Here is a 57671-nt window from a genome sequence, read left to right on the forward strand (position 1 = left end):
CGGCCGCAAAGAAAAGTAGGCAAAAGAAAGCGGCTCACACCGCTAATTCTTAAGCGGGGCCCCCGCACAGTCGCGGTAGTGGTGCATCTGGAATCTGTGTTCTCGCACATTCCGCCTCAGTGACAAGGCGCTCATTCTTCCGGCGGCGCTGCGCGCGCCGTCGCGGTCGTTCTTCGACCAATCGCTTCGTTTTTTTTCGGCGTTTCTTTGGCGTCGTAGTACTTCGTTCGTGGGCGTGCTTGGGAAATTTCAGAAATCGTGCTGGTGCGCGGCTTTTAGCTCGCGCGGGTGATCACTCGTGATGCAAGACGTTTAAACTCAATTTGCCGTCAAAACAGCGACGGCCAGGCTTGGCGGCCTGCTACCAAACACGCGCCTGCTTTGGCGGGGCGTGTGTCTATCTCAGCACGTCTTATGGGCGGGCCTTGATGGGGAGGCCTTCGGGCCTGCCGGTTTGGTAACGGCCGCCAACCTTGTCACTGTGCCCGCTCACCACCTTGCAAGCGCGTGTCGGGCGATCCAAGTAAGTTTCAGGGAGATCGCGCCATGAGTAAATCCGTCAAGAATTCACGCACTACGTCGCGCCCACCCGTAGACGCACTTCAATACGAAAAACTGGCCTTATCAGCTTTCGGACTGGTTGAACGGCAGCTAAGTCAACTGGACAAGCTGGTCACGTTTGTGGCTTCAATAGTTAGGAGTCCGGCGGTGACACGAGAAGAAAGGCACCGCCAGCGGAAACTGCTGGAACTGCTGTTGGACACTGTCGAGGACTACCAACGCGAAGTCGAGATTGACCGCGAGTTATACCAGGTGATCGCACTTGATGCGAAGGGAATTCCGCAGAGCCGCATCACGGCGCGCCACGCAGCGGACCTTCTGGCAAAGGCTACGCGGACAGCGGTGGATAGCCGTGAACGTATCGGAGCAACGAGGAGGACGTTGAACAAGCAGATGCAATTCAAAACGATCTCGCGTCGCACAGCGACTGCACACTGACAGTGAGCCGTGAGCCGTGAGCCGTGAGCCGTGAGCCGTGAGCCGTGAGCCGTGAGCCGTGAGCCGCGACATCGCACCGCGCCCATGAAGAAAGGCGCATGCGCCTTTCACATTCCGAGGGTACTGCGGCACGACGCGAAGCGCGTGCCGCGGCGACCGCGAATGTACCGAGTCAGCTCTAACGTTTTCCAGACGCAACCACGGTTAAAGAACCGGAAGCCTTTAGCGGCACTTCGCCGAGGCGAAGCCGACGGCCCTCACCGCGCACAGAAAAACCCACGGATTCAAGCAGCCCCTTCCGGCGAGCGCATCGCGCGAGGCGGGAAGAATGAGCGCCTTGTCACTGAGGCGGAATGTGCGAGAACACAGATTCCAGATGCACCACTACCGCGACTGTGCGGGGGCCCCGCTTAAGAATTAGCGGTTTGAGCCGCTTTCTCTTGCCTACTTCTCTTTGCGGCGGCAAAGAGAAGTAGGTGCCGCCCCGCACAGGGGCAACGCTAATAGACCACCGCGAGTTCAAGGAAAGGCCCACGCCGTAGGCAAGCAGACCACCAAGAAATCAAGGAAAGGCCAACACCCCAAGACCAACAACCAACTTGCAGCGCAGACCAAACCCTCCAACGTTAATCCCGCGCCGAAGAAGCCGCCCCATGACTCAACCAATCGAGCACAGCACTAGCATCATCATCAGCGCCTTGCCTGGCCTTAGCAACCGTCTCTGCCACATCAGCACTAGGCACAGCGCGCCGAATAGCCACTCCAACAGCAAGAATATCGATCATAACGAGATGCAAGATCCGCGAAATCATGGACAACTGCGACTCACGAATTTCAATGTGATCGGTTTCCAAAGCCACAGTAGCCCGCTTAGCCAAAGGCGTATTACTTGAAGTAATGGCAATCACCTTAGCCCCAGCCTGCATAGCCACGTCAAGAACCCGCAACAACTCAGGCGCGCGCCCTGACTTGGACACAGCAACAATCACATCCCCCTTCCCAAGCAAAGCAGCAGACGCCGCCTGCATATACAAATCGCCGTAGGCAATAGTAGGAATGCCAAACCGGAAGAACTTGTAATGCGCATCCTGCGCGACGATATTCGAATTCCCGAGCCCATAAAACTCGATCCGCCGCGCGCCGTTCAGCAGATCAATCGCCCGCTCGACCTGATCGAAGTTCAAATGCTCGCGCAACTGCAAAATCGCCGACACGGTGTTATCCAGCACTTTCGCGCCGAAGTCCGTCGCTGTATCGCCGAGATGCACCTGGCTATGGCTAACAGGAATAGTGCCAGTCAAGCCCGTTGCCAGCTTCAGCTTGAAATCCGACAACCCCTGGCAACCCAACGATCGACAAAACCGAATCACAGTCGGCTGACTCACATCCGCCTTACGCGCGATATCCACAATCGGATCATTAATGATCGAACGCGGATGATTCAGCGCGAGATCGGCCACACGTCGCTCGGCCGGCGTCAACGCATCGCGCATCTGGCGAATCCGCTCGAACACGGCCGATGAACTGCCGCCCGCGCGATTCGACAACTGCTCGGCAAGAATCGCCGATACACCGAGAAACGCCGGATATTCAGCGGTAATCACATACGTCGGCACGTTCTGCAGATAAGCCTCGAAGCGGCCTTTAGCCTCAAAGCGCTTGCGAAACGACGAACGCGAGAAGACCTCGCCAAGTCGCGGTACGACGCCGCCGCCGATATAAATCCCGCCCAACGCCCCAAGCGTCACCGCAATATTCCCCGCGAACGTGCCGAGAATGCCGCAGAATACATCGACGGATTCCGCCGCGAGCGGTTCGCCTTCGAGAGCGCGCTTGACGATCTCGACCGTGTCGACGTTGGCCGCCACGCGCTTCTTATCGCGGCCCGCAAGCGCGCGATAAATCACTTCGATGCCAGGACCCGCAGCGACGCGCTCAAACGACACGTGCGACCACTTCTTACGCGCGTACTGCAGCACGATGTCTTCGCGTTCGTCAGCCGGCGCAAAAGTAGCGTGGCCACCTTCGCTGCCGAGCGCGATCCAGCGATCATCGGCGGGAATCAGGCCTGACACACCCATGCCGGTGCCCGGCCCGAGCAAACCAATCACGCTATTCGGACGACGCGCGCCACCGCCCACCTGCACGCGTTGCTGGTCGGTGAGACCAGGCAGCGCCATCGCCAGCGCGGTAAAGTCGTTCACCACCAGCAGCGTGTCGAAACCAAGCGCGCGCCGCGTGGCCTCAATCGAAAAGCTCCAGTCGTGATTCGTCATGCTCACCTGATCGCCGTCGACCGGGTTCGCAATCGCAATCGCCGCATGATTCACGCGGCCGATCTTGGTGTCCTTCAGATACTTCTTGATGACTTCGGCAACGCCCGGATAGTCCGCGCACGGATAGACCTTCACCGAGCCGATTTCGCCCGGACTCGTCTCCAGCGCGAAACGCGCATTCGTGCCGCCGATGTCGGCCAAGAGCCTCGGTCCATCGGCGTGCTGGCCCGCGCCCGGAACAGCCTTAGTTTGCACACCAGTAGACATCGAGTCTCACTCCCTTGTCGTTTGCCAACTGCGAGATGGCATTTTTTTGTAGCGAAGCGGACGCGGCGTTCAGCACGTCCATCTTGCGCGGTCCTGCAATCAGCAAAAACAGATGCTTCACTTCCTTCAACGCGGACATCGACCAGCTCACGCGCGCATGCGGCGCGCTGCCGGGGTGCACGGCAACAAAGCGCTCGGTGGTGGTGATCGCATGATCCCATTCGGGCGAGTCGGCAAAGATCGACGCGGTGTGGCCGTCTTCACCCATGCCGAGAATCGCGACGTCCGGCACGCTGCCAAAACGCGCGTCGGCGTTCAGCGCGGCGACATGCGCGTTGAGATCTTGCGTGGTGTCCACCAGCGGCCAGAAAGCGGTGTCCTTCGCGGCGTTCTGCAACAGCGTGGCGTGCACCAGTTGCGAGTTGCTCGCGCTGTCCGTTTCCGGCACCCAGCGGTCGTCGACCAGCGTCACGGCAATGCGTGCCCAGTCGAACGTTTGCGTGGACAAGGTCTGCAGGAACGGGCGTGGACTGCTGCCGCCGGACACTGCAAGCATTGCGGGGCGCGCGTCGGTAGTGGAACTGGCGGCCTGTGCGGCGAGCGACGCATGTAACGCGTCGCCAACCGCTTTCGCCAACGCGTCGGATTGGGCGCGTTGATCGTCGAAAGTGTGAAGCTCGATCACTTCTCCTCCGTGCTGCTTTTTTGTGTGATCTGCGGAATGTGCCGTACTGCTCTCACGCGATGCCTGCAAAGTGGATGACTTGCAGGCGCCCTCGTGATACCGGCGCCATTCCGTTCAGTTCGTCGGTGGGTCTTACGGGCGACGTGCCATATTCCATTCAATACGACGTGCCGCCGTGATTCAATTCTCTTCTTCGAGCCAGCAGGTGCCGTGCTGCGCCAGCATCGCGCTCGATGCAGCCGGTCCCCACGTGCCCGATGCGTACGGCTTGGGCGGCTTGTTCGACGCCTTCCATTCGTTCAGGATAGGTTCGACCCAACGCCACGCGGCTTCCTGCTCATCGCGCCGCACAAACAGCGCGAGGCGGCCGTTGATCACGTCGAGCAGGAGACGCTGATACGCCTCCATCTGTCCTTCGCGGAAGAACTGGTCGAACGCGAGGTCGAGGTGGACGCTGGCGAGGTTCATGCCTTCGCCGGGCTGCTTCGCGAGACAGTAGAGGCGAATGGTTTCGTTCGGCTGCAGGCGGATCACGAGGCGGTTCGCGCCAGCGCGCAGCGCGGAGGCGCCGAGCGCCGAATGCGGCACTGCACGAAAGTTCACCACGATCTCGGCGACACGATCCGCCAGGCGCTTGCCGGTGCGCAGAAAAAACGGCACGCCGGCCCAGCGCCAGTTTTCGATCTCGACCTTCAGCGCAACAAACGTTTCGGTCGTGCTGTCCGGCCTCACGCCGGACTCGGTGGCGTAGGCAGGCACCGCAGTGCCGCGGATCACGCCCGAATGATACTGCCCGCGTACGGCGACCTTGCCGATATCGCGCGGATCGATGGGCTTCAAAGCGCGCAGCACGCGCAGCTTTTCGTCACGTACGGAATCCGAATCCATGGAGTGCGGCGGTTCCATCGCAACGATGGAAAGCAGTTGCAGCAAATGGTTCTGCACCATGTCGCGCAACGCGCCGGTGTTGTCGTAGAAGTCGCCGCGCGCCTCCACGCCGAGTTCTTCGGCAATCGTGATCTGGATGCTCTCGACCCACTCGCGGCGCCACAGCGGCTCGAACAGCGCATTGCCGAAGCGCAGCGCCAGCAGGTTCTGCACCGGTTCTTTGCCGAGGTAGTGGTCGATCCGATAGATCTGTTCTTCAGCGAAGATTTCACCGACCGCATCATTAATTGCGTTCGACGACTTGAGGTCGTAGCCGAGCGGCTTTTCCAGCACGATGCGCGAGTTCTCGTTCAGCCCAACCGATGCCAGCGCATGGCAGATCGGCACGAACAGCGACGGCCCCGTAGCCAGATAGAACACGCGAATGCCAGGCAGGTCCTTGATCGCGTCGCGCAAATGCACGAAGTCTTCCGCTTTGCCGAGGTCGATGTTCACGAACTCGATGCGCTCCAGAAAGCTCGCCCATGCCGCCTCGTCCACACCGTTCTTCGACACATGCGGTTTGACGTGCTCGTTCACCCACTGGATGTACTCGCCGCGATCCGTTGCATGCCGCGCCACCGCGACGATCTTGCCGCTGTCGGCCAGCATGCCGCCTGCACGGTGTGCTTCAAACAGTGCGGGGAGGATCTTGCGCATCGACAGATCGCCGGTTCCGCCGAAGAGAACGAAGGTGAAGCTTGAATCGGTTTGCATGAGTCTCCGTCGATGTCCTGGGGCCGCGGAAGGTGAGCGAAAGCGCGACCGTAGTCCGATAAAATATTTTTTGACACTGAATTGTAGTTTAACTACAATCCAAATCAAGAGGTAGCGCTAATTCGATGAAAAAAGCGTGCGCTGTGAGTCAAGATGCGCGTTTTCCCGAATCGGCAGGCGTCCCCTGCATGTTAACGGACATTGCGTGTCGGCACGTGCCAGCATGCCCCGGCGGGCTTTACGGAAAGCCGGGGAGTTGAGCGGCCGGCAGGGTCTGCCCCAAGTTGACGTGCAAGGCACCTCGAGTCTGCCGCGCGCGACGCGGGCAGGCAAAAATCAAAAGAGGAGACAGTCAGTTGCATCCCGAACCACTCATCTCTTGAGCTTCCAGCGGCCGGACATTGGTCCACCGGCACATGCCTCGCGCATGCGCCCGACCGTGCTCGATCGCCCAGTGTTTTGCCTGTTTGAACCAACCACAGCACCCTGGCGACATCAGGGGCCATTTGTTTTTTGTTCAGGTGTCTGGAGGAGATAAACAATGAAATTTCGCGCGATCATGGGCGCTTTGTGCGCCGCAGGTCTGATGTGTGGCGTCTCGGCTGTGCAAGCCGCCGAGTCGGTCGAAGTGTTGCACTGGTGGACTTCGGGCGGTGAATCGAAAGCCGTCGGCGTCCTCAAGGACGACATGACGAAGCAGGGTTACACGTGGAAGGACTTCGCGGTTGCGGGTGGCGCCGGCGCGGCTGCCATGACGGCACTCAAGACGCAGGTCATCTCGGGCAACGCACCGACCGCCGCGCAGATCAAGGGTCCGCTGATCCAGGACTGGGCGTCGCAAGGCGTGCTGGTGCCGATCGACTCCGTCGCGGGTGACTGGAAGAAGAACCTGCCGCCGGAAATCGACAAGATCATGCACGCAGACGGTCACTACGTGGCTGCGCCGTTCTCGGTGCACCGCGTGAACTGGCTGTACATCAACAAGGCAGCGCTGGACAAGGCGGGCGGCAAAGCGCCGACCACGTGGCCTGAGTTCTTCGCAGTGGCCGACAAGATGAAGGCCGCGGGCATCCAGCCGATCGCGATGGGTGGCCAGCCGTGGCAAGACCTGACGCTGTGGGAAGACGTCGTGCTGTCGCAAGGCGCGGGCTTCTACAAGAAGGCACTGGTCGATCTCGACGAGAAGACGCTGACGTCGGACCAGATGGTCGGCGTGTTCGACACGGTCCGCAAGATCCAGGGTTACTTCGACGCGGGCCGCACGGGCCGTGACTGGAACCTGGCAACGGCCATGGTCATCAACGGCAAGGCCGGCATGCAGTTCATGGGCGACTGGGCGAAGGGCGAATTCGCCAACGCCGGCAAGAAGTCGGGCTCGGACTACATCTGCGCCGCTGTGCCGGGCACGGAAAAGTCGTACACGTTCAACGTCGACTCGTTCGTGTTCTTCCAGCAGAAGGGCGCGAAGGCGGCAACGCCGGGTCAGCTCGCGCTGGCCAAGACGATCATGTCGCCGGACTTCCAGGAACAGTTCAGCCTGAACAAGGGTTCCATCCCGGTTCGTCTGGGCGTGTCGATGGCCAAGTTCGACGACTGCGCGAAGAAGTCGTACGCGGATGAACAAGTGGCGATCAAGTCGGGCGGCTATGTGCCTTCGCTGGCACACGGCATGGCGCAACCGGATGCAGCAGCCGGCGCGATCTCGGACGTGGTCACGAAGTTCATGAACTCGCAGCAGGATTCGAAGAGCGCAGTTGCCGCGCTCGCGAAGGCAGCGAAGACCAAGTAAGTGAAGTAAGCGAAGCGGCGCGCCCGGCGGTTCAGCATCGGGCGCCGGGCGCGCCCTTCACGTCGCTGATTGCACTGGATGCACTGGTAACAGGCGGCTTCACCCTGGTTTCATAGAGTCACACCTATGCCGTTGCGGGCTCGCGTCTTTCTGGCGTAAAGGTCCCGGCGGTACAGTTTCAGCAGGAGTCGAGTAGTGACTGCTTCTATCAGCGGAAACGGGAAAACGGCCACCGTGACCCGCCGCACGTCGCCGATGGCGGCCCTTGCCGATCGCTGGATTCCGAAGCTGGTGCTCGCACCCAGCGTCGTGATCAGCCTGATCTTCGTGTATGGCTTCATCGCCATTACCGGCTTTTTGTCGCTGTCCAATTCGCGACTGATGCCACGTTATGAATTTGTCGGTCTCGACCGTTATCGCGAGCTGTTCGATAACGATGTGTTCTGGACGTCGGCTGCCAACCTCGGCTGGTTCGGCATTCCGTTCATCGGTATCTGTATCGGTCTGGGTCTGTTCCTCGCGATCCTGCTCGATCAGCAGATCCGCAACGAAGGCGCGCTGCGCGCCGTGTTCCTGTACCCGATGGCGCTCTCGTTCATCGTGACGGGTACGGCGTGGCAATGGATCATGACGCCGAGCATTGGCCTCGAAAAGGTGTTTCACGACTGGGGCTGGACGAGCTTTTCGTTCGGTTGGCTGGGCGACCCGGACAAGGCGATCTTCTGCGTCGTGATCGCGGCCGTGTGGCAATCCGTCGGCTTCGTCATGGCGCTGTTCCTTGCGGGCCTGCGCGGTGTCGATGCTGAAATCTTCAAGGCCGCGCAGATGGACGGCGCGGGCTTGCCCACCATCTACCGCAAGATCGTGATTCCGAGCATGCGCCCGGTGTTCTTCTCCGTGCTGCTGATTCTCTGCCACATCACGATCAAGACCTTCGACCTGGTCGTCGCGTTGACCGCGGGCGGTCCGGGCACGTCGTCGTCGCTGCCGGCTATCTTCATGTACACGTTTTCGTTCAATCGCGGGCAGCTGGGCGTCGGCGCGGCATCGTCGATGATGATGCTCGCCACTGTCGTAGCCGTGCTCGTGCCGCTGATGTATCTGGAATCGAGGAGCACCCGCAATGCAGCCTAAGATGACGATCAGCCGTGCCGTCATTTATGCGGCCTTGATTCTGTTCGCCCTGTACTTCCTGTTCCCGCTGTACGTGATGCTGTCCACGTCGTTCAAGGACATCGATCAGCTGCGCACCGGCAACCTGCTGACGCCGCCCACGCACTGGACCATCGATCCGTGGATCAAGGCATGGAGCGGCGCCTGTACGGGTGTGCGTTGCGACGGCATGCAGCCGTTCTTCATGAACTCGGTGCGGATGGTGATTCCCGCCGTGCTGATCTCGTCGATCATCGGCGCGTTCAACGGTTATGTGCTCACGCACTGGCGTTTCCGTGGCGCGGATCCGATCTTCACGATGATCCTGGTCGGCTGCTTCATTCCGTTCCAGGCCATCCTGCTGCCGATGGCGCGTTTCGAAGGCTTCCTCGGCCTGTCGAACACGACCACCGGTCTGGTGGTGGTGCACGTGATCTACGGTATCGCCTTCACCACGATGTTCTTCCGCAACTTCTACGTCAGCATTCCGGCTGAACTCGTGAAGGCGGCGCGTATCGACGGCGCGGGTTTCTTCACGATTTTTACGAAGATTCTGCTGCCGGTCTCGCTGCCGATTTTCATGGTGTGCCTGATCTGGCAATTCACGCAGATCTGGAATGACTTCCTGTTCGGGATTGTGTTCTCCGGTGTCGATTCGATGCCGATCACGGTGGCGCTGAACAACCTCGTGAACACCTCGACCGGCGTGAAGGAATACAACGTGGACATGGCCGGCGCGATCATCGCTGCGTTGCCTACGCTGCTGGTGTACATCATCGCCGGACGCTATTTTGTGCGCGGCCTGACGGCGGGCGCAGTGAAGGGCTAAACCATCCGAGCGCGGCGGCGCGGCTTCGAGACTGGGCCGCCGCGACCCGACAAGACGTTTTCAAGCAGTACCAGAGACAAAGAGGATTCACAGCATGGCAAGCCTTTCCATCCGTGACGTGTACAAAACTTACCCGAACGGGGTGCCGGTCCTGAAGGGTGTCAACATCGACATCGAAGACGGCCAGTTCCTGATTCTCGTCGGCGGTTCGGGCTGCGGGAAATCGACGCTGCTCAACATGATCGCCGGCCTCGAGACCGTGACCAAGGGCGAGATCCAGATCGACGGCAAGACGGTGAACAACCTGTCGCCGAAAGATCGCGACATCGCGATGGTGTTCCAGTCGTACGCGCTGTATCCGTCCATGACGGTGCGCGAGAACATCTCGTTCGGCCTGGGCATTCGCAAGGTTCCGAAGAACGAGCAGGCGCAGATCGTCGACCGTGTGTCGAACACGCTGCAGATCACGCACCTGCTCGACCGCAAGCCGGGGCAACTGTCCGGCGGCCAGCGTCAGCGCGTGGCCATGGGCCGTGCCTTGGCGCGCGATCCGGTCATGTTCCTGTTCGACGAACCGCTGTCGAACCTCGACGCGAAGCTGCGTATCGAGATGCGCTCGGAAATCAAGCTGCTGCATCAACGCCTCGGCACGACGATCGTCTACGTGACGCACGATCAGATCGAAGCGATGACACTCGGCGACCGCATCGCGGTGATGAAAGACGGCATCGTGCAGCAGTTCGGCGCACCGCAGGAAATCTACGATTCGCCGTCGAACCTGTTCGTGGCCGGTTTCATCGGCGCGCCGCCGATGAACTTCATCCAGGGCAAGCTGGTGGAGCAGGGCGCGGGCGTCGCGCTGGAACTGGATACGGGTGTCGCACGCACGGCGGTGAATCTGCCGTTCGACTCGGCGAAGGTGAAGTCACATGTCGGCCGTGACGTGATTCTCGGCCTGCGTCCGGAGCGCATCACCGACGCGCGCGGCGCGCATGGCGACAACGCGAAGCTGCAACCGATCGAAGTGAAGGTCGACGTGATCGAGCCGACCGGTCCGGACACGCTGGTATTCGCGCAGGTCAACGGCAAGCGCATTGTGAGCCGCGTGCACCCGGCGTCGAATCCGCAGCCGCTGACGAACACGACGCTGTTGTTCGATACGTCGAAAGCGGTGTTGTTCGATCCGTCGAACGAAGAGCGGATTGCCTGATCGCGTAGTTTTGCTGCAATAGAAAAGAAAACCCCATGCGTTTCACAACGCATGGGTTTTTTTAGTTTTGCGCGCTTCGTTTTACTGCTCAGTAATGCGCAGATCCGGATTGTTGCGCGCCAGTTCGGTCACCCACTCAATGAAAGCACGCAGCCGCGAACTCAGATTGCGGCGATGCGCGTAGAGCACCGAGAGCGGCGTGCCGGGACTCGTGTAGCCGGTGAGAATTTCCTTCAGCGCGCCTTGCGCGATCAGGTCGGCGACCATGAAACGCGACGGCTGAATGATGCCGTGACCGAGCGCGGCCGCACCGATGTAGACCGAGCCGTCGTTCACCGCGAGCACGCTCTTTAGCGACACCTTGGCGATCTCACCGTCCACCTCGTATTCGAACGGAAACGTTCTGCCCGTGCGCGCCGACACGTAGTTGACCGCACGATGCTCGCTCAATTCTTCGAGCGTGGTCGGCTCGCCGTATTTCTCCAGATACGCCGGCGACGCGCACGTGACGATCCGCGCCTGACCGATCCGCCGCGCGACCAGACTCGACTCTTCGGGCGTGCCCATGCGGATCACGCAATCCACGCCGTCCTGAATCAGATCGATATTGCGATCGGCGAGGCCGAGCCGCACATCGATCTCGGGGTATTGCCGGTAGAAATCGTCGAGCGCGGGTAGCAGCAGCGCGCGGGCCAGCGTGCCGGACGTATCCACGCGGATCGTGCCGGCCGGATTTTCGCGCTTGTTCGACAGCGACGATTCGGCGTCGGTGACTTCGGCGAGGATGCGCACGCAGCGCTCGTAGAACAGCGCGCCATCTTCGGTGACGCTGACCTGGCGGGTCGAACGGTTCAACAGACGCACGCCGACGTGTTCCTCGAGCGCCTGGATGGTGCGGCTGACTTTGGCGCGTGGCAGGTCGAGCGACTCGGATACTTTAGTGAAGCTGTTCGCTTCGACCACACGCGTAAATATCTCCATCGCTTCGAAACGGTCCATGTTTTGCCTTAAGGTTGAGTGGCGGAAGTAGGTTTCGAAGTGAAGTGTATAGGCTGGAAAAATTGTTGTCGCAAACGGTGATGGTGGGCGGGGCGCCGTCGCGCATCTTTCGGCTGACATGGCCGCGCCGCGGCCCTCAATCGCGGTCCGGCGCGCCGAGTGGGAAATACGCGCGATACGGGCGCGCTTCGTCCACCGCGCGTGCGAACGATGGCCGCGCCAGCAGGCGCTTGCGGTAGGCGAGCACGTGCGGAAACGCCGGGCCGATGGCGTGCGTCCAGTCGGCGTAAAACAGGAACGGCGCGGCGCCGCAATCGGCAAGGCTGAAGGTGTCGCCGGCGGCCCATTCGCGTTCCGCCATGACCTTGTTCAGCCAGCCGTACGCGGTGTCGAGCATGGCGCGCGCGTCGGCCACGGCGTGAGGGTCGCGCTCCGGCTCAGGGCGCATGCTGTCGTAGACGATCTTTTGCTGCGGCGTCGAGATGTAGTTGTCGAAGAAGCGATCCATGCTGCGCACTTCCAGCGCGACGCGGGCGTCGGGCGGCAGCAGCGGCACTGGCCCGGCGTGATAGAGGCCCAGATATTCGATGATGATGCTCGCCTCCATCACGGTCCGGCTGCCATCGACCAGCACCGGAAAGCGCTTGATCGGCCAGAGCGCGGCGAATTCGGCCATGACCTGCGGGTCGTCGTGTGCCAGCAGGCGCAGTTCGAACGGCGTGCCGTTTTCGTAGAGCGCGGTCAGGACCTTCTGGCAGTAAGAGGAGAAGGGATGGGCGTAGAGCTTCAGGGTCATCGTGGTCACCTTGGGCGGTTGGCGAGTTTGCTGTGGCAGGAGAACGGCCGGAGCGACCGTTTTATCGTACGACGAGCGGGAACCGCGCAAATCGACACCCACGACGATCGCCCTAACCCACATTCACTACGTTAAACCGTCACAAAGCTATGAAGAAAGATGGTGTAACATTTGAAAAATTTGTAAGAAAAGCCGACGTGACCGGATAAATAGCGCAACAGAAGCGATCCGGGGCGTCACTCAATGAATAACGAAAAAATTCGACGCACGGGGAGCTTTACATGTCTACGATCACGTCCTCAGTGAATAGCGCGACGGCCAACGCGCAAAGCCAGGTCCAGCAAGCAGCGCAATCCATTATCAGCGGTTCGACCGGCAATTCGTCGATGGATGTGGCGACTCTGGTCTCGGCGCTCGTCAACGCCAAAACGGCGGGTCAGGCGGCGGCGCTGCAGGCCCGACAAACCAGCGACAGCACCACCTTGTCCGCGTACGGCGCGCTCACTTCGGCGTTGTCCGCCTTGCAGGCGGCGATCAAGAATCTGTCGGATGGGACCACGTTGTCCACCTTCGCGGCGACCGCGAGTGGCAAGGGCCTGGACCCGAAAGCGGGCCCGGGCGCGGTCGCCGGCAGCTATACGATCGATGTGACGCAGATCGCTTCGTCGCAAAGCCTGTCTTCGGCGGCGTTCGGCGCTACGACGCAACTCGGCACTGGCAAGTTGACGATCTCGGTCGGCGGCAAGTCGATGGATGTCTCGATCGACAGCACCAACAATACGCTGAGCGGTATCGCCAGCGCGATCAACAAGGCGTCCAACAACCCGGGCGTCACGGCGACGATCGTGACCGGCACCGGCGGCGCTCACCTCGTATTGCGCTCGGCGACCACCGGGTCGGCCAACACGATCAACGTGGCCACCAGCAACGTGCAGGACGACGCGGGCCTGTCGAGCCTCGGCGTGACGTCGACACCCGGCGCGAACGGCGGGGCGTCCACGATCGTGTCGTCGGATGCCGGCAATGCGTGGCATCAGAGCGAAGTGGCGCAGGACGCGTCGCTCACCATCGGCGGGATCGCGGCGCGCAGCGCCAGCAATGCCGTCACCGATGCGATTGCCGGCGTCACACTGAATCTGTCAAGCGCCTCGGTCAGCAATCCGCAAACGCTAACCATCGCACCGGACACCACCGCGCAGAACACGGCCATTACGAACTTCGCCAATCTGTACAACACCGTCGTCACCACGATCAGCAAGTTGTCCTCGTTCGACAAATCGTCGAAGACGGGCGGCGCGTTGCTTGGCGATTCGACGCTGCTGACGGTCAAGAACGCGCTGGCGTCGATCGTGAGCGGCGGGGTGGGTACGGGCACGTCGGTGGTGAGCCTCGGGCATATCGGCATCACGCTGAAGGGTGATCCGGCGGACGGTACGCTGGTTGTCGATAGCGCGAAACTGACGGCGGCGCTCAATACCAGTCCGGCGCAAGTTGCCGCGTTGTTCAACTCGACCGACGGTGTCGGCGCCAAATTGAACAAGAGCATTAACGAGTTCACGCGGACGGGTGGCATTATCGACACGCGCAATAGCGCGCTCAACGCCGATCTGAAGAGTGTCACTGCGCAGCAGAGCAAGCTGAGCGACTACGCCACGCAATTGACGAAGCAGTATCAGAGTCAGTTCACCGCGCTGAACACCTTGATGGCGACCATGAACAATAACTCGGCCTACCTGACGGCGTTGTTCGGCGGCTCGAAGAGCGCGGGCGCGCTGGCGACCAACAAGTAAGCTTGAATGAAGGACGGCGCGTTGCCGATTCGCGGGCAATGCGCCGTTTGGCGATTCACGCTGTCAGTGCGGCAAACGCACATTGAACCGGAACGTCACGAGCCGTGCGAGCAGGATGAAGGCAGTGGCGATCAGTACGCTATATACCGTATCGACGTCCGCATAATCGAGCAGCACATACAGCCAGCAACCCACGAACGCACACGTCGCGTAAGGCCGCGAGTCGCGCAGAATCAGCGGCACTTCGTTGCACAGCACGTCGCGAATCACGCCGCCGAAGACCCCCGTCAGCACGCCCATCATCACTGAGGTGAACCACGGCATTTGCGCGTCGTGCGCGATCGACGTGCCTCCTATGCTGAACAGCCCCAGCCCGATCGCATCCGCCACCAGCAGAACCCGCTCGGAAAACAGCCGCGAGGTCATTTTCAGGAGAGTCGGCGCGAACAGCGACATCACGAAGATCGCGATCAGATAATCCTGATGCTCGACCCAGTAAAAGGGCCGCCGCTCCAACAGCACGTCGCGCAACGTGCCGCCGCCGAAAGCCGTGGCGATCGCCACGAGAAACGTCCCCACCGCGTCGAGCCGGCGAGTCTTGGCCTCGATGAAACCGGAGAGGGCGTACGCGAAAATCGCCAGCGCCTCCATGATGGTCAGCGCAAGCGTCAGCCTCGGATGGATCACCGCGGCTCCGTCAGGACTTGGCGTGAGCCGGCGATGCGCCCGGCTGCAACAGCACGACCACCGCGCCGGCGCCGCCGTCATGCGGGCGCGCCTGGCAGAACGCGATGACTTCGGACTTCTGCACGAGCCAAGCGCGCACTTTGCCCTTCAACACCGGCTCCTTGCCGATCGACCCCAAACCCTTGCCGTGAATCACGCGCAAACACCGCAAGCCGCGCTTCACCGATTCGCGGATGAACTCCGCCAACGCCTCGCGCGCCTCTTCACGCCGCATGCCGTGCAAGTCGATTTGCGCCTGCACGATCCAGTCGCCGCGCCGCAATTTGCGCACGACTTCCTGGCTCACGCCGGGGCGGCAATAGGACAGCGTCTCGTCGGTTTCGAGCAGGATTTCCGGATCGAACTCGTCGGAGATCGCTTCGTGCAGCACGGCTTCTTCGTCGAGTTTGGTTTGCACTGGCAGCGGCGGCGGAGGATTGCGCGGCAGCGTGGCGCGCGGCGGCACGGCCAGCGGCGCGACCGCGCCGATCTCGCGGCGAAACAGATCGGCGTCCGCCGAGGCTTCGCGCTGCGCGTCCGCGGCGGCCGCCCGTTCACGTTCGCGCCGTTGCGTGTCGACTTTGAGCGCATCGCGCAGTGCGCCGAGACCGGCGAGACCGGCCGCCGGATCGAGCTTCGGTTTGGCGGCGGGCGCAGCCGGTTCGGGCGCGGGCCGCGCGACGGCTCGCGCGCGCTTCGGTTCGCTCGGATGGGGCTGGTTCTTCGGCATATTGGGTAATACACGCAGAAAAGTAGATCGGTCGCGCGACGTTTTCTTGCGACTGGAAGACCGGAATGGAAAAAGGCCGCCGGCTTGGCAGCCGCGGCCTTCGTTCAAGTTGCCGGCCGGGCGATGCCCAGCCGCCATTTTACCGTTGCGCTAATTTTCCCGACCGGATCGCAGACCGGCGCGGCCGATCAACGCTCGGCTTCCTGGCTCATGGCATGCTCGCCGGCCATTTCGTCGATGGTTTCCAGATAGCGTTGCGCGTCGAGCGCGGCCATACAGCCCGTGCCCGCGCTGGTGATCGCCTGACGATAGATGTGATCCTGTACGTCGCCCGCGGCGAACACGCCGGCTACGCTGGTAGCCGTAGCAAAACCGTTCAGGCCGCCCTTGGTGATGATGTAGCCGTTCTTCATCTCCAGTTGGCCTGCAAAAATGTCCGTGTTCGGCTTATGGCCGATCGCGACGAAGATGCCTTGCAGCGCGATGTCCGTGGTGTCGCCCGTTTTCGTGTTCTTGATCCGCAAGCCGGTCACGCCGGACTGGTCGCCGGTGACTTCGTCGAGCGTGCTGTCCCACTTGATCTCGACCAGGCCTTCCTTTTCCTTGGCGAGCAGGCGGTCGATCAGGATCGGCTCGGCGCGGAACTTGTCGCGGCGATGAATCACGGTCACCTTTTTGGCGATGCCGGACAAATAGAGGGCTTCCTCGACCGCGGTATTGCCGCCGCCGATCACGGCCACATGTTGTTGCTTGTAGAAGAAGCCGTCGCAGGTGGCGCAAGCCGACACGCCTTTGCCCATGAACGCTTCTTCCGACGGCAGGCCGAGATACTGCGCCGATGCGCCGGTCGAGATGATCAGCGAGTCGCAGGTGTATTCGCCCGAGTCGCCGATCAGGCGAATCGGCTTCTCATCCAGCTTGGCCGTGTGGATGTGGTCGAAAATGATTTCGGTGTTGAAGCGCTCGGCGTGCTCCAGAAAGCGCGCCATCAGTTCCGGGCCTTGCACGCCGTTGCCGTCGGCGGGCCAGTTTTCGACGTCGGTCGTGGTCATGAGCTGGCCGCCTTGGGCCAGACCCGTGACGAGCACCGGCGCGAGGTTGGCGCGCGCCGCGTAGACCGCGGCGGTGTAGCCGGCGGGACCGGAACCGAGAATCAGAACCTTGGCGTGTTTCGTGGAAGTTGCGGGCATGATCGAATCCTTTTACGGCGCCCGGCTCGCCCATGCGAGGCCGCGCGACTTGAGCTGAAACTGTAGATGGGTATCAGCGCGACATTATAAAGGGCGGGGCGCCGGCCTGCTCCATGAAGCTTTCCGATCACGCCGATAGCGTCGGCGGCGGGCCGCGCAACGCCTTTCTGTGGCCAAACGGCCAAGTTACCGTCATTTACAGCCTCGCGCGGGACACTGCGTTTACAATAGGCCGGATCGAAGTTCCCGGAAGCCGGGATCGGGCCCGAAGCCGCGCTGGGCGAGGCTTGGCCACGACTCAGGCCGGGAATCGGGCACACACGCAACAGGATCAATGGCAAAAGCTCCCTATTCCGCGAGCGCGCAGGCATTGCCGCACCGCATGTCGCGCCTTTTCACCGAAATCCGCTGGATCCTGCAGGTGGCGCTCGGCGTTTTCCTGCTCATGGCGCTCGTCAGTTACAGCCGGCGCGATCCGAGCTGGACCCATGCCGCGCAGGTCGACCATATTGCCAACTGGGCGGGCCGCGTCGGCGCGTGGACGTCCGACATTCTGCTGCTGCTGTTCGGCCTGTCCGCCTACTGGTGGATCGTGCTGCTCGGCCGCCATATCTCCGCGAACTACAAGCGCATCACCCGTCACGAGGAATTGCAGGAAGACGAGCCGCGCGGCGTGAGTTGGCTCGCCGATGCGTTCGCCTTCATGCTCGTGCTGCTGGCCTGCGACGGCATCGAGGCGCTGCGCATGTGGTCGCTGAAAGTGCAGTTGCCGCGCGCGCCGGGCGGCGTGATCGGCGAGGCGGTCGCGCGCGGCGTGTCGCATGCGTTGGGCTTCACGGGCGGCACGCTGGCGCTCCTGATCGTGCTTGGCATTGGCTTGTCGCTGTATTTCCGTTTTTCGTGGCTGTCGGTGTCGGAGAAGGTCGGCGAATCGATCATTTCCGCGGTGACTTTCGCCAAGCTGCGCCGTGAGGCTGGCCGCGACCGCAAGCTCGGTGAAGCGGCCGCCGTCAAGCGCGAGGGCAAGGTCGAGAAGGGCCGCGTGCGGATCGAGGAACACGAGCCGGTCATGATCGTGCCGCCGGTCGTCACGCCGGCCAAGTCGGAACGCGTTGAGAAGGAGCGGCAAGTGCCGCTCTTCACGGACCTGCCGGGCGATTCCACCTTGCCGCCCATCTCGCTGCTCGATGCGGCGCCGGTCGCGCAGGAAACCATCTCGGCGGATACGCTGGAATTCACCTCGCGACTGATCGAGAAGAAGCTCAAGGACTTCGGCGTCGAAGTGAGTGTGGTCGCGGCATATCCGGGTCCGGTGGTCACGCGCTATGAGATCGAGCCGGCCACGGGCGTGAAGGGCAGCCAGATCGTCGGCCTTGCCAAGGACCTCGCGCGTTCGTTGTCGCTTGTGTCGATCCGCGTGGTCGAAACCATTCCGGGCAAGAATTTCATGGCACTGGAGTTGCCGAATCAGCGTCGTCAGACTGTCAGTCTCTCGGAGATTCTCGGTTCGGCAGTCTATGCGGACGCCGCGTCGCCGCTCACCATGGGCCTCGGTAAAGACATCGGCGGCAAGCCGGTGTGCGCCGACCTCGCGAAGATGCCGCACTTGCTGGTGGCGGGTACGACGGGTTCGGGCAAGTCGGTCGGTATCAACGCGATGATCCTGTCGCTGCTCTACAAGGCGAGCGCCGAGCAGGTCCGGATGATCCTGATCGATCCGAAGATGCTCGAAATGAGCGTGTACGAAGGCATTCCGCATCTGCTGTGTCCGGTGGTGACGGACATGCGCCAGGCCGGTCACGCGCTCAACTGGGCAGTGGCCGAGATGGAGCGCCGCTACAAGCTGATGAGCAAGCTCGGCGTGCGTAACCTCGCCGGCTACAACAACAAGATCGACGAAGCCGCCAAACGCGAAGAAAAACTGCCGAATCCGTTCAGCCTCACGCCGGACGATCCGGAGCCGCTCACGCGCCTGCCGAACATTGTCGTGGTGATCGACGAACTGGCCGACCTGATGATGGTGGTCGGCAAGAAGGTCGAAGAGTTGATCGCGCGGATCGCGCAGAAGGCGCGCGCGGCCGGCATTCACCTGATTCTGGCGACGCAGCGTCCGTCGGTGGATGTGATCACCGGCCTCATCAAGGCGAACGTGCCGACGCGGATGGCGTTCCAGGTGTCGTCCAAGATCGACTCGCGCACGATTCTCGACCAGCAGGGCGCGGAATCGCTGCTCGGCATGGGCGACATGCTGTATCTGCCGCCGGGCAGCGGCTTGCCGGTGCGCGTGCACGGCGCGTTCGTGTCTGACGAAGAAGTGCATCGCGTCGTCGACAAACTCAAGGAACAGGGCGAGCCGAACTATATCGAGGGCATTCTCGAGGGCGGTGTGACGGGCGAGGGCGACGAAGGCTCCGCGGGCGCTGGAGGAACCGGATCGGGCGACGGCGAGTCGGACCCGTTATACGACCAGGCGGTGGACGTGGTGTTGAAGAACCGCCGTGCGTCGATCTCGCTGGTGCAGCGGCATTTGCGCATCGGCTATAACCGCGCGGCCCGCCTGCTCGAGCAGATGGAAAACTCGGGCGTGGTGTCGGCAATGTCGTCGAACGGCAATCGCGAGATTCTCGCGCCGGCGCGGGAAGCGGAATAGACCGTCGGGCCTCAGTTCCGCAGCGAGGCGGGCCGTGCGACGTCGGTCGTGAAGTCGAGGCGCCTCGTTATCGCAGTGGAGCGGACGGGGCAACCGGTGCTTTGCCGCTTTCCGGCGCTGGCCGACCCTCTAAGGCTCATTTAAGGCTAGTTGCTTAAGCTGGTGTGGGACGTTTGCAGGGCCGGCCGAAGGCAAGCCACCTGGCTTTGCGCCAGGCAGTCATGGCCGCCACGGGCACACAGGCGTTGTTCATACGCCGACGGTCACGACCGCTCAACGAATTCAATCAAGGGAGAAAACCACATGCAGCTATTCGCGCAGCAGCACGCTCGAGAAAATGCTCAATCCAGCCGTTTCGGCCAGCTCGCCCGGACTCTCGTGCGTAACGTCGGCAGCGTGGCGATCGGCGCGTCGGTGCTGTTCGCGTCGCAGGCGTTCGCGAGTGGCACTGAGCAACTGAAGGCGTTCGTCGCGCAAGTGCATTCGGCGCGCGGCACCTTCGTGCAGCAGGAAGTGCGGGCGCCGAGCAAGGCGCAGGGCGCGAGCGGCACATTGTCTACCACGGGGACCGGCAAGACTGGCACTTCGAGCGGCACGTTCACCTTCGCGCGCCCGGGCAAGTTCATCTGGCAATACGAGAAGCCTTATGCACAACTGCTGCAAGCGGACGGCGACAAGCTTTACGTGTATGACAAGGATCTGAATCAGGTGACGGTGCGCAGCCTCGGCGGCGCGCTCGGTGCGAGCCCGGCGGCGATCCTGTTCGGCAGCAACGATCTCGACAAGAACTTCACACTGCGTGACGCGGGCGTGAAAGCCGGCATCGACTGGCTCGAACTGACGCCGAAGGCGAAGGACACGCAGTTCCAGCGCGTCGGCATCGGCTTCAAGGACGGCAATCTCGAAGCGATGGAATTGCACGACGTGTTCGGCAACGTCACGCTGCTGACTTTCTCGAATATCCAGAAGAACCCGCCGCTGCCGGCCGATGCGTTCAAGTTCACGGTGCCGAAGGGCGCGGACGTGATCAACGGATAAGCCGTTACGCAGTTGGTGTGTGATTGCTAAAAAGCCACGGCATGCCGTGGCTTTTCATCGCGCGCGTTATTTGTCCACTACTCGTCCACTTCCAGAACCTGCACCGGATGCGCGGCCTTCATGTCGTCGATAAACGCTTCGACGATATCCGTTCGATGCTGCCGTGCCCGCGTGACCATGTGAAACGCGACGCGGTAACGCATCTGCGCCGGATTCAGCGCGGCCAGCAGCCCTTGCTTGACGAACGGCGCCGCGAAATGCCCCGGCAGATAGCCGAGGTGATGCCCGGAGAGCACCAGCATCGCGACCGCTTCCATGTTGTCGGCGAGGGCGGTGACGTTCTGCGGTGTGGTCGAACTCTCGGCTTCGGGCAGCGGATAACTGCGCCACGCCCATTCGTGCTGCGCGGCCTCGGCAGGCGGCACCTCGCCGGCCTGAGCGAACAGCGGATGCCCTTTCGCGCAATAGGCGAACTGATCTTCCGCGAACACCTCGGTGTATTCGAGCGACGGCACGCGATGCCAGAAATAGCCGATGCCGATCTGAATGCGCCCATTCAGCAGCAGTTCTTCGAGTTCGCCCGGCGAGCGCACCAGAATCGAAAACCGCACCGACTGATCGCGCGCCCGGAACCGGCCGATCGCGTCGCTGATGCGCGCGCTCGCCGACACCGGCGTGTGGCCTATCATGCCTATATCGAGCGTGCCGACCAGCTTGCGGCCCACGTTGCGCGCCTGCATGCCGAAGGTATCGACGGCTGAGAGCAGGGCACGCGCGGCGTCGATGAACTGCTCGCCGCGCGCGGTCAGGCTGAAGCCGCCGCGGCCGCGCTCGCACAGCCGGTAGCCGAGGCGCGTTTCCAGCGTGGCAAGCTGCGTGCTGATAGTCGACTGGCCGACGTTGAGGGTCGCTTGGGCCGGCGACACGCCGCCCGCGTCGACAATGGCGAGAAATACGCGGATCAGCCGCAGGTCGAGGTCGGTGAGTTGGGAGAACATGCGTCAGGATACATCGCTGAGAATCAATGTGAAGTTTATTCCGTCGGTATTTTAACTTCTCGAAAACTGCTCAAGAATCGAGATTCGCCCGGCAAGGTGCGGCTTTGATGCTTCTCCCGGCCGGTCTGCACGATTTTGCTTGCTGCCCCCTTTTCATTGCCGAGACACGATGAATACCTCTTCCTTCATTTCCCCAGAAGCCGGCGAACGGCCGCAACCGCTGTCCGGCAACGCCATGCCCCGCTGCGGCGGCATCGCGACGATGATGCGGCTGCCGAACGTCGGCTCGGCCGAAGGGTTCGACGCCTGCTTCGTCGGTGTGCCGTTCGATCTCGGCACCTCGAACCGTACCGGCGCGCGCTTCGGGCCACGCCAGATCCGCAGCGAATCCGTGCTGCTGCGCCCGTACAACATGGCGACGCGCGCCGCGCCGTTCGATTCGCTGCGCGTGGCCGATCTCGGCGACGTCGCCATCAATCCGTACAACCTGCACGATTCGATCAAGCGCATCGAAACCGCGTACGACGAAATTCTCCAGCACGATTGCAAGCCGATCACGCTGGGCGGCGACCACACCATTGCGCTGCCGATCCTGCGCGCGATTCATCGCAAACACGGCAAGGTCGGCCTGATTCACGTCGACGCGCACGCCGACGTCAACGACACCATGATGGGCGAGAAGATCGCGCACGGCACGCCGTTCCGCCGCGCGGTGGAAGAGGGCTTGCTCGACTGCGATCGTGTCGTGCAGATCGGTTTGCGCGGCACGGGCTACGCAGCGGAAGACTTCGACTGGTGCCGCGATCAGGGCTTCGAAGTGGTTCAGGCCGAAGCATGCTGGAACCAGTCGCTCGTGCCGCTGATGGCGCGCATCCGCGAGCGCATGGGCGACGGCCCGGTGTACATCACGTTCGACATCGACGGGATCGATCCGGCCTTTGCGCCGGGTACGGGCACGCCGGAAATCGCTGGTTTGACGGTGCCGCAGGCGTTGGAAATCATTCGCGGCTCGCGTGGGCTGAATATCGTCGGCTGTGATCTGGTCGAGGTCGCGCCGCCGTATGATCCGTTCGGTACGACCGCGCTGCTCGGCGCGAATCTCGCGTTCGAATTACTGTGCGTGCTGCCGGGCGTCGAGTATCGGGCGTCCACGCGCTAAAACGATTTGAGCGATAAGAAAAGGCCTGCATTTGCAGGCCTTTTTGCGTTTATGTGACGCTGACGCCAGCTCAGTCAAGCCTCAGGCATACGCCGTCTTGCGCGCCGACACGAACACCAGATAGCACACCGCGCCGATCACCAGCGCGGGCAAGGTCGCGCCGAGATTCGGCAGCCATTGATTGATCGCCTGATACGCGATGATGCCGATGGCCCACGCGAGGAACGCGCTCAGATGCCAGCCGCCCGAGAAGCCGTAACGGCCGCGCACGTCGGCGAGCGCGGCGGCTTCGATACGGCGCTTGCGCACGATGAAGTGGTCCACCAGCACTACACCGAACAGCGGTGCGAACACCGAGCCGATCAGCAGCAGGAAGTTCTGATACTTCGCCATCGGCACGGCCACGGCGATCAGCGTGCACAACGCGCCGAACGCCGCCGACAACAGAGGTACGCTGCCGCGCGCCCAGACCGTGCCGGTCGACACCGCGGCGGAATGGATATCGGCGAAGGCGTTGTCGACTTCGTCGATCAGGATCAGCAGCAGCGCGAGGCCGCCGCCGGCTTGCGCCAGCGCGCCCGTGAGCAGCGCGTCGCCGCCGCCCGCCGCGAGGCCGTAGATCGCCCCGAGCGCGTAAAACCAGATGTTGGCGATGCCGTAACCGAGCAGCGTGCCGCGGAACGTTTCGCCGGGGCGCCGGCCGAAACGCGTGTAGTCGGCGATCAGTGGCAGCCACGACAGCGGCATGGCCACCACCAGATCAATGGCGCCGCCGAACGACATCTCACCCGTGCCGGGGCGGCGCATCAGCGCGGCCAGATCGTGCTTGGCGAGCAGATTCCACGTGAGCCACGCCGCGCCGGCCAGCAGCAGCCAGATACCCCACGTGCGCAGAAAGCGCCGCACGAACGACAGCGGGCCGCTGATCGCCAGCAGCGTCGCGAGCAAGCCGAAGATCACCGTCCAGATGAGCGGCATGGAGAGGCCGAAGGCCTGTTTGGCGAGGGCGTCGGCGGAATCGCGCATCACGATCACTTCGAACGAGCCCCAGCCGACCAGTTGCACCGCGTTCAGCACGGCGGGCACAGACGCGCCGCGCACGCCGAGCGTCGGCCGCAGGGACGACATCGCCGCGAGCCCCGTATCCGTACCGATGACGCCGGCCAGCGCCAGCAGCACCACGCCGATCACGCTGCCGATCACGATGGCCAGCAACGCATGCGGCAGCGACAGTCCCGGCACGAGCAACGCGCCCGCTTGCGCGACCAAGAGGCCGATGCCGAGCGAGAACCAGAGCGCGAACGCGTCGCCGGTGCGGAACGCGCGGCGCGCGTCGGGCACCGGCGTGAGCGGTGCGTAGGTGGAACCGGCGTCGCCGGCGAGTGGATCTTGTGCCATCTGGTCTTGTCCCTGTTTGGTGTCGCTTGCCAACTCGTTTGGCAATTTACCTGCGAAGTTGCGTCGGCGGTTGCGTTTGCTGCTATGTCGTGGCTTGCGTACTCAGTCGCGTCTTCATTGCCGGATTTTCGCCCAGGCTAAGCCGCCCGCGTCGTCCCCACGCGCCGCGCCGCCTTCGTCCGGGCGCCGTCACTGTCATAATGCAGGACGTTGCCCGCACGTTCGCGTGCTGGCGTGGCTCACCGGCAGTACGCCGCCTTCACACGGACCGCGTCCGGAAAAGCCGAGATTATCCCCAAAACGTCATGTTTGAAGAAACCCGTGCCAATGTTCCGCTCGCCGAACGCCTGCGGCCCCGCAATATCGACGAAGTGATCGGCCAGAAGCACCTGCTCGGCCCGAACAAGCCGCTGCGGGTCGCGTTCGAATCCGGCGAAGCCCATTCGATGATCCTCTGGGGCCCGCCCGGCGTCGGTAAAACCACGCTCGCCCGCCTCATGGCCGATGCGTTTCATGCCGAATTCATCGCGCTGTCCGCGGTGCTCTCGGGCGTGAAGGATATCCGCGAGGCGGTCGAGACCGCGCAGATTCATCGCGCGAACGGGCATCAGACGCTCGTGTTCGTCGACGAAGTGCATCGCTTCAACAAGAGCCAGCAAGACGCATTCTTGCCGCACGTCGAGTCGGGGCTGTTCGTGTTCGTCGGCGCGACGACCGAGAATCCGTCGTTCGAGGTGAATAGCGCCTTGCTCTCGCGTGCCGCGGTCTACGTGCTGAAAAGCCTGACCGACGAAGAGCAGCGCGAGTTGCTCGAGCGCGCACAGCAGGAACTCGGCGGCCTCACGTTCACGGACGAAGCCCGCGACGCGCTGATCGGTTCCGCCGACGGCGACGGCCGCAAGCTGCTGAACAACCTCGAAATCGTCGCCCGGGCGGCCTCGCAGCAAAAGACCACCGAGATCGACGGCACCTTGCTCGGCAGCGCTTTGGCAGAAAATCTGCGCCGCTTCGACAAAGGCGGCGACGCATTCTACGACCAGATCAGCGCGCTGCATAAATCGGTGCGCGGCAGCAGCCCGGACGGCGCGCTTTACTGGTTCTGCCGCATGCTCGACGGCGGCGCGGACCCGCGTTATCTGGCGCGCCGCATCGTGCGTATGGCGTGGGAAGACATCGGCCTCGCCGATCCGCGCGCCGCGCGCATCGCGCTGGACGCCGCCGAAACCTACGAGCGACTCGGCACGCCGGAAGGCGAGCTGGCGTTGGCGCAGGCGATCATCTATCTGGCGGTCGCGCCGAAGTCGAACGCCGGGTACAACGCGTATAACGAGGCCCGCCGCTTCGTGAGCAAGGACCAGTCGCGCGGCGTGCCGGTGCATTTGCGCAACGCGCCGACCAAGCTGATGAAGGAACTCGGCTACGGTCACGAGTACCGCTACGCGCACGATGAACCCGATGCCTACGCGGCCGGCGAGACGTATCTGCCGGAGAACATGCGCGATCCGCGTTGGTACGAGCCGACGCCGCGCGGTCTCGAAGGCAAGATCGGCGACAAGATGGCGCGGCTGGCGGAGCTCGACGCGCAATGGCGCAGTGAGAATAAGTCGAAGAAGGGTTGAGGTTTTGCGGTGCCGCGCTTTGCGGCTCGCCGCGCACCGTGCCTTATCCTGCGCCTCGCCGCATATCGTCGCGTTTCTCGCCTTGCCGCCCATTCCGCACGCCTTCACCATCTAACGCACCGGCCGCTCGCGCCGGTGCGCTAAAATCCCATCTTCATACAACGAACACCCGCCCCATCCCATGCTCGACATTCAGCTGCTGCGCAAAGACCTCGACGGCGTCGCCAAACGTCTCGCCGACCGCGGCTATACCCTCGACGTGGCGGCCTTCGCCGCGCTCGAAGCGGAACGCCGCGATACCCAGACCCGTACCGAAGAGATGCAGGCGCGCCGCAACAGCCTGTCCAAGCAGATCGGCGCGATGAAAGGCAAGGGCGAGGACACCTCGGTGGTGATGGCCGAAGTGGGCGGCATCGGCGACGAGATGAAGGCGTCGGCGGCGAGGCTGGACGAGATCCAGAAGCGTCTGTCGGACCTGATGCTCGGTGTGCCGAACCTGCCGCACGAAAGCGTGCCGATGGGCGAGGACGAAACCGGCAACGTCGAAGTGCGCCGCTGGGGCACGCCGCGTCAGTTCGACTTCGAGGTGAAGGATCACGTCGATGTCGGCACGCCGCTCGGGCTCGACTTCGAGACCGGCGCGAAGCTCTCGGGCGCGCGTTTCACCATGCTGCGCGGCCAGATTGCGCGGCTGCATCGCGCGCTCGCGCAGTTCATGATCGACACGCACACGCAGCAGCACGGCTATACGGAGATCTACACGCCGTACATCGTGAATCCGGAAATTCTGTACGGCACCGGCCAACTGCCGAAATTCGCCGACGATATGTTCCGCGTCGAGAAGGGCGGCGACGAGAACACGGTCACGCAATATCTGATCTCCACGTCGGAGATTTCGCTGACGAACACGGTGCGCGACAGCATCCTCGAAGCAGACGCGCTGCCGGTCAAGCTGACCGCGCATTCGCCGTGCTTCCGCTCGGAAGCGGGCTCGTACGGCCGCGACACGCGCGGTCTGATCCGCCAGCATCAATTCGACAAGGTCGAGATGGTGCAGATCGTCGCGCCCGAAGCATCGTACGACGCGCTGGAGGAGATGGTCGGCCACGCTGAGACGATTCTGCAGAAGCTGGAATTGCCGTACCGCGTGATCACGCTGTGCACGGGCGATATGGGCTTCTCGGCGGCCAAGACGTACGACCTGGAAGTGTGGGTGCCGGCGCAGAATACGTATCGCGAAATTTCGAGCTGCTCGAACACGGAGTCGTTTCAGGCTCGCCGCATGCAGGCGCGTTATCGCAATGCGCAGGGCAAGCCGGAGCTGGTGCACACGCTGAACGGTTCGGGTCTGGCCGTGGGCCGCACGCTGGTGGCAGTGCTGGAGAACTTCCAGAACGCCGATGGTTCGGTCACCGTGCCGGCCGCGTTGCGTCCGTACCTTGGCGGTATTGAGCGGCTGGAATTGCCGGCTGCCTGACCGAAGCGCGGTTGCTCGCCAAGCCTCTTTGAAAAATTTTTGCCGAGGGGCTTGGAAATCGAATTCAGCTGTTTTATAATCTTTTTCTCCCAAGCAACGACCCGCTTGGATCTGACTCAGCAGTGAACTAAGCAACCTCGTTGCTGCGAGTAAGAAGACCCGGAAAGGTGGCAGAGTGGTCGAATGCGCTGGACTCGAAATCCAGTGTACCTTTAGGGGTACCGTGAGTTCGAATCTCACCCTTTCCGCCAATTTAGAAAACAGGCCCTTCGGGGCCTGTTTTCGTTTGGGCTTGCCGACGTACTCGCCGATCTGACCTAAGCATCAAACATGTTTTGCCACTCGGAACCGTGAGGCACGAAGGCCTTGAAGCTGATTAGGTCAGGCAAAACTTACGGGTAGAATTTCCGTCAAACCGTTAGTTACGGTTGCAAGCATCCACGTACGGAGAACCCGTATGACAATCCATAAAGGGAAGACTGGGACAATCCACGGTATCGAAGTAAAAGCCCGAGACCGGAGGCGGGAGTCCACAGTCGCGATTACGACGGCGACCGCTGAGGGCCGCGAGGTAGTGCTGCGTGCCGCGCAAAGCGTGTACGAAAAGCATCATGCCGTGATCCAGGCATTGGCGAATAGATGACCCTGGACCCAGCGTTGGTCGTGCTTATCCACGACTTTATTCTGGACCGCGAGCCCGGCGTCAAGGGCATGAACAAGGGCGCTCTCGAAGGCGCCCTTTGATCGTATTGAGAGCCGAGCAGTCGCGCTACCGGCGCCTTTCCAAGTAGGCGTCTACGACTTCGGCATAGCACCACTTAGCCTCGCGTCCGGGTCACATCCGCTCAGATACAAATCGCGCGTGCCGACGAGCAACTGCTGCGGTTCGATCCACGCTCAGGCGGTGGCGGTGGCTGCGGCCGATCAGGCAGGGGAAAAGATCAAGCCGATTGGTCCTGTCGATTCCCGCCAGCTTCGCTCGCCCGCAAAATCCACCGCCCCTGCATCCATTCCCGGCCTCGCTGCGTAAATCCCCTCAAGGACGCGCAACCCCCGCCACAGCCACACTCCACTAACCAACCGCGCCCCCCTACCAGGAGACGCGCCCATGCCCCACTCCGCACCGACCTCGCCACTACCGCGCGGCTCGCGGGTCGCGGTCATCGGCGCCGGCATCTCGGGTCTGGCCAGCGCCTATCTGCTGGCGCGCAACCACCGGGTCACGCTGTTCGAATCGGCCGGCTACCTGGGCGGCCATACCAACACAGTGGACGTCACGCTCGACGGCCACACGCATCCCATCGACACCGGCTTCCTGGTGTTCAATGACCGCACCTATCCGAACCTGATCGCGCTGTTCGCCGAACTGGGCGTGCGGTCGCATCCGAGCGACATGACCTTCTCGGTCTCGCTCGACGAAGGCCGCCTCGAATGGGCCGGCACCAGTCTGAACACCGTGTTCGCGCAGCGCCGCAACCTGTTTTCGCCGACCTTCATCGGCATGCTGCGCGACATCGTGCGCTTTAACGGCAGCGCGCAACGCAACCTCGAACTGGCGACGCAAACGCGCGCGTCGATGGGCGAACTGCTGACCGAAGGCGGCTACGGCGGCGCGTTCCAGCATCAATATCTGCTGCCGATGGCCGCCGCGATCTGGTCGAGCGCCACCGCCGACATCCTCGCGTTCCCGGCCACCACCTTCTTGCGCTTCTGTCTGAATCACGCGCTGCTGCAGGTGAATCGCCGGCCGCAGTGGAAGACCGTGGTCGGCGGCGGCCGGGAGTACGTACAGCGCATTGCGAGCACGCTCGACGACGTCCGCATCGGCACGGCAGTCCGTGGCGTGCGGCGCGACGCCGACGGCGTCGACGTGTTCACCGACAACGGCACCGAGCACTTCGACGCGCTGGTGCTCGCCACTCACGCGCCGACCACGCTGCGCCTGCTGGAAGACGCCGATCACGACGAGCGCGGCGTGCTCACGGCGGTGCGCTATCAACCGAACGTCGCGGTGCTGCATACGGATACAAAGCTGCTGCCGCGTCGCCGGCGCGTGTGGTCGGCGTGGAACTATCTGGGTAGCCGCAGTGTCGACGGCATGCATCCGGTGTGCGTCAGCTATCTGGTCAATCAGTTGCAGCCACTGCCGTTCAGGACGCCGCTCGTCGTCACGCTGAACCCGGTGACCCAGCCGACGCCTGGCACCGAACTGCGCCGCTTCGTCTACGACCATCCTCTATTCGATCTGGCAGCCATCGACGCGCAGCACCGTCTGCCCTTACTGCAGGGCAAGCGCCGCACGTGGTTCGCGGGCGCGTGGACGGGCTACGGTTTTCACGAGGACGGTCTGAAATCGGCGCTGCGGGTTGCGGCCGATTTCGACGCATCGCCGGCATGGGCCAGGCTATGAAACCGCCGAGCGACAGCGATAGCGACACGGCCGCCCCAGTTCCGGCAGCCTGGCTTCTGACCGGCAAGGTGATGCACGAGCGACTGCGGCCGAAGCATCATCGCTTCACGTATCCGTTGTTTTACGTGCGATGCGACCTGGATCGACTGGCTTCGCTCGAGAGCGCCTGGTTTGGCATCGACCGTTGGCGGCCGCTCAGTCTGTATCGACGCGATCACGGTCCGCGTGACGGCAGCGACCTCGCCACATGGATGCGCGAGCAACTATCGGCCGCGGGCATCGAGGAAGCCAACGGCCGCATCTGGCTGCAAGCGTTCCCACGCGTGTTCGGCTACGCGTTCAATCCGATCAGTTTCTGGTACTGCCACGACCGCGACGGCCAGTTGCGCGCACTGCTGGCCGAAGTGCGCAATACATTCGGCGAGCGCCACAGCTATCTGCTAAGCGCAAACGGCAACGCGCCGATCACCACGGACACGCGGCTCATGTGCCGAAAAGTCCTGCACGTGTCGCCGTTTTGCCGTGTGGAAGGCGGCTACACCTTCCGCGTCAGGGAAGCGTGCAACAGCGCGTCGGTCTCGATCGATTATCACGACGCCGACGGTCTGTTGATCCGCACCGTACTCGGCGGCTGCCTGACGCCGCTGACACGCGCGACCGCGCTCGCCGCGCTGCTGCGTCAGCCGCTGCTGACTGTCGGCGTCGTCGCGAGAATTCACTGGCAGGCCTTGCGCCTTGCTCTCAAGAAAGCGCCGTTTCACGGCAAGCATCCCGCGCCGGCCCGCACCGACGACGCGCCCACCAACCACGCCGCAGCCGGCCAACCATCCGCCGCCGCGCGCCCCATGTCGTCCGATTGAGGAGATTCAGTCATGGCGCTTTCAAGAACCCTGAGCGGACACCAGAACGCCCCCGCGTCAGGCCGTCTGTTTCTGTCCTTGCTCGAGCGGATCCAGGTGGGGCATCTGGTACTGATCACGCCGGACGGCCAGCAGCGCGTGTTCGGCGATCCGCACGCGGCGCCCGGGGCGCGGCTGGAGTTGCGTGACTGGCGCGCGTGCGGCGCGATTCTGCGCAAAGGCGATATCGGTTTCGCGGACGCGTGGCGCTCGTTCTGGGTCGATACGCCCGACCTGGCCGCGCTGCTGCGCGTCGCAATCCGCAATGAGCGTGCGCTGCAACGCACGGTGTACGGCGGCTGGCTCGCGCAACTCTGGTACGGGCTGCGTCATAAACTGAGACCCAACACGCGCGAGGGCAGCCGGCGCAACATTCACGCGCATTACGACATCGGCAACGCGTTTTACGCGCAGTGGCTCGACGCGACCTTCACCTATTCGAGCGCGGTGTTCGACGGCAATGTCCATCAATCACTCGAAGACGCGCAGCGTGCGAAGTATCAACGGATCATCGATACGCTCGGTCTATGCGAGGGCATGCTCATTCTGGAAATCGGCTGCGGGTGGGGCGGTTTTGCGATGCACGCGGCGCGTCTGGGCATCCACGTGCATGGCGTGACGATCTCGCCCGCGCAGCTCGAATTCGCTCAGCAGCGCGTGAACGAAGCAGGCCTGAGCGATCGCGTGCAACTCGAACTGCGCGACTACCGCAGCTTGACCGGTCAGTACGACAGCATCGTATCGATCGAAATGTTCGAGGCCGTCGGCGAAAAATTCTGGCCGACCTACTTCCGCATTCTGCGCGAACGTCTGCGGCCGGGCGCTCGCGCGCTGGTGCAAACCATCACGATCGACGACTCGCACTTTGCCGCGTATCGCGCGACGAGCGACTTCATCCGCGAGTTTATTTTTCCGGGCGGCATGTTGCCGAGTCCGCAGCGTTTCGCGCAAGCCGCGCGGCGCGGCAAGCTCGCGACGCGCACGTCGCTGGCATTCGGCCGCGATTACGCGGAGACGTTGCGCCGTTGGCGCGGCGCGTTCGAAGCGCAACTCGACACGATCCGCCGGCAAGGTTTCGACGAGATTTTCGTGCGCACGTGGCGGCTCTATCTGGCGTATTGCGAAGCCGGCTTCGACGAAGGACGCACGGACGTGATGCAGTTCGTGCTCTCGAAGGCGGACTGACGTGCGCGCGTTCGCCGCTCTCGCGCTGGTGTTGTGGGCAAGCGCCGCGTGCGCCGATTGGCGCGGCGATTTGCAGTCCGCGCAACTCGTCGGCGAAGGCGATTTCAGTGTGCTCGGCTTTCGGCTCTATCGCGCGCAAATGTGGAGCGAACGCATACCGGTCGATTACGACGAACGCTTCGCACTGCATATCGTCTACGCGCGCGGCATCAAACGCGAGCGACTCGTGGATACCGGTATCAGCGAGATCAAGCGCCTGGCGGATGCGCCGATTCCCGTCGACACGCTGGAACGCTGGCGCGCGGACATGAGGCAAGCCTTCGTGGATGTCGGTCCCGGCGATCAGCTAAGCGCGGTGTATCTGCCGGACAAGGGCGTGCGTTTTTATGCCGGCGAGTGCATGACCGGTGAGTTCGACGATCCTGCGTTCGCGCGTGCATTCTTCGGCATCTGGCTCGATCCGTCCACGCGCGCGCCGACTTTGCGCAAGCAATTGCTCGGGACGGCGGTGCGATAGTTCGCGGCGTGTCGCGCCAGCTTGGGGTTGCTCACCGGATCGAGCGCTGGAACCGGGTGCGCGCGTCACGAGCCGGCAGCATCGGCCGTAGGCTCGCCACACGTTGTGTGGCGCATAGCAGCGGGGACGCTTATTCGCTGTGGCCGAGATTGCTTTGCTTCTGGCAATCGGTACTGGCGTCGGATGCCAGACCGTCACACGACGCGGTTGCAGCGTTCGCGCGTTGCCGGCGCATCTGATAAACGTTGCCTTGCACGTCGGAAGAGGCGGGCAACGATTGCGCACTACCGGCACCGGCACCGGCACCGGCACCGGCACCGACACGCGCACGCCGTGCTTCATTGTTCGCCTGCTTGTCGATAAACACGCTGATATCGTCGAGCACCGGCGCAAAGCCGCGCAACGGCCCGGCAAGCGCGCCCACCAGCAGCGCATGCCCGACGCGCGGATAGTGCTTCACTTCGACATCCCTAGCGCCCGATGCACGCAGTTTCGCCGCGAGCCGGTCGGTGTTGCCCGGATCGACGGTCGTATCGCGCTGGCCGGCCGCGAGAAACATCGGCGGCTCGTCGCCAACGACAAAGTTGATCGGCTGACTCGCGGCGCGCAACGCCGGTGGGAAAATTTCCTCGAGCGTCGCGTCGTGCAACGGCAAAAAGTCATACGGACCAGCCAGGCCGATCACGCCGCTGATGTCGCTTTTACTCATCTGCTGTGCGGCGAGATAGCGTCCGTCGGTGGCGAGCAGCATCACGATATGCGCGCCCGCCGAATGTCCCATCAGAAAGATTCGCGACGGGTCGCCGCCAAACTCGGCTGCGTGGTCGCGTGCCCAGCGCACGGCCGTGGCCGCATCGTCGACGAAGCCGGGGAAGGCGCTGTCGGGCCACGTCCGATAGTCTGGCAGCACGGCGACGAAGCCGCGCGAGGCCAACGCGGCGCCGACAAACAGATAGTTGCCGCGCGAGCCGTTCTGCCAACTGCCGCCGTAGAAGAACACCACGACCGGGCGGCCGTGGGAAGAAGCGGCTGGCGGCGCGTCGGTGGCGGGCATGTAGACGTCGAGTTTCTGGCGCGGCGCGTCGCCGTAAGCAAGGCCATTCTCAGCGCAGAAGTTCCTGTTCGATACGGCGGCGTTGAGCGCGCTGGCGGCGCTGCAGCCGCCGAGAGCGGCGAGCGCCAGCGCGGCGGTCAAGGTAAGCAGGCGTCGAGGCATGAGAGTCGGGCCAGTCCGAAGAGATACGTTCGAACAATGTACGCGCCAACTCCCCGAGCGGATGCAGGGCGCGCTATGACCTGCCTGGTTCACGCGCCATGAAACGGCGGCCACGGCGAAATTCCTGCCACTTGCAACAACAGAATGACATTGAGCGCCAGCACGATGATCGTGCCGAAGATCGCCGCCATGGTCGTCGCACGACGATTCCGGTAGCGTCCCATCAGATCGCCGCGCGAGGTGAACCACACGAGCGCGATCATCGGCACGGGCAGCGCGATGCTGAGCACCACTTGACTCAGTACTAGCGCGCGAGTTGCATCGACGCCGCAAGCCACTACCACGAAGGCCGGCACCGTCGTAATCAGACGCCGCGCCCACACAGGAATATGAATGCCGATGAAGCCCTGCATGATCATTTGCCCGGCCATCGTGCCGACCACCGAACTCGACACGCCGGACGCGATCAGCGCGGCCAGAAAGAGCCCCGCCGCGGCGCTGCCGAGGAGCGGCGTGAGCGTGCGCCACGCGGTCTCGATGCTGGCGATTTCCGAGTGCCCGGCATGAAACGCGCTCGACGCCATGATCACCATCGCCATGTTGATGAGCCCGGCCACGCCGAGCGCGACCACCACCTCGATATTGGAGAATCGCAAGAGTTTGGCACGCTCGCCGTCGTTGCGCGGCTTCACGCGATTCTGCGTGAGCCCCGAATGCAGGAACAGCACATGCGGCATGACGGTGGCGCCGATGATGCCGACGGATATCGTCAGCGCAGTGCTATCGGGCATGCGCGGCGTGAACGTGTGCGCCACCACGGAAGGCCAATGCACGGGCGCGATCAGCAACTCGGCGAGATACGACAGTCCGATCACGCCGATCAGCGCCGCGATCGCCAGTTCGAGCGGCCGGAAGCCGCGCTTGTCGAATTGCAGCAAGCCGTACGTGACGGCCGCGGTGATCAGCATGCTCGGCATCATGGGAAGATGCGTGAGCAACGACACGCCGATCGCGCCGCCGACGAATTCGGCCAGATCGGTCGCCATGGCCGCGATTTCGCTGATGCCCCACATCGCGAACACATAGCGGCGGGGGAGTGCGGCGCGGCATAACTCGGCAAGATTGCGCCCGGTCACGAGACCGAGCTTGGCCGACAGCGACTGGAACAGCATCGCGACGACGTTCGCCACGGCGACCACCCACAGCAGCGTATAACCGTAACCCGCGCCCGCCTGAATGTTGGTGGCGAAGTTGCCCGGGTCCATGTACGCGATCGACGCCACCACCGCCGGTCCCACGAACGGCAGCATCGCGCGCACGCCGCGCCGCCTTCCCGCCAGCGTTTCGCGGATGTCGAAACAGGCCTGTTCGGTGAGGGTCTGCGGCACGGCGCCCTGGCTCATCGCTTCGTTCATGACTGCTCCTGTGCGTCGTCCAGCGTTTCAGGCCATGCCCATGCAGGCCGGCCAACGGGTGAGCGCGATCGTCATCGCGGCGACCCGTTGCCGGAGCAACCGGCACGGCAAGTCACGTGTTTCAGGCGCTCATGTTGAGCGAGCCGTTCACACCGTTCGGGAAGAAGCCGCCTTTGGTCGCCGCCGAACTCGTCAGATAGACGATGTTGAGGACGTTGCTGTAGTTGCGGCTGAACGCGAGCCCATTGTTGTCCAGCGGCACGATGTTCGACGTGCCGGCCGTTGCACCGGTGATGCCCTGGTCGTCGTGGCCGTTGTGATCGAGGCTGTTGCGCGCGGTCGAAATCGCGTTGGCTGCGGTGACGAGACTCGTCATGTCGACGCCTTTCGAGTACAACACGGTGCGCACGAGTCCGGCGTGATATGCCTCGGCCGCGAGAATGCCGGCCGCTGCTTCGAGGAAAGTCTTGTTGGTGATGAGCGGCGAGGCGCCCTTATAAGCGGTCACGCCGACGTCCTCGAAGATGTACGCGCCGAGCAGAAAGTTGTTGTCGTTCGCATACGGGTTGAACGGAGTGCCGGCAGGCACAAGACCGGCCGCGCGCGCCGCATTCGAGAACGCGCCGTTCGGATCGGTGCCGCCGATATCGATCGCGGGCATGGCAACCGCGGCCGAACCCAGCGCGCTGCGCAGGAAGGTCACGTGCTCGCGCTCGTCGTTGGCGATCTCGTTGGCGTAGGCCTTCACCACCGGGTCCTGGAAGGGCACTTGCTGCCCCGGAATTACCGCGCCCATCGTGCCGACGCCAGCGGTCATGCTGGCGGCGAGCCCGGCACCTGTCGTCGCGTACGTATAGAACTGCGATTCGAGGTACTCCAGATTCAGCGCGAAGTTCAGGATTTCCGCGTCGGTCGGCGCGCTCTGGGCCGACACGATCGAGCCCGAACCGCCGCCGCACGCGCTGATCAGCGTGCCGCCGACGAGTCCCAGACTCAGCCCGCCGGCGTTGCGAAAGAACTGTCTGCGTTGCAGGCGGCGCTCGGCGCGTCGATCGAATGCATCGATAAGGGATGCTGATTTATTGCTGGACTCCGACATGGCGATGCTCCTCAAATGGTTCGCTGCCGATGCCGCGGACTCGCGGCGCATACGCGCGGACAACCACCGCTCACGCGCTGCAAAGACGCAAAAAACGCGGACGCAAAGAGGCCCCCGCTCTTCTGAGAAGAACTGAATGATGAAGGGAGAAGAAGCGAGTCCTCAACCGTCTCTACGGAGCGAAAACGCTGCCAGATGCAAACCTCACAAAAGATTTTGTGTGCGTTTGCAGCATGAAATGCACTGAGCGTGGCCGGTGACGGGTGGTTGCGGCGCGATGCCCAACGTGCCGACGAAATCTCCCACACCGCAGGTTTCGCGCGGCTCGCGGAGCCTTCGTTGCGATCCTCTGTACAATTGGCCGATCGATTGAACATCGACCTCCCATTCGACCCATATCGACCGAATTCATGGCCATTACCTACAAGACTCCCGACGACATCGCCAAGCTGCGCATTTCCGGCCGCCTCGCGGCCGATGTGCTGGCGATGATCGGCGAGCACGTCAAGGCCGGTGTCTCCACCGACGAGTTGGACGCACTGTGCAACGACTACATTGTCAATACGCAAAAGTCGATTCCGGCAAATGTCGGCTATCTGGGTTTTCCGAAGACGGTCTGCACCTCGGTCAACTCGGTGGTGTGCCACGGCATCCCGAGTCGCGGCGAGATCCTGAAGGACGGCGACATCATCAATATCGACGTCGCGATCATCAAGGACGGCTATTTCGGCGACACGAGCCGCATGTATTGCGTCGGCCAGCCGAGCACCGTGGCGCGCCAGTTGATCGACACGACCTATGAAGCGATGCTCGCCGGCATCCGCGAAGTGAAGCCGGGCGCCACGCTGGGCGACGTGGGCCATGCGATTCAGAAGGTCGCGCAGCGCGACGGCTTCTCGATCGTGCGCGACTATTGCGGGCACGGCATCGGCAAGGTCTACCACGAAGACCCGCAAGTGCTGCACTACGGCCAGCCGGGGCAGGGCGTGCGTCTGAAGCCGGGCATGGTCTTCACGATCGAGCCGATGATCAACGCTGGCCGCGCCGGCACCGCGGTGCAACGCGACGGCTGGACCGTGGTCACCAAGGACCGTTCGTTGTCGGCGCAATGGGAACACATGATCGCCGTGACCGACGACGGCTACGAACTGCTGACACCGTGGCCGGATGGCACCGGTAGCTACGAAGCGCCATGACCATGGGCGGCGCGTACTGCGTCCGGCCTCATGTGCCGGAGGCGGGCGCGCGACATGCTGCTGAGTCTGGATACGCTCCATATGTAGCTTCCTAAGGAGATTCCTGCGGTGCGTGCCACATTCCGGTAAAGAATGATTTGACTCTCGCGCCGGTTCGGTTAAAGCTACGCCTTAGGGTTTCAAGGGGTTTTCGTCTGCATGAGTCCGTCATTGACCGTTCGCCGTATCGCCGCTGATCAGGGCGCCGTTTTCCGCGAACTTCGTACTGCGTCGCTGCGGGAGGCACCGTATGCCTTCGGCGCCACGCTCGAGGACGCGTTGTCGGCCGACGCCGCCAGTTTCGACGCCACCGCCGCGGATCATGCGGTTTCCTTCACCATCACCACCTTCATCCTCTACACCGAGGGCCATCCAGCGGGACTGATCGAAGCGCACTTCGGCGACACCGCGGCGCGCCGCGCATTCGTCTGCGAACTGTGGGTGGCGCCGGCCGTGCGTCATCTGCGGGGTGGCGAACTGCTGGTCGATTCGGCCGCCGCGTGGCTCTCAAATGAAGGCGCCACGGAAATCTACGCGTGGGTCGCCGACGCCAACCGCAATGCCATGCGCTTTTACGAGGCGCTCGGCTTCGGTCCGACCGGCGAGCACCGCCGCGTCATGCGTGCGCCGGATCAGGCCGAAAGCCTGCTGGTGCGCCACGTGCCGACCACGTCCCAGGTGTTTCAGCAGTGATCTCGCGAGCGGCGCAACAGTCTGCCGCTCGATTCCCTTCCGCGTCTCTTCAGCGTCTGTCGCCGGGTCATCGGCGCGACGCGCGGCCTGAATGGCCACTGCGAGGCCGTCGCGTTGCCTGTGCAGGGCCGCGTCGTAATCGCGGCGGCCCACTCTCCCGGCAAAAAAGCTGGCCGCGCGCGTCGACGCCTGTAAAATACGCAAAATTTTTTGCCGAATGCTATGTCGCCCAAGAAATCGCCCTTTTTCGAACTTCGCAGCGGCTCTGTCGACACGCTCCTGTTCGTGGTCAAGACAACCGACCTCGACGCCATGCGTGCCGAACTGACCCGGCGCTTCGAGGCGACCCCCGAATTTTTCGCTAATGACGTCGTCGCGATCGACGTGCGCCGTCTTGCCGAGAACGAACGCGTGCCGCTCGCCGACATCGCGCAACTGCTCGACAGCGTGCGCATGCGCCCGGTCGGCGTGGTCGCCAACGCGCAGCAGGCCTGGGCGGCGGAGTCGCAGTTGCCGTTGCTCGAAGCCCGCGACCGCCGCGGCGCCGCCGCTAAATCCGCTGACGAAGACAGCGCCGCTGCTGCGGCGCCGGCCGTCACCGCTGCGACGGCCACGCCGCCTGCCGATCTGTTCGAAGCAGCCGCAGCCACGCCGGAAAGCGGGACGCCGGCCACGGCCGCCGCGGTCGAGCCGGCTCCCGCCGCAGAGCCGGTGCGTCTCGCCACGTCGTCGCAAACCATGGTGGTCGACAAGCCGCTACGCTCCGGCCAGCGCATTTACGCCAAGGGCGACCTGGTCGTGCTCGGCCTCGTGAGCTACGGCGCGGAAGTGATCGCGGAAGGCAACATCCATATTTACGCGCCGCTGCGCGGCCGGGCATTGGCCGGCGTGCAGGGCAATCACGACGCGCGCATTTTCTGCACGTGTCTCGAGCCGGAACTCATCTCGATCGCAGGCATCTATCGAACGACTGAGAACCCTTTGCCGGCGGATGTCCTCGGCAAGCCGGTGCAGATCTGGCTCGAAGAAGAAAAGTTGATGATCGAACCGCTGCGGCTCACGTAAGCGAGGTGAAGCGCGCTGCCTCGATCGATCTGAGGCGCGCTGCGTTTCATGGCAAATATGGCCGCACATAATTGACGAATTTGACGAACACAAGGTAAGGGTAATGGCAAAAATCATTGTGGTGACTTCGGGCAAGGGTGGCGTGGGCAAGACGACCACGAGCGCGAGTTTTGCATCGGCCCTCGCTCTGCGTGGCAGCAAAACCGCCGTGATCGACTTCGACGTCGGCCTGCGTAACCTCGACCTCATCATGGGTTGTGAACGCCGCGTGGTGTATGACCTGATCAATGTGATCCAGGGCGAAGCCAATCTGAACCAGGCGCTCATCAAGGACAAGAAGTGCGAGAACCTGTTCATCCTGCCGGCCTCGCAGACGCGTGACAAAGACGCGCTGACCATGGAAGGCGTCGAGAAGGTCATCAACGATCTGATCGCGATGGACTTCGAATTCATCGTCTGCGATTCGCCGGCCGGTATCGAATCGGGCGCGCTGCTCGCCATGCATTTCGCCGACGAAGCGCTGATCGTGACGAATCCGGAAGTCTCGTCGGTGCGTGACTCGGACCGCATCCTCGGCATTCTGTCGTCGAAGACCAAGCGCGCGATCGAAAGCAAGGAGCCCATCAAGGAACACCTGCTGATCACCCGCTACAACCCCAAGCGCGTCAGCGAAGGCGAAATGCTGTCGCTCACCGACATTCAGGAAATCCTGCGCATCGATCTGATCGGCGTGATTCCGGAATCGGAAGCGGTGCTGCACGCATCGAACCAGGGCTTGCCGGCGGTGCATCTGGACGGCACCGATGTGGCCGAAGCCTATAAGGACGTCGTGTCGCGTTTCCTCGGCGAGCAGAAGTCGCTTCGCTTTACCGACTACCAGAAGCCCGGGCTGCTGCAGCGCCTCTTCGGCACCAAGTAAGGGGAGCGCACGTAATGTCGATTCTTTCGTTTTTGCTGGGCGAGAAGAAGAAGTCCGCGTCGGTAGCGAAGGAACGCCTGCAGTTGATCATCGCGCATGAGCGCGCCGGCGGCCATGCGCCTGCCGATTACCTGCCTGCGTTGCAACGCGAACTGGTGGCCGTGATCTCGAAGTACGTGAAGATTTCCAATGACGATATTCGCGTGAGTCTCGAACGTCAGGACGATCTCGAAGTGCTCGAGGTCAAGATCGAAATACCGCAGGCCTGATCGCTTAGGGTCTGTTTCCTCTCGCGGCCGGTTTCTGATGACGTGCTGCGCGCTTCGCTGCGTTGCGTCGAGATGACGTGATGCAGTGTGGCGCGAGTGCGCGCCGCTCTGTTGTACCTCTTCGTTGTTCCCATTTCCTTGGTGTTCGTGCGCGCGTGCATGGGCTTTCTCGCGCGTCGGCCGTGCGTCGAAATAATCCGTTGCACTTCAGCGTGCGGCGTTACACGCCCGCAGTCAGCCGCTTCGTTCCCTCGCGCATTAAACGGGTAACGCCGCCTTCGGTGTTCACCTACAGAGGGAAAACATGAACAAGACCTTTCGTTTGCTGCTTGCCAACACTGTATTGATCGCTGCTGGCGCAGCCGCTGTGGCATCGGCTTCGGCCGCGGAAGTCGTCGTGATCGCGCCGTCCGCGCCGCCGCCGGTGCGCTATGAAGCCGTGCCCGCGCCGCGCGTCGGCTACGTGTGGGATCACGGTCATTGGCGCTGGGATCACGGCCGCTATGTGTGGGTCGGCGGTCACTGGCAGGCCGAACGTGTCGGCTATCACTGGGTGCCGGGCCACTGGGTCGCGCACGGTCCGAACTATCACTGGGTTCAGGGTCACTGGGCGTAACGCCACGGGCTCAGACCGTACGCGGCACCGCGTGGTGAATACCGCGCGTGCCGCTCCTTCCATTTCGATAAGCACAGACAAACGCAGGCGCCGCGCACCCACTCGGCGTGGCGCTCGCCTGCGCGCGCTTCAGGAAACGTTGTGATGAAAAGGAATCTGCTTCTGATCGCCGTGCTGGCGGTCATGCTGGCCGGCTGTGTCGTCGTGCCGGCGCGGCCGGTGTATCTGCGCGCGCCGGCCATCGTCGTCTACTGACGCGGTGTGCCGCCGTCGGCGTCTTCGGCGGGCGGCTCGCCATCGACTCGCGCAGCGGCAGCCGGGCCGGGCGAGTTGACTTGCGGAGCGTTGCCACCGGCGTATTCAGCAGGCGGCTCGCTGCCGGCGTTCTCTACAACCGGAGCGGGCGCGTCGACTTGCGGAGCGCCACCACCGGCATCTGCGGTGGGCGGCTCGCTGTCAACTTGCACAGCGGCCGGATCCGGCGCGTCGACTTCCGGCACTTCCGGTGTCGGCGCGGGCGCGGGTTGCGGCAACGGTGCCATATAGCGCGCCGCCAGCGACTCATACAGCGGCGGCGCGAACAGGCGCGACACGCGGCTTGAAATCAACGCAGTGGCCATCAGCGAGATCACCAATGCGTGGCCGTTGATCATCTCCATCACGATCACGAACGAGGTGATCGGCGATTGCGTGACAGCGGCCAGATAGCCGACCATGCCGAGCGCGATCAGCATCGGCAGATCCATCGAGCCGAATACTCTGTGCAGCAGATTGCCGAAACCCGCGCCGATCGACAGCGACGGCGCGAAGATGCCGCCCGGAATGCCCGGCAGATACGAGCCGACCATCGAGATCAGTTTCATGAACGGATAGAACACGGACAACTGCTCGTGCCCGTCGAGCAAGCCGCGCGCTTCCGCGTAGCCGCTGCCGAAAGTTGTGCCGCCCGAAATCAGGCCGACCACCGCGATCACCAGACCGCACAGCGCGGCGAACGCGACCGGCCGCTCGCTATGCAACTGACGCAGCGGCGCCGGAATCCAGCGCGCGGTATTCAGCAGCAGCCAGCCGAACAAACCGCCCGCAAGGCCGGTGACGATCGCCGTGAGCAGCACCGCGAGCGCCAGCACATTAGGAAAGTGCGCGCCGATCTGAATGGTGCCGAAATAGGTGTAGTTGCCATTCACGCCGAGCGCGATCACGCCCGCGATGATGATCGCGGTGATCAGCACGCCGCTCGCGCGCGCCTCGAAGCTGCGCGTCAATTCCTCGATCGCGAAGACGATGCCGGCGAGCGGGGTATTGAACGCCGCGGACAGACCCGCCGCCGCGCCGGCCAGCACCAGTTGCCGTTCGATCAGCGCGTTCGAGCGTGGATAGAGCCGGCGCAGATTGAACATCAGCGCGGCGCCGACCTGCACGGTCGGCCCTTCGCGGCCGATCGTGAGGCCGCCGAGAATCGCCAGAAACGACACAACGATTTTGCCGAACAGAATTCGAAAAGACAGCAGCCGCGCGCCGTATTCGCTGGGTCTCGAGTGAAGGGTGGCGATGACCTGCGGAATGCCGCTGCCTTCGGCGCCGCGGAAGAATTTACGCGTGAGCCAGACCGCAAGCGCCGCGATCGCGGGCGTGATGATCAAGGGCGCCCACACATGCTGTTGCTGCACGGAGCGGAACTCGTTGTAGCCCCAATCGATGAGTCTCGCGTACAGCACCGCGACGAGCCCAACCGCAATCGCGCCGAGCCAGAAGATGCCGTATTGGCGCCAGAGTCGTCTCGCGCGTCGAACGATGGCGGAAGATCGGAGCGGGATGGGCCGGGACATGAGCGAAGGCTGGCGCAAAAGGGAGCAGTATAAGGCGCACCGGCCCATAAACCGGTGTGAAAGTACTTTGAAATGGTGTAAAAGGGCTGCGTGAAAGGGGCTGGACGTCACCCGTCGTGTGAATGACCCATAGACGCGCTGCCTCGTTTGGCAATGATTATTCCATTCGTCGGCTAAAATGCTGTGATGTTCGAACAACTGACAGGTCCTCAATGAAGCGCGTCCTTATCGTCAAGGTCACTTCGCTCGGCGATATCGTGCAGGCCCTGCCGGTGGTCGCCGATATCAAACGCGCCTTTCCTGGCGTTCAGGTGGACTGGGCCGCCGACGAAGCATTCGCCGAAGTGGTGCACTGGAGCGAGAACGTGGACCGCGTGCTGTGCGCGCCGTTGCGCCGCTTCAAGAAAGCGCGCCGCTGGGCCGATTTCAAATCGATCTGGGCGTCCATCGCCGAATTGCGCGCCTATCGCTACGATTTCATCATCGACATTCAAGGCGTGTACAAGAGCGCGATCATTGCGTTTCTGGCGCGCTCGTCGCGGCGCATCGGCTACCAGGCCCCGGATCTGGGCGAGCAGGGCGCCGCGTTCGCATATACCGGGCGATTCGGCCCGCGTCCGAAATGCAATGCGTGGCATGGCATGCGCATCAGCGCGGGCGAGGCGCTGGGCTATGAAATAGAAGGCCCGGCTGTCTTCAATCTGCGGCTGCCGGAGCCGGCCACGCTTCCGTTCGAGTCGAACGGCGCCCCGGTCGCGGCGTTCTTTCACGCCACCTCGAAAGACGACAAGAAATGGCCGGTGAGCCATTGGGTGGCGATCGGCCTGGAGCTGGCGCAGCGCGGTTTTCAACTGGTGCTGCCGTGGGGCTCGGAAGGCGAGCGGCTCGAAGCGGAGCAGATCGCGTCGCAACTGCCGGGCGCGACCGTCCTGCCGAAACTGAGCGTGACGGAGATCGCGCAGATGATCGACGCGTGCTCGCTCGTGGTCGGCACCGACACGGGCTTCGTCCATCTCGCGCACGCGCTGCAGAAGCGCACTGTGATGATCTTCGTGGCGACGCCGCCGTCGCATTTCGGCATCGAATCGCCGTTCCGCTCCATTTCCATCGGCGACGGCCAGTCTGTGCCGCCCATCAGCGCCGCGCTCGAGGCGATCGACTACGTCCACACCGAGGCGCATGACGTCGCCGTGCAGCACGGGTCCGCTGCCGTCTGAGCGCGCTTTCGCGCGGTGCGGTCGTGCGCAATCGTTTGCTCGAAAAGAAAAGAGGCGTGACGCGCAGTCCGCTCAAGCAAATGAGCGCTGCCTCGTAACGCCTCCGAAAACGCCCGTGTCGGGGAACAGCGGGCGGAGAGGAATCGTTGCAAACAACACATCCGGGTACGCACTGAGCGGTGACCACACACACGCGCCCAGTGTCGACGCGACGACCGCCGCGTGGCGGCCGGCCGGGTTCATCTCTGGTTCATCTGTCGGGTATGGGAGCGAATGTCCGCACGGTTTCGTGCAGCACTTCGGCTTCCCCACAGCCGCCGATCCAAAAAGGCGTCGCGCATTACACGCCTGTTAAATGTGTCGCTTTTCGTTGAGTGCCTAATTGACTACTTGCGCATTTTTCACGTCGCCAAAGGCGCCGGCGCGGTGCGCGCATTCGTATGCACGTTATCCGGCAGCTTCACCTTGCGCCGCCTATGCGCCGCCAGCAAGGCACGCGCCGGACCGACACGTTCAAACCAGTATAGGCGGTGTTTTCCTCTGATGTGAATTCGTCGTGAGCGCGCGCCGGGCGCAGTGTATGGCGCGCGTCGATCATGTAACACCGTCGTGATCTTCCCTTACAAATGGCAACGCTCGCGCAAGGCGCCGTCGTGTTCAATCGAGTCATTCGGGGTTTCGGCTCGAATGACTCTGACTCGATGGAGAACAAATATGAAACGCTTAATCCTGAGCCTGATCGCAGGCACGCTACTCGCAACGGCACTCGGCGGCTGCATCGTCGCACCGGCACCCGGCTACTACGGCGGCGGCGGTGGTTACTACCATCACGGCGGCTATTACTACCGGTAATCGTCCGGGCTGAGCGCCGCGGCGCCCGTCATGGCGCTGCGGCATCCGCCCGCGTCAGGCCAGCAACATTTCGTACGCGACGACCGCGGCGATGGCAGCGGCATTCGCCGCCAGCGCTTCCACGACGATGCCTTTCCATGTCGCCGGCCGAAAGCGCAATGCAAGCAACAGCGAACATAGCAGCGCCAGCGCAATGATCATCACGACATCCGCGTTGTGAAGATGAACGTTCATCCGTGCCTCCCTGCTACTCATAGGGTTATTTGAGTCGAGTATAGGCATGTCAAAAAGACGCGCAAGGCAGGGAATTTACTCAGGAATGCTCGGCAAGCGGGGGGCGTGAAGCGGCGGGGAGGCGGGGGAGCTGGCCGATGCCGCCGCGGCGTGAGAATCGCGCGCCGGGCGGCATCGAGCGAAGAGCGAAGAGTAAAGGCGCCGATATCGGCGCCTCTCGTTACATCAGTTGTGTGTTGCGCGTTTCCCGCATGCACAGCACGCCGATCATGCTGACGGCCGCGGCGATCGACACATACGCGCCGACCCACGGCAGCCCGCCACGCGCGGCGAGCATCTGGGCGATATACGGCGCGACGGACGCGCCGAGAATCCCACCGAGGTTATACGCCACGCCCGCGCCGGTGTAGCGCACGTTGGTCGGGAACAGCTCCGGCAGCAGCGCGCCCATCGGCGCGAAGGTCACGCCCATCAGGAACAGTTCGATGACGAGGAACAGCAGCACCAGCGACGTTTGTCCGCTGCCGAGCAGCGGCGCCATCGTGAAGCCCGACAGGATCGCCGCGATGATGCCGACGATCAGCACCGGCTTGCGCCCATAGCGGTCGCTTGCCCAGGCCGACAGCGGCGTGGCGAGCGCCATGAACACCACCGCGATGCACAGCAGGCCGAGGAACGTCGGCCGCGGAATATGCAGCACGGAGACGCCGTACGACAGCGAAAACGTGGTGGCGTTGTAGAACAGCGTGTAGCAGACCACCATCGCGAGCGCGCCGAGCAAAGTCGGCAGCCAGTGTTGCGACAGCAGCGTGGCGATCGGCACCTTCACGCGTTCCTGACGGTCGATCGCCGCCTGGAACGCCGGCGTCTCGGCGATTTTCAGGCGCACGTACAAGCCGAGCGCGACCAGCACGGCGCTCACGAGAAACGGCACGCGCCAGCCCCAGCTGCGGAATTGCTCGTCGCTCAAGGACAGCGCCAGCGCGAAGAACAGGCCGTTGGAAGCCAGAAAGCCGATCGACGGCCCGAGCTGCGGGAACATGCCGAACCAGCCGCGTTTGCCGGCCGGCGCGTTCTCGGTGGCGAGCAGCGCGGCGCCGCCCCATTCGCCGCCCAGACCGATGCCCTGGCCAAAGCGCAAGATGCACAACAGGATCGGTGCGAGGCTGCCGATCGAGTCGTAGCCGGGCACGAAGCCGATCAGCGTGGTGGACAGTCCCATCACCAGCAGCGACGCCACCAGCGTGGATTTACGGCCGATCCGGTCACCGAAGTGGCCGAACAGGAACGAGCCGATCGGCCGCGCGACGAAAGCGATGCCGAACGTGACGAAGGCCGACAACGCCTGCGCCGTCGCCGAGCCATGCGGGAAAAACACCGGTCCGATGACGAGCGCCGCGGCGGTCGCATAGACGTAGAAATCGTAGAACTCGATCGCGGTGCCGATAAAGCTCGCGAAGATGATCCGCGAACTCTTGTTCTGCCCGGCCGCATTGGGCTGGGCCGCGGAAATCGGCGAAGTGGACATGCAGGGTCTCCAGGTATCGTGATGCCGCCGGGCGCCCGGTTCGTGAGCCGGTGGTGCGCGTAGGTGGGCGGCGTCTTTGGTCAGGTTCGTGCGCCTCGCTTCGCTCGCGGACCGGTGGGCGGCCACGCACGGCGCGGGCGACGATGCGACAGCTTACAACGGCAGCCGGCGAAAGCGTTCCAACCAGGCGAATAACCCAGGCGGGACGCTTGAAGCGAGCAAGGTAAGGCGGCCGGTGCGGTGCGAGGCCTTGATGATTTGCGATCAGGGCGACAGCGCGCGCATCGTGCATCAAGCAGGCGGCGCTCGCGGATAGCGCGGCGGCGCTGCAATCGGGCTCTTGCCGCGCCGGCGGGTGAGCAGGCGGCGTGAGCCATGCCGGAAGGCTCCGGCGCAGGGAATTGGAAAATTATAACGAGCGCGGCCGCGCCGCAGCAAGGCGGCGCCGGGTTTGCCGCGTGCGTTGCACGAAACGAACCGCGTTCAATCGATGGTTTGCGCTTGCGGCGAGGCCAACTCGCGAAGCTGGAATTTGCCGTCGTCGTTGAAAAGCCAGTCTTCGAATAGCTCGAGCTGGCCACGGCCGTTCAGCAATTTACCGGGCGGTTGCGGCAGCGGTGCGGCGCGCCGCAAGGTGGCGAGCGCGGTGCTCTCGGCTTCGTCGTCGCCGTTGGTGCGATACACCGACGACTCCAGCACGTGGCCGTTGCGATCCACCGTGAACGACACCACCACCAGCGAGCGCAGCATCGCTTGAGGCTTGCCACGCAACACATAAGACGGATTGCGTTCGATGATGCGCCGGGCAACGGCATCGCGGTATTGATCGAGCGTCGCGCTGTTGATGGCGGCCGCGGGCGTCGGCACCCTGGCGCGCGGCGGTGGCGTGATGGTGCAGCCCGCCATGCCGATGACCAACCCGACGGCGAGCAGCATACCGCGCACATGAGCAGGCCATGCGCCGACGCTGCGAACACGGCGTCCGTTGCGATGGCGAAGGTGACGCGTGCGAGAGAACATGGTCAGGGAAACCGCAATGACAGAGCCTAATTTGATGGTAGTCAAAAACCGCCAGGAAGCAATTGGCGTTCGCCCGCTGTATGTGGCCCAACCGTCTGTAATAGGCTGAAATATGAGCGAATTGGTGCGCGGCGAAAACACGCCTACACTTTGATGGCCTCTTTCGAGAGGCATCGGTGGAAGTCTTTCATTTAGCCCGCTTCGCGCGGGCTTTTTCTTTTTTGCGGCGTGGTTCACGCGGGCACGTGCGGCGCAAAAAACAAAAGGCGAACCCGACAACGAGTTCGCCTTTCTGTCCGCAAGCCGCAAGCCGCAAGTAAGAGACAAGCAAGCGATGAGCGTGATGCCTGCTCAACGCATGCCGCGCGGCCGTTTATTTCAGCGCTTCACGTGCCGCCTTCACCGCCGCAAGCACCTGCTCCGGCGCCGTGCCGCCCGGATGATTGCGGCTCGCCACCGAGCCTTCCAGCGTCAGATACGAGAACACGTCCTCGCCGATCAGATGCGCGACGTTCGGCAGTTCCTTGCGCATTTCGTCGAGCGTCAGATCCGCCAGATCGCAGCCGCGATCCGCGCACACGCGCACGGCCAGCGCCACCGCTTCGTGCGCATCGCGGAACGGCAGGCCGCGCTTGACCAGGTAGTCGGCCAGATCGGTAGCCGTGGAGAAGCCTTGCAGCGCAGCGTCGCGCATAGCTTGCGGCTTCACCGAAATACCGGCGACCATTTCAGCGAAGATGCGCAACGTATCCGCGACCGTATCGACGGTGTCGAACAGCGGCTCCTTGTCTTCCTGATTGTCCTTGTTGTAAGCGAGCGGCTGGCCTTTCATCAGCGTCAGCAGTGCGATCAGATGGCCGTTCACACGGCCGGTCTTGCCGCGCGCGAGTTCTGGCACGTCCGGGTTCTTCTTCTGCGGCATGATCGACGAACCCGTGCAGAAGCGGTCGGCCAGGTCGATGAAGCCGACACGCGGGCTCATCCACAGCACGAGCTCTTCGGAGAAGCGCGAGATGTGCGTCATTACGAGTGCCGACGCTGCCGTGAATTCGATTGCGAAGTCGCGGTCGGACACCGCGTCCAGCGAGTTCGCGCAGATGCCGTCGAAGCCGAGCGTCTTCGCCACCGCGTGACGGTCGATCGGATAGCTCGTCCCGGCGAGCGCCGCCGCGCCGAGCGGCAGACGGTTCACGCGCTTGCGGCAATCGATCATGCGCTCGGCGTCGCGTGAAAACATTTCGACGTAAGCGAGCAGGTGGTGGCCGAACGTGACCGGCTGTGCCACTTGCAAGTGCGTGAAGCCCGGCATGATGGTCGAGGCGTTCTTCTCGGCCATATCGAGCAGCGCTGTGCGCAATTCAGTCAGCAAACCGCCGATCCGGTCGATCTCGCCGCGCAGCCACAAGCGGATATCCGTCGCGACCTGGTCGTTACGCGAGCGGCCGGTGTGCAGGCGCTTGCCCGCGTCGCCGATCAGCGCGGTCAGGCGCGCTTCGATATTCAGGTGCACGTCTTCCAGATCGAGTTGCCACTCGAACTCGCCTCGCTCGATTTCGCCCTTGATCTGCGCCATGCCGCGCTGGATCGCGGCGAGGTCGTCGGCGGCGATGATCTTCTGCGCGGCCAGCATCGAGGCGTGCGCGAGCGACCCTTCGATATCGACGAGCGCCAGACGCTTGTCGAAGAAAACCGACGACGTGTAGCGTTTGACGAGCTCCGACATCGGCTCCGAGAAGCGAGCCGACCAGGCTTCGCCTTTTTTGTGCAGTTGGGACGTCATGGTGTTGGGCAGTTAAGCGGCAGTTGAGCGAGCGGTGAGGAGGCTGACGACGCGAATGCACGTGCCGTGCAAAGGTGCCGTCGAAGCGAGGAAAGACAGGGATTTTAACACTGGGCGCGGGCCGGAAAGACTCGGCAGGCTTTCAAGTGCCGTACGCGACACAGCCGAAGTTCGCACGCGCAACTTGCGCGAACACGGGCGGCGCCGCGCCGGCATGGCCCCTGTCGGGCGATACGGATGGCGGCTGGGGCGCGCACGTCGAGTGCGTGTGACGCCAAGGCCGTCGCCCCGCCGACGCCTACTCGCGCACCAGCACCACCAGCTTCAGATCCTCGCGATGCGCGGGTTTGAACGTGATCTGGTCGTACACGATGCGGCCGTCGCGCGGATGGTTGAACTCGCGCCGTCCGCCTTCACGGCCCCCCACGTCCTGCGACGCCCAGAAGCGCGCGAATGCGTCGCTCGCGGCGGTCAGCGAGTCGATCAGCGCGCGGGTGGGCGCGTCGTTCAGATGGCGGATCGAGTCGGCGCGGAATTCGGCGGCAAGCCGTCGCGCACGCGTTTCCCAATCGACGATCAGATCGCGCGCGGCCGGTTCGGTGAAGGTGTAGCGCAGCAGATTGCGGTCGTGCGTGCCGTCCAGCCAGCCGACGAACAGGTCCGAGGCGCGCTCATTCCATGCGAGCGCATTCCACTGGCGGTCGAGCACATAGGCCGGCGCGCTCACGAGTTGCACGGTTTCCAGCAGGGTGGCGGGCGCATCGGCGGCGGCCGGATCGGGCTCCGCCGGGTCGCGCTGGGCGGCCAGTTCGAACAGATAGGCCCGCTCGGCGCGTGACAGTTGCAACGCGACCGCGATGCGCGCGAGCGCGTCGGCGGAAGCGGAGACCGGGCGCCCCTGCTCGATCCACGTGTACCAGGTCGGACTCACGCCGCACAGTTGCGCGACTTCCTCGCGCCGCAATCCGGGCGTGCGGCGGCGTGGACCCGGCGGCAAGCCGACCGCCTGCGGCGAAAGCCGCTCACGGTGAGCGCGGATGAAGTCGCCGAGCGCGCGAGCCGGGGTGGCGTCGAGCGGCGGCGGGTTGTCGGCGGAAGACGGCGTGGTCATTCTGTTCGGCGCAGGTGGACGAAGTGGAGGGAGGTAATAGAGATACCAGAATAATTGCTTAACTTGTACTGGTACACAGCCGGCTCTATTGTAGCGGCTGGAATGGCACAACGCCTTCCTGCGCTACCCCGAATACATAACCGGAGCCTCCCATGAAGCATCACGATCAGGTCGCCGCCGCCTTCGGCACGACCGCCGCCGCCTATTTGACGAGCCCGACCCATGCCACCGGCGCCGATCTGCGGACGCTGGCCGAATCGATCGCGATGACGCCGGATGCGACGGTGCTCGACATGGGTTGCGGTGCAGGCCACGCGAGTTTCGCGGTTGCGCCGCACGCGAAAGCGGTAGTGGCCTACGACATCGCGCCGCAAATGCTGGCGACCGTGGAAGGCGCCGCGAAGGAGCGCGGTCTCGCCAACATCCGTACGCAACAGGGCGCCGCCGAAGTATTGCCGTTCGACGCTCATTCGTTCGACTGGGTGATCAGCCGGATGAGCGCGCATCACTGGCACGACGTTCCGCTCGCGCTCGCCGAAGTGCGGCGTGTGCTGAAGCCGGGCGGCAAGGTGTTGTTCATCGATATCGCCGGCAGCGATCATCCATTGCTCGACACGCATATTCAGGCCATCGAGTTATTGCGCGACGGCTCGCATATTCGCGATTACCGCGTCGACGAGTGGCTCGCGTTATTTGCCACGGCCGGGTTCAAGGCGTCGATTCGCGAGCGTTGGCGCATCGACATCGAGTTCGGCTCGTGGGTGGCGCGCATGCGCACGCCGGAACCGCGTGTGGTGGCGATCCGCTCGATGTGGGCGAATTCGCCGGATGAAGTCCGTCAATACTTCGACGTGCAGCAAGACGGCTCATTCAAGCTCGACGCGTTGATGATTGAGGCGGCTTGAGACATGTCCTAAGAACATTGAGTTCTGTGACGCTTTCGACCGTACATCCCAAAATAAATGCACGGAAACGCCGTGATATTCTCCGGATTGCTTAGCAAGCCGGAGCTATCGCAATGCTGAAACGAAAGGTTCGAACCGCATTTGTTGGCCTCTCGGTGGCAACGCTGTTGCCGTGCGCCATGGCCGAAACCAATCAGGAGTTCTATAGCCGCAATGGCACGACATTGCCACGCGCGATTGCCTCCTATCCGGGTGGCGTGCCGTACGGCGTTTCCTCGGATCCGCGGTCGGCGCAGTATGGTTTCAAACCGCCCAGCATCACGGAAGGGAGTTCGGCGGTGACGTCGGCACAAGAAGCGCGCGGGAATTTCGACCGGCGAGTCACGGCGGAACTGGAGGCATACGACCAGGTAAGGCGCACGCGTGACAAACCCGAAATCAGGTTCAATATTGCCCCGCGAGAAATGCCGAAGCCGGTCACGGCGAAGTAATCCGGGACCGGCTTCGATTTCGGTGCAACCTTTGCTGGCAGCGGCTTAGCCCGTATTGCGCAAGCCCGCCGCAATCCCGTTGATGCTCAAATGAATCCCGCGCCGCACGCGCGCGTTGGTGTCGCCCGCGCGGTGACGCTTGAGCAGCTCCACCTGCAAGTGGTTCAGCGGATCGAGATACGGGAAGCGGTTCTTGATCGAACGCGCGAGCAGCGGATTCTCCGCGAGCCGCTCACTCTTGCCCGTGATCTCCGACAACACCTTCGACGTGCGCTCCCATTCCGCTACGATCCGCTCGAACACGTGCTTGCGCAGTTTCTTGTCGGACACGAGCGCGGCGTAACGCGAGGCGACCGCGAGGTCGGTCTTCGCCAGCACCATGTCCATGTTCGACAGCAGGTTCGAGAAGAACGGCCACGTCTTGTGCATTTTCTTCAGCAGCGCGAGACGGCGCGTGCGCTCGGCGTCGCTCGGCGCGCTGTCCAGATGCGCGGCCACCGCGCTGCCGAAACCGTACCAGCCGGTCAGCAGCAAACGGCATTGGCCCCACGAGAAGCCCCACGGAATCGCGCGCAGATCTTCGATCTTGCGTTGCTTCGGATCCTGCAGTTTGCGCGACGCCGGCCGGCTGCCGATGTTCAATTCGGCGATCTCCGCGATCGGCGTCGACTCGAAGAAGTACTCCTTGAAGCCCGGCGTTTCGTAGACCAGCGCGCGGTAGGACGCCATCGCCGCGTCGGACAACTGCTGCATCGTCTCTTCGAACGCGGGCAGTTGCGCCGGCGCAATGCCGTGCGGCAGCAACGATGCTTCGAGCGTGGCGGCGACCACCGTCTCCAGATTGCGCCGGCCGATCTCCGGATTGCCGAACTTGCTCGCGATCACTTCGCCTTGCTCGGTCAAACGAATCTGGCCGTCGACGGTGCCCGGCGGCTGCGACAGAATCGCCTGATAGGTCGGACCGCCCCCACGGCCCACGGTGCCTCCGCGTCCATGGAACAGACGCAGCGTCACGCCGCGTTCGTTGAAGAGCGATACGAGCGCGAGTTCGGCGCGGTACAACTCCCAGTTCGACGTAAGGAAGCCGCCGTCCTTGTTGCTGTCCGAATAGCCGAGCATGACTTCCTGCTCGTTGCCCTGATGTTCGATCAGCGCGTCGACGCCCGGCAGCGCGATCAGATCGCGCATGATGTGCGGCGCGTTGCGCAAGTCGGGGATCGTTTCGAACAACGGGATCACCATCAGCCCTGCTTGCGCCGGATCGTTCGCATCGCCCAGACGTCCGTGCAGCAGGCCGGTTTCCTTTTGCAGCAACATCACTTCGACCAGATCGCTCACGGTTTCCGTGTGCGAGATGATGTAGTTGCGCACCGCGCGTGCGCCGAATTTCTCACGCGTGATGCGCGCTTCTTCGAGCACACCGAGCTCGCTTTTCACGAGATCGGAGTACTCCGCGTACGGCAGACGCAACGGACGCGGCTGCGCCAGTTCGGCGAGCAGCACCTTGAGCTTTTCTTCTTCCGTGAGTGCCGCGTAGTCGTCCTCGACGCCCGCGCGCTTGAGCAGTTCTGCGATCACCGCTTCGTGGATGTCGGAGCTCTGGCGCAAGTCGATGCTCGCCAGATGGAAGCCGAACACTTCGGCGGCGCGCGCGAGCGGCGACAGACGCGGTGCGGCGAGCGGCGCGCCATGATGTTCGGCGAGCGAATCGATCAGCACGTGCAGATCGCGCTCGAATTCGGACGAGTCGGCATACGGCTTGGCGCGTATCGGCGCCGCGCCGCGGCCCGCGCTGCGCACCGGCACGCTGCCTTCGCCGAGGCGCACGCGTGCGCTTGCCGCGAGCCGCGTGTACATGCCGATCAAGGCGCGGCGATACGGCTCGTCGGTCCGATGCGGCGACTGGTCGGGCGAGGCGGCGGCGAGTTCCTTCAGGGCGTCGCTGGCGCCGGCCAGCAGGTTCGACACCGACAACTCGGCGCCGAGCTTGTGCACCTGCTCCATGTAGTGCTCGAAGATCACCGCGGCCTGGCGGGTGATCGCGTTTTCGAGCGTTTCGGCTGTGACGTTGGGATTGCCGTCGCGGTCGCCGCCGATCCAGCTGCCCATCTGGAAGAACGGCGGCAGGCGCGCGTCGATGCCGTGCTCGGTGAGCGCTTCTTCGATATCGGCGTAGAGCGCCGGGATTTCTTCGAGGAAGGTGGCGCGGTAGTACGACAGCGCGTTTTCGATTTCGTCGGCCACGGAGAGGCGCGAGTCGCGCAGCATGCGCGTTTGCCACAGCGACGTGACGCGGGCGCGCAGCATCGCTTCGTTGTGCGCGCGTTCGCGGTCGGTCAACTGTTGATCGCGTTCGGCGAGCAGACGTGCGACGTCGTGCTGCGCATCGAGAATGCTCTTGCGCTGCACTTCGGTCGGGTGAGCGGTGAGCACCGGCACGATCAACGCGTCGTTGAAGAACTGCTGCAGGACGGGCGTAGCGGCCGCGTTGGCTTCGACGAGACGCTCCAGCGCATGGGCAATCGTGCCCGGTTGCGAGGTCGACCCGGCCAGCGCGTGAATCCGGTGGCGGCGATTGCGGTGGCGGTCTTCAGCAATGTTCGCGAGATGCGAAAAGTAGCTGAACGCGCGCACCACGCTGACCGTTTGCTCCGGGCTCAGCGAGCGCAGTTTCTTGTCGAGCGTTTGCGCGGCGGCGCTGTCGTCTTCGCGGCGAAAGCGCACGGCGGTCTGACGGATCGTTTCGACGACGTCGAACACCGCGTCGCCTTCCTGCTCGCGCAGCACGTCGCCGAGCAGGCGTCCGAGATAGCGGATGTCCCGGAACAGCGGATGGTCTTTGTCCTCGCGCGTGCGGCCATTGTTCTTCGGCGCGGAAGCGGAAGCGGGCGAAGACGGTTCCGCCGACACAGCCTGCAACGTCGGCGCTTGCGGCGCGTCGGCAATGACCTTGATCTTCGCGGAGCCGCCCTTGGCGGTTTTTTGCGCCTTGGCCGATGCGGCTTGCGTCGTCTTATCCGTTTTGACTGCCTTCACGGCTTTGTCCGTCTTGACGGGCGTGGAGGTTTTGGCGGCCTTGCCGGCTTTGGCGGCGTGAGCAGCCTGAGCGGGTTTGCCGGCGCGTTTGGCCGATGTCGGCCCAGCAGCGGCGGCGGCAGAGGCGGCGGGCTTGGCGGCGTCGGCCGCGCGAGCGTTGGGCGATGCAGTGTTGCGGCGGGCAGGGCGCGCCGATCCGGAAGACGTCACGATGGGTTTCCTCAGGGAAGCCAGGGTCTGTTGAGTGATGAACTGCTACTGCGGAACTGCACTATGAACTGCAACGTGAACTGCGCGAAACGGTATGCGCCGATGGCGATACGCCTGAGAGGAGACTGTGCGCCTGAACGGTGCCGTGCATCCGCACGACACTCGCTCGAGGCACCTGCGGCACCTGAGCGACGTCAGGCCGCATTGCATCATCCCGCATGCGGCGGCCCGGTGCGCGAACGACCGTGCGTGAACAGGCTGGGATGGGGCAGGCGCGCGCCGCGCGAAGCCCGTCTCCTCCATCGATACCGCTTCAGCACGGCGCCCCGCCACGTCTTGAGACGCAAGGGCGCGTGCTAACATTGTTCGTTATTACATCCCGTCATTCGATCAGCAAGCTAATGAACACCGAGACGTTTTCCACGCCACCCCACACGCTTGTGATTGCGTCGCGAGAGAGCCGCCTGGCCATGTGGCAAGCGGAGCATGTGCGATGTGCGCTGCACAAATTATATCCATCTTGTGACGTAAAAATCCTCGGAATGACAACACGTGGCGATCAAATTCTCGATCGCACTTTGTCGAAGGTTGGTGGTAAGGGCCTCTTCGTGAAGGAACTGGAAGCCGCGCTCGCCGATGGCCGCGCCGACCTCGCCGTGCATTCGCTCAAAGACGTGCCGATGGAATTGCCCGAAGGCTTTGCGCTGTCCACCATCATGGAGCGCGAAGATCCGCGCGACGCGCTGGTCTCCAATGATTACGATTCGCTCGCGGCACTGCCGGCCGGTGCCGTGGTCGGCACTTCCAGCCTGCGCCGTGAGGCCATGCTGCGCATGCGTTATCCGCATCTCGAAGTGCGGCCGTTGCGCGGCAATCTGGACACGCGGCTGTCGAAACTCGATCGCGGCGATTACGCGGCGATCATTCTGGCCGCAGCCGGTCTGAAGCGTCTGGGTCTGGGCGAGCGCATCCGCGCGTTGCTCGATCCCGAAGACAGCCTGCCCGCGGCGGGCCAAGGCGCGCTCGGCATCGAGATTCGCGCGGATCGCGCGGACCTCGCGGCATGGCTCGCACCGTTGCATCACGACCACACGGCGGCCGCCGTCGAAGCGGAGCGCATGGTCTCGCGCGCGCTCGGCGGCAGTTGCGAAGTGCCGCTCGCCGCGTATGCAACTTGGCGCGACGGCGCGCTGCATCTGCGCGGCATCGTCGCCACGCCCGACGGGCAGCGCGTGTTGAGCGCACAGGCGTCGGCGCCCGCGCCCAGCGTCGAACGCGCCATTGCGCTCGGCCAGGAAGTGGCGAGCGCGCTCGAGCAGCAGGGGGCGATGGAGATCGTTCGCGCGCTCAGCACCGCCGGCGGTCCCGCCGCTGCGAAGCAGGGCACGGCGGAAGACGGCGCGGCGGACAGCGCGGCGTCCGGCGAGTGATGGCGGCCGATATCCCCGGCAACACATCCCCATCCGTCGACAAGGCGGCGTTCACGGTCGTGATTACGCGACCGGCCGGTCAGTCGAACGAACTGATCGCACGACTCGCCGCGGCCGGCCTCGCCACGCTCGACTTTCCGCTGATCGACATCGCGCCCGTCACCGACGACGCGCCGTTGCGCGCCGCGTTGGCCTCGCTCGAACGCTATGCGCTCGTCGTGTTCGTGTCGCCGAATGCCGTCGATCACGCCTTCGCTCAGAGCGACGCGATCTGGCCGCATGCGCTGCCGATCGGCGTCGTCGGACCGGGCAGTGTGCAGGCGTTGGCGCGCCATGGCGTCGCGGCGCCGGCGTACAACGTGATCAGCCCGCCGTCCGGCGCGGATGAAGAAACCGCGCGCTTCGATTCCGAAGGCCTCTTCGCGGCGATCGAGACCGCGCTCGGCGCAACGAGCCTCGAAGGCAAGCGCGTGCTGATCGTGCGCGGCGACGGCGGCCGCGAGTGGCTGGCCGAGCGTCTGCGCGAAGCCGGCGCCGAAGTCGACGCGGTCGCGGCCTACCGGCGCCTCGTGCCGGAACCATCGATCGGCGGCTGGGCGCGCGTGCACGCGTTGCTCGCAGGCGTGCCGCACGTGTGGCTGCTCACCAGTTCCGAAGGCGTGCGCAATCTGCACGAACTGGCGCAAGACCACCTCACCGCCGACGAAATTGTGCAGCTCAAACGCGCCACGCTCGTCACGCCGCATCCCCGTATCGCGCAGACCGCGCGGGCATTGGGTTTTGATAGCATTACGGTGTCCGGCGCGGGCGACGAGCGCATTGCCCGCGCGCTGATTGCCGCCGTCCCGCCCGTAGTCCAACCGGTATCGTCCAACCCGGCTCATTCACCGGCTAAATCACGCATGACTGAAACGAACGCATCCACGAACGCTTCACCCCAGCCGGCCGCGACCACTGCGTTGCCGCCGAATCAACCCTTCACGCCCTACGAAGCGCAAAAGCGCCATAGCGCGAGCGGACCGCTGCTGTGGTTTGTCGTCGTGATCATTGCTTGCGCCGCGGGCGTGGG

At 63.4% G+C, this 57671-nt stretch carries 47 protein-coding genes and 1 tRNA gene (1 of these 48 running past the window's edge); 28 read left to right on the forward strand and 20 right to left on the reverse strand.

The features are described 5' to 3' along the window. Window positions 1–546: 546 nt before the first annotated feature. A complete protein-coding gene (locus tag PQR32_RS31110; RefSeq protein ID WP_408236183.1) occupies window positions 547–999 on the forward strand; it encodes a hypothetical protein in 453 nt (150 codons plus the stop codon). A 626-nt stretch (window positions 1000–1625) separates the two neighbouring features. Here PQR32_RS31110 and PQR32_RS31115 read toward each other — a convergent pair. The 3 genes from PQR32_RS31115 to zwf form a co-directional block, all read right to left on the reverse strand. Further along, window positions 1626–3542 carry a bifunctional transcriptional regulator/glucokinase gene (locus tag PQR32_RS31115; protein ID WP_408236186.1) on the reverse strand — a complete coding sequence of 639 codons (1917 nt, stop codon included), beginning with the start codon at window positions 3540–3542 and terminating at the stop codon, window positions 1626–1628. Then, the gene (pgl, locus tag PQR32_RS31120) at window positions 3520–4227 is read right to left on the reverse strand and encodes a 6-phosphogluconolactonase (RefSeq protein WP_408236189.1); all 708 of its coding nucleotides are present in this window, start codon (window positions 4225–4227) and stop codon (window positions 3520–3522) included. Before pgl ends, PQR32_RS31115 begins: the two co-directional genes overlap by 23 nt. A 180-nt stretch (window positions 4228–4407) precedes the next feature. Further along, window positions 4408–5871, reverse strand: a complete 1464-nt coding sequence (gene zwf / locus PQR32_RS31125) for a glucose-6-phosphate dehydrogenase (RefSeq protein ID WP_408209957.1) — start codon at window positions 5869–5871, stop codon at window positions 4408–4410. A gap of 541 nt (window positions 5872–6412) precedes the next feature. Between zwf and PQR32_RS31130 the strand changes: the two genes are divergently transcribed. The 4 genes from PQR32_RS31130 (at window position 6413) to PQR32_RS31145 (ending at window position 10851) form a co-directional block, all read left to right on the forward strand. Further along, window positions 6413–7660 (forward strand): ABC transporter substrate-binding protein, encoded by a 1248-nt coding sequence (locus tag PQR32_RS31130; protein ID WP_408236192.1) that lies wholly within the window; start codon window positions 6413–6415, stop codon window positions 7658–7660. 195 nt (window positions 7661–7855) lie between these two features. Beyond that, on the forward strand, window positions 7856–8794 hold the full coding sequence (locus PQR32_RS31135) for a carbohydrate ABC transporter permease (RefSeq protein WP_408236195.1): 939 nt from the start codon (window positions 7856–7858) through the stop codon (window positions 8792–8794). Continuing rightward, window positions 8784–9641: a carbohydrate ABC transporter permease gene (locus tag PQR32_RS31140; RefSeq protein ID WP_408209966.1), complete on the forward strand. Its 858-nt coding sequence runs from the start codon at window positions 8784–8786 to the stop codon at window positions 9639–9641. Before PQR32_RS31135 ends, PQR32_RS31140 begins: the two co-directional genes overlap by 11 nt. Before the next feature lie 94 nt (window positions 9642–9735). Beyond that, on the forward strand, window positions 9736–10851 hold the full coding sequence (locus PQR32_RS31145) for an ABC transporter ATP-binding protein (RefSeq protein ID WP_408236199.1): 1116 nt from the start codon (window positions 9736–9738) through the stop codon (window positions 10849–10851). 81 nt (window positions 10852–10932) lie between these two features. Here the strand turns inward: PQR32_RS31145 and PQR32_RS31150 are convergent, their stop codons facing one another. Then, window positions 10933–11850 (reverse strand): LysR family transcriptional regulator, encoded by a 918-nt coding sequence (locus PQR32_RS31150; RefSeq protein WP_408236202.1) that lies wholly within the window; start codon window positions 11848–11850, stop codon window positions 10933–10935. Window positions 11851–11986: 136 nt separating this feature from the next. After that, on the reverse strand, window positions 11987–12646 hold the full coding sequence (locus PQR32_RS31155; RefSeq protein WP_408236205.1) for a glutathione S-transferase family protein: 660 nt from the start codon (window positions 12644–12646) through the stop codon (window positions 11987–11989). Between the two features lie 281 nt (window positions 12647–12927). Here PQR32_RS31155 and fliD point away from each other — a divergent pair, with 281 nt between their 5' ends. Further along, window positions 12928–14436, forward strand: coding sequence for a flagellar filament capping protein FliD (fliD, locus tag PQR32_RS31160; protein ID WP_408236208.1), 1509 nt, complete (start codon window positions 12928–12930; stop codon window positions 14434–14436). Between the two features lie 63 nt (window positions 14437–14499). On the opposite strand, the gene PQR32_RS31165 is transcribed toward fliD, so the two are convergent. The 3 genes from PQR32_RS31165 to trxB form a co-directional block, all read right to left on the reverse strand. Beyond that, entirely contained in the window at window positions 14500–15120 is a 621-nt protein-coding gene (locus PQR32_RS31165; protein ID WP_408236382.1) for a trimeric intracellular cation channel family protein, read from the reverse strand. 13 nt (window positions 15121–15133) lie between these two features. Next, entirely contained in the window at window positions 15134–15892 is a 759-nt protein-coding gene (locus tag PQR32_RS31170) for a Smr/MutS family protein (protein WP_408236211.1), read from the reverse strand. A 188-nt stretch (window positions 15893–16080) separates the two neighbouring features. After that, the gene (gene trxB / locus PQR32_RS31175; protein WP_408236214.1) at window positions 16081–17082 is read right to left on the reverse strand and encodes a thioredoxin-disulfide reductase; all 1002 of its coding nucleotides are present in this window, start codon (window positions 17080–17082) and stop codon (window positions 16081–16083) included. Between the two features lie 334 nt (window positions 17083–17416). On the opposite strand from trxB, the gene PQR32_RS31180 reads away from it, so the two are divergent. Both PQR32_RS31180 and lolA read left to right on the forward strand, forming a co-directional pair. After that, complete coding sequence (locus PQR32_RS31180) at window positions 17417–19732, forward strand: DNA translocase FtsK (protein WP_408236217.1); 2316 nt, start codon at window positions 17417–17419, stop codon at window positions 19730–19732. 303 nt (window positions 19733–20035) lie between these two features. After that, window positions 20036–20770, forward strand: a complete 735-nt coding sequence (gene lolA / locus PQR32_RS31185; RefSeq protein ID WP_408236219.1) for an outer membrane lipoprotein chaperone LolA — start codon at window positions 20036–20038, stop codon at window positions 20768–20770. Between the two features lie 77 nt (window positions 20771–20847). Here the strand turns inward: lolA and PQR32_RS31190 are convergent, their stop codons facing one another. After that, entirely contained in the window at window positions 20848–21768 is a 921-nt protein-coding gene (locus tag PQR32_RS31190; RefSeq protein ID WP_408236222.1) for a LysR family transcriptional regulator, read from the reverse strand. Between the two features lie 169 nt (window positions 21769–21937). Here PQR32_RS31190 and speB point away from each other — a divergent pair, with 169 nt between their 5' ends. Beyond that, the gene (speB, locus tag PQR32_RS31195; RefSeq protein ID WP_012432090.1) at window positions 21938–22927 is read left to right on the forward strand and encodes an agmatinase; all 990 of its coding nucleotides are present in this window, start codon (window positions 21938–21940) and stop codon (window positions 22925–22927) included. A gap of 81 nt (window positions 22928–23008) precedes the next feature. On the opposite strand, the gene cytX is transcribed toward speB, so the two are convergent. Then, window positions 23009–24325 carry a putative hydroxymethylpyrimidine transporter CytX gene (cytX, locus tag PQR32_RS31200; RefSeq protein ID WP_408236225.1) on the reverse strand — a complete coding sequence of 439 codons (1317 nt, stop codon included), beginning with the start codon at window positions 24323–24325 and terminating at the stop codon, window positions 23009–23011. Window positions 24326–24630: 305 nt separating this feature from the next. On the opposite strand from cytX, the gene PQR32_RS31205 reads away from it, so the two are divergent. From PQR32_RS31205 to PQR32_RS31235, 7 genes are all read left to right on the forward strand, one after another. After that, window positions 24631–25944: a replication-associated recombination protein A gene (locus PQR32_RS31205; protein ID WP_408236228.1), complete on the forward strand. Its 1314-nt coding sequence runs from the start codon at window positions 24631–24633 to the stop codon at window positions 25942–25944. Window positions 25945–26125: 181 nt separating this feature from the next. Continuing rightward, window positions 26126–27421: a serine--tRNA ligase gene (gene serS / locus PQR32_RS31210; RefSeq protein ID WP_408236231.1), complete on the forward strand. Its 1296-nt coding sequence runs from the start codon at window positions 26126–26128 to the stop codon at window positions 27419–27421. 161 nt (window positions 27422–27582) lie between these two features. Then, window positions 27583–27672: transfer RNA gene (locus PQR32_RS31215), tRNA-Ser, on the forward strand. A gap of 857 nt (window positions 27673–28529) precedes the next feature. Beyond that, window positions 28530–29831, forward strand: a complete 1302-nt coding sequence (locus PQR32_RS31220) for an NAD(P)/FAD-dependent oxidoreductase (protein ID WP_408236233.1) — start codon at window positions 28530–28532, stop codon at window positions 29829–29831. Beyond that, window positions 29828–30691 (forward strand): DUF1365 domain-containing protein, encoded by an 864-nt coding sequence (locus PQR32_RS31225; protein ID WP_408236236.1) that lies wholly within the window; start codon window positions 29828–29830, stop codon window positions 30689–30691. The genes PQR32_RS31220 and PQR32_RS31225 overlap by 4 nt, the downstream gene beginning before the upstream one ends. A gap of 12 nt (window positions 30692–30703) precedes the next feature. Next, window positions 30704–31915: a class I SAM-dependent methyltransferase gene (locus PQR32_RS31230; RefSeq protein WP_408236238.1), complete on the forward strand. Its 1212-nt coding sequence runs from the start codon at window positions 30704–30706 to the stop codon at window positions 31913–31915. Between the two features lies 1 nt (window position 31916). Next, a complete protein-coding gene (locus tag PQR32_RS31235; protein WP_408236241.1) occupies window positions 31917–32432 on the forward strand; it encodes a chalcone isomerase family protein in 516 nt (171 codons plus the stop codon). Between the two features lie 130 nt (window positions 32433–32562). Here the strand turns inward: PQR32_RS31235 and PQR32_RS31240 are convergent, their stop codons facing one another. The 3 genes from PQR32_RS31240 to PQR32_RS31250 form a co-directional block, all read right to left on the reverse strand. Continuing rightward, entirely contained in the window at window positions 32563–33648 is a 1086-nt protein-coding gene (locus PQR32_RS31240; RefSeq protein WP_408236244.1) for an alpha/beta hydrolase, read from the reverse strand. A gap of 89 nt (window positions 33649–33737) precedes the next feature. Continuing rightward, entirely contained in the window at window positions 33738–35063 is a 1326-nt protein-coding gene (locus PQR32_RS31245; RefSeq protein WP_408236247.1) for an Nramp family divalent metal transporter, read from the reverse strand. Between the two features lie 121 nt (window positions 35064–35184). Beyond that, window positions 35185–36162: a ferritin-like domain-containing protein gene (locus PQR32_RS31250; RefSeq protein ID WP_408236250.1), complete on the reverse strand. Its 978-nt coding sequence runs from the start codon at window positions 36160–36162 to the stop codon at window positions 35185–35187. Between the two features lie 410 nt (window positions 36163–36572). Between PQR32_RS31250 and map the strand changes: the two genes are divergently transcribed. From map to PQR32_RS31280, 6 genes are all read left to right on the forward strand, one after another. Next, on the forward strand, window positions 36573–37358 hold the full coding sequence (map, locus tag PQR32_RS31255) for a type I methionyl aminopeptidase (protein ID WP_408236253.1): 786 nt from the start codon (window positions 36573–36575) through the stop codon (window positions 37356–37358). A 198-nt stretch (window positions 37359–37556) separates the two neighbouring features. After that, window positions 37557–38090 (forward strand): GNAT family N-acetyltransferase, encoded by a 534-nt coding sequence (locus PQR32_RS31260; protein WP_408236256.1) that lies wholly within the window; start codon window positions 37557–37559, stop codon window positions 38088–38090. A gap of 222 nt (window positions 38091–38312) precedes the next feature. Further along, window positions 38313–39155, forward strand: a complete 843-nt coding sequence (minC, locus tag PQR32_RS31265; RefSeq protein WP_408236259.1) for a septum site-determining protein MinC — start codon at window positions 38313–38315, stop codon at window positions 39153–39155. Between the two features lie 103 nt (window positions 39156–39258). Continuing rightward, complete coding sequence (gene minD / locus PQR32_RS31270) at window positions 39259–40074, forward strand: septum site-determining protein MinD (protein ID WP_063495093.1); 816 nt, start codon at window positions 39259–39261, stop codon at window positions 40072–40074. A 14-nt stretch (window positions 40075–40088) separates the two neighbouring features. Continuing rightward, a complete protein-coding gene (gene minE, locus PQR32_RS31275) occupies window positions 40089–40343 on the forward strand; it encodes a cell division topological specificity factor MinE (protein WP_091796304.1) in 255 nt (84 codons plus the stop codon). A 304-nt stretch (window positions 40344–40647) separates the two neighbouring features. After that, window positions 40648–40959 carry a hypothetical protein gene (locus PQR32_RS31280; protein ID WP_408236262.1) on the forward strand — a complete coding sequence of 104 codons (312 nt, stop codon included), beginning with the start codon at window positions 40648–40650 and terminating at the stop codon, window positions 40957–40959. Window positions 40960–41207: 248 nt separating this feature from the next. Here the strand turns inward: PQR32_RS31280 and PQR32_RS31285 are convergent, their stop codons facing one another. Continuing rightward, entirely contained in the window at window positions 41208–42788 is a 1581-nt protein-coding gene (locus tag PQR32_RS31285; RefSeq protein WP_408236265.1) for a chloride channel protein, read from the reverse strand. Window positions 42789–43000: 212 nt separating this feature from the next. Here PQR32_RS31285 and waaC point away from each other — a divergent pair, with 212 nt between their 5' ends. Together waaC and PQR32_RS31295 are read left to right on the forward strand one after the other, a co-directional pair. Then, window positions 43001–44005, forward strand: a complete 1005-nt coding sequence (waaC, locus tag PQR32_RS31290) for a lipopolysaccharide heptosyltransferase I (protein WP_408236268.1) — start codon at window positions 43001–43003, stop codon at window positions 44003–44005. A 714-nt stretch (window positions 44006–44719) separates the two neighbouring features. Continuing rightward, complete coding sequence (locus tag PQR32_RS31295; RefSeq protein WP_408236271.1) at window positions 44720–44857, forward strand: hypothetical protein; 138 nt, start codon at window positions 44720–44722, stop codon at window positions 44855–44857. 54 nt (window positions 44858–44911) lie between these two features. Here the strand turns inward: PQR32_RS31295 and PQR32_RS31300 are convergent, their stop codons facing one another. The 5 genes from PQR32_RS31300 to PQR32_RS31320 form a co-directional block, all read right to left on the reverse strand. After that, window positions 44912–45091, reverse strand: a complete 180-nt coding sequence (locus PQR32_RS31300; RefSeq protein WP_408236274.1) for a hypothetical protein — start codon at window positions 45089–45091, stop codon at window positions 44912–44914. 220 nt (window positions 45092–45311) lie between these two features. Beyond that, entirely contained in the window at window positions 45312–46619 is a 1308-nt protein-coding gene (locus PQR32_RS31305) for an MFS transporter (protein ID WP_408236277.1), read from the reverse strand. Window positions 46620–47102: 483 nt separating this feature from the next. Next, window positions 47103–47555 (reverse strand): cell envelope integrity protein TolA, encoded by a 453-nt coding sequence (gene tolA / locus PQR32_RS31310; protein ID WP_408236280.1) that lies wholly within the window; start codon window positions 47553–47555, stop codon window positions 47103–47105. Window positions 47556–48012: 457 nt separating this feature from the next. Further along, window positions 48013–49419, reverse strand: coding sequence for an argininosuccinate lyase (gene argH / locus PQR32_RS31315; RefSeq protein WP_408180662.1), 1407 nt, complete (start codon window positions 49417–49419; stop codon window positions 48013–48015). A 298-nt stretch (window positions 49420–49717) separates the two neighbouring features. Continuing rightward, complete coding sequence (locus PQR32_RS31320; RefSeq protein ID WP_408236283.1) at window positions 49718–50530, reverse strand: helix-turn-helix transcriptional regulator; 813 nt, start codon at window positions 50528–50530, stop codon at window positions 49718–49720. Between the two features lie 152 nt (window positions 50531–50682). Between PQR32_RS31320 and PQR32_RS31325 the strand changes: the two genes are divergently transcribed. Then, a complete protein-coding gene (locus PQR32_RS31325; protein WP_408236286.1) occupies window positions 50683–51435 on the forward strand; it encodes a class I SAM-dependent methyltransferase in 753 nt (250 codons plus the stop codon). A 113-nt stretch (window positions 51436–51548) separates the two neighbouring features. Continuing rightward, window positions 51549–51926, forward strand: a complete 378-nt coding sequence (locus PQR32_RS31330; protein ID WP_408236289.1) for a hypothetical protein — start codon at window positions 51549–51551, stop codon at window positions 51924–51926. A gap of 45 nt (window positions 51927–51971) precedes the next feature. Here the strand turns inward: PQR32_RS31330 and ppc are convergent, their stop codons facing one another. Next, window positions 51972–55172: a phosphoenolpyruvate carboxylase gene (ppc, locus tag PQR32_RS31335; protein WP_408236292.1), complete on the reverse strand. Its 3201-nt coding sequence runs from the start codon at window positions 55170–55172 to the stop codon at window positions 51972–51974. Between the two features lie 401 nt (window positions 55173–55573). Between ppc and hemC the strand changes: the two genes are divergently transcribed. Both hemC and hemDX read left to right on the forward strand, forming a co-directional pair. Beyond that, the gene (hemC, locus tag PQR32_RS31340) at window positions 55574–56602 is read left to right on the forward strand and encodes a hydroxymethylbilane synthase (protein WP_408236295.1); all 1029 of its coding nucleotides are present in this window, start codon (window positions 55574–55576) and stop codon (window positions 56600–56602) included. Beyond that, on the forward strand, window positions 56602–57671 hold the 5' portion of the coding sequence (gene hemDX, locus PQR32_RS31345; RefSeq protein WP_408236298.1) for a fused uroporphyrinogen-III synthase HemD/membrane protein HemX. It continues 949 nt past the right edge of the window; 1070 of the gene's 2019 nt are visible here — the first part of the coding sequence; it begins with the start codon at window positions 56602–56604; the stop codon falls past the right edge of the window. Before hemC ends, hemDX begins: the two co-directional genes overlap by 1 nt.

This window comes from Paraburkholderia dipogonis (assembly GCF_046027395.1).
GTDB classification, from domain to species: Bacteria; Pseudomonadota; Gammaproteobacteria; order Burkholderiales; family Burkholderiaceae; genus Paraburkholderia; species Paraburkholderia dipogonis_A.

Bases quoted from the DNA above. Each gene is read 5' to 3' on its own strand.
- PQR32_RS31110 (WP_408236183.1), top strand. From the start codon at position 547: ATGAGTAAATCCGTCAAGAATTCACGCACTACGTCGCGCCCACCCGTA.
- PQR32_RS31115 (WP_408236186.1), bottom strand. From the start codon at position 3,542: ATGTCTACTGGTGTGCAAACTAAGGCTGTTCCGGGCGCGGGCCAGCAC.
- zwf (WP_408209957.1), bottom strand. From the start codon at position 5,871: ATGCAAACCGATTCAAGCTTCACCTTCGTTCTCTTCGGCGGAACCGGC.
- PQR32_RS31130 (WP_408236192.1), top strand. From the start codon at position 6,413: ATGAAATTTCGCGCGATCATGGGCGCTTTGTGCGCCGCAGGTCTGATG.
- PQR32_RS31140 (WP_408209966.1), top strand. From the start codon at position 8,784: ATGCAGCCTAAGATGACGATCAGCCGTGCCGTCATTTATGCGGCCTTG.
- PQR32_RS31145 (WP_408236199.1), top strand. From the start codon at position 9,736: ATGGCAAGCCTTTCCATCCGTGACGTGTACAAAACTTACCCGAACGGG.
- PQR32_RS31150 (WP_408236202.1), bottom strand. From the start codon at position 11,850: ATGGACCGTTTCGAAGCGATGGAGATATTTACGCGTGTGGTCGAAGCG.
- PQR32_RS31155 (WP_408236205.1), bottom strand. From the start codon at position 12,646: ATGACCCTGAAGCTCTACGCCCATCCCTTCTCCTCTTACTGCCAGAAG.
- fliD (WP_408236208.1), top strand. From the start codon at position 12,928: ATGTCTACGATCACGTCCTCAGTGAATAGCGCGACGGCCAACGCGCAA.
- PQR32_RS31170 (WP_408236211.1), bottom strand. From the start codon at position 15,892: ATGCCGAAGAACCAGCCCCATCCGAGCGAACCGAAGCGCGCGCGAGCC.
- trxB (WP_408236214.1), bottom strand. From the start codon at position 17,082: ATGCCCGCAACTTCCACGAAACACGCCAAGGTTCTGATTCTCGGTTCC.
- PQR32_RS31180 (WP_408236217.1), top strand. From the start codon at position 17,417: ATGGCAAAAGCTCCCTATTCCGCGAGCGCGCAGGCATTGCCGCACCGC.
- lolA (WP_408236219.1), top strand. From the start codon at position 20,036: ATGCAGCTATTCGCGCAGCAGCACGCTCGAGAAAATGCTCAATCCAGC.
- PQR32_RS31190 (WP_408236222.1), bottom strand. From the start codon at position 21,768: ATGTTCTCCCAACTCACCGACCTCGACCTGCGGCTGATCCGCGTATTT.
- speB (WP_012432090.1), top strand. From the start codon at position 21,938: ATGAATACCTCTTCCTTCATTTCCCCAGAAGCCGGCGAACGGCCGCAA.
- cytX (WP_408236225.1), bottom strand. From the start codon at position 24,325: ATGGCACAAGATCCACTCGCCGGCGACGCCGGTTCCACCTACGCACCG.
- PQR32_RS31205 (WP_408236228.1), top strand. From the start codon at position 24,631: ATGTTTGAAGAAACCCGTGCCAATGTTCCGCTCGCCGAACGCCTGCGG.
- serS (WP_408236231.1), top strand. From the start codon at position 26,126: ATGCTCGACATTCAGCTGCTGCGCAAAGACCTCGACGGCGTCGCCAAA.
- PQR32_RS31220 (WP_408236233.1), top strand. From the start codon at position 28,530: ATGCCCCACTCCGCACCGACCTCGCCACTACCGCGCGGCTCGCGGGTC.
- PQR32_RS31225 (WP_408236236.1), top strand. From the start codon at position 29,828: ATGAAACCGCCGAGCGACAGCGATAGCGACACGGCCGCCCCAGTTCCG.
- PQR32_RS31230 (WP_408236238.1), top strand. From the start codon at position 30,704: ATGGCGCTTTCAAGAACCCTGAGCGGACACCAGAACGCCCCCGCGTCA.
- PQR32_RS31240 (WP_408236244.1), bottom strand. From the start codon at position 33,648: ATGCCTCGACGCCTGCTTACCTTGACCGCCGCGCTGGCGCTCGCCGCT.
- PQR32_RS31245 (WP_408236247.1), bottom strand. From the start codon at position 35,063: ATGAACGAAGCGATGAGCCAGGGCGCCGTGCCGCAGACCCTCACCGAA.
- PQR32_RS31250 (WP_408236250.1), bottom strand. From the start codon at position 36,162: ATGTCGGAGTCCAGCAATAAATCAGCATCCCTTATCGATGCATTCGAT.
- map (WP_408236253.1), top strand. From the start codon at position 36,573: ATGGCCATTACCTACAAGACTCCCGACGACATCGCCAAGCTGCGCATT.
- PQR32_RS31260 (WP_408236256.1), top strand. From the start codon at position 37,557: ATGAGTCCGTCATTGACCGTTCGCCGTATCGCCGCTGATCAGGGCGCC.
- minC (WP_408236259.1), top strand. From the start codon at position 38,313: ATGTCGCCCAAGAAATCGCCCTTTTTCGAACTTCGCAGCGGCTCTGTC.
- minD (WP_063495093.1), top strand. From the start codon at position 39,259: ATGGCAAAAATCATTGTGGTGACTTCGGGCAAGGGTGGCGTGGGCAAG.
- minE (WP_091796304.1), top strand. From the start codon at position 40,089: ATGTCGATTCTTTCGTTTTTGCTGGGCGAGAAGAAGAAGTCCGCGTCG.
- PQR32_RS31280 (WP_408236262.1), top strand. From the start codon at position 40,648: ATGAACAAGACCTTTCGTTTGCTGCTTGCCAACACTGTATTGATCGCT.
- PQR32_RS31285 (WP_408236265.1), bottom strand. From the start codon at position 42,788: ATGTCCCGGCCCATCCCGCTCCGATCTTCCGCCATCGTTCGACGCGCG.
- waaC (WP_408236268.1), top strand. From the start codon at position 43,001: ATGAAGCGCGTCCTTATCGTCAAGGTCACTTCGCTCGGCGATATCGTG.
- PQR32_RS31295 (WP_408236271.1), top strand. From the start codon at position 44,720: ATGAAACGCTTAATCCTGAGCCTGATCGCAGGCACGCTACTCGCAACG.
- PQR32_RS31300 (WP_408236274.1), bottom strand. From the start codon at position 45,091: ATGAACGTTCATCTTCACAACGCGGATGTCGTGATGATCATTGCGCTG.
- PQR32_RS31305 (WP_408236277.1), bottom strand. From the start codon at position 46,619: ATGTCCACTTCGCCGATTTCCGCGGCCCAGCCCAATGCGGCCGGGCAG.
- tolA (WP_408236280.1), bottom strand. From the start codon at position 47,555: ATGCTGCTCGCCGTCGGGTTGGTCATCGGCATGGCGGGCTGCACCATC.
- argH (WP_408180662.1), bottom strand. From the start codon at position 49,419: ATGACGTCCCAACTGCACAAAAAAGGCGAAGCCTGGTCGGCTCGCTTC.
- PQR32_RS31320 (WP_408236283.1), bottom strand. From the start codon at position 50,530: ATGACCACGCCGTCTTCCGCCGACAACCCGCCGCCGCTCGACGCCACC.
- PQR32_RS31325 (WP_408236286.1), top strand. From the start codon at position 50,683: ATGAAGCATCACGATCAGGTCGCCGCCGCCTTCGGCACGACCGCCGCC.
- PQR32_RS31330 (WP_408236289.1), top strand. From the start codon at position 51,549: ATGCTGAAACGAAAGGTTCGAACCGCATTTGTTGGCCTCTCGGTGGCA.
- hemC (WP_408236295.1), top strand. From the start codon at position 55,574: ATGAACACCGAGACGTTTTCCACGCCACCCCACACGCTTGTGATTGCG.